The sequence below is a fragment of the Anaerolineae bacterium genome (assembly GCA_016931895.1).
GTDB lineage: Bacteria > Chloroflexota > Anaerolineae > 4572-78 > J111 > JAFGNV01.
This window is the reverse complement of sequence record JAFGDY010000011.1, coordinates 1-57,671: the sequence shown is the minus strand read 5'-3', so window position 1 is coordinate 57,671 and position 57,671 is coordinate 1. Positions and strand designations below refer to the sequence as shown.

The following is a 57,671-nucleotide window of genomic DNA, read 5'->3' as shown; positions in this document are numbered from 1 at the left end:
GTGCAAATCAAAAGCTTCCAGGTCATAATAGTAGCGGGCTTGCGTTGAAACAGGAATGCCGGAGACGGCAGCAACCTGGTATTGGGCAAAGCTGCCGGGCGGAGTATTGAACAAAATGGCAAAAGGAACTGCTTGCCCCGGTTGAATTACATCCAATTGGGTAAAAGCGGCCTCTCTGGCCAACAACCCACCGGCCTCGTCATAGAGCGCCGCTTCAATAACCACTTCCGCCAGGAGCTTGCTGCCGGGATTGTTTACCCTGCCCAGGCACCACAAAACGCCGGGCGGCGCTTCCTGAAAATTAACCGCCTCTACCACCAGAGGCGGTGGGGTAGGGGTGGGAGTAGGCGGGTCGGTTGGATCCTCTTTGGGCGGGGGGATAATCAACTCTTGCCCAATTTGTAAAAAACGGGGGTCCACAATGCCGTTGGCCTCTTGAATGGCCTCCGTAGAGCGCTCAAAACGAATGGCAATATCAAGCAAAGTGTCGCCCGACTGGATAACGTAAATGACCGGCGTGGGTGTGACGGTGGCGGTGGGGGAGGCCATAGGCGTGGCCGGGCGAGGCGTTGAGGTGGCGCGGGGGGTGGGGGTGCGGGTAATTGTTTTGGTTAAAGAGACGGCTCCGGCGGGAGGGCTTGCTGTTGGCGTGGGGGTGGGCCTGCTGCCACAAGCGGCCATTAAACCGGCTACGATGAACCACAAAATCAACTGTTGCACAGGATGCTCCTGACCAAGATAAAACAGAATTATACCACGATTTGCCTTGAAGGGTGAAACTGGGGCAACCCTCTCTGGGTCTGCCCCAATTTTTAGGTCATAGGGTAGTAGGGACAGGACATTGCCCTGTCCCTACGCCAAAATTTGGGACGCATCCGCAACCCCATCCAACAATAGTTATGTCTAAAAAAGGTTTGCGGCTTTACTCTTTGTCGGTTTAAAGGTAAGCTATAGTTATACAGATTTTGGAGGTGAACCGATATGGCTGACCTGATTGAACTGTGGGAAAAACCGAAGGCTCAAGAGAAATATATGATTGTGGGCTGGCACCAATGGGCCGACGCCGGCTCTATTTCATCGGGTTTGCCCCAATACCTCATTGAGCAGATGGGAGCCAGAAAAATTGGCCAGCTAAACGCCGAGGGGTCTTACCTGTTCCAAATCCCCGGCACGCATCACTTTTTGCGGCCGGAGATAAAACTGAAAGAGGGATACCGGCAATCCCTACAAGTGCATAAAAATGAATTCTTTTACACGGGCGACGATAAAAAAGGATTGGTCATTTTTTTGGGCGATGAGCCTCACCTGCATGCCGACCAGTACGCCGAGTCATTTTTTGATGTGGTGGAGGCGCTGCATGTTAAACGGGTGGCGGCGGTGGGGGGGGGTGTATGGCCCTATGCCGTATAATAAAGACCGGGAAGTGTCGTGTGTTTATAGCCTGCGGCGGATGCAGGCCGAGTTGGCCAAGTATGCCGTTAAGTTCTCCAACTACGAGGGAGGGACAACCATTGGCACGTACCTGGTGGACAAGGCTGAACAAAGAGAAATAGAGTTTTTAGTGTTTTATGCCATGGTGCCGGCTTATGATTTTGGCCAGCTATCATTATCTTTACAGCAAGGAATCAGAATTGAGACGGATTTTAAAGCCTGGTACGACCTGATGCGAAGATTTAATTATATGTTCAATTTGGGCCTTGATTTGGCCGGCCTTGAGCAAGAAAGTGATGCTCTCCTGACCTCAATGGAGGTTAAAATTGCTGAACTGGAAAGCAAGTTGCCTCAAGTTAATGTAAAAGAGTATATAGAGAAGTTGGCCGAAGACTTTACCGAAATGACCTTTATGCCGCTCGATGAGGTGTGGGAGCGGGAATTGGGCGACCTTTTTGAAGATATGGAAGACGAGTAACGGCATGCCCAAATCAAGACAAACAACGTTAAATTGTGAATTGATAACTTGATAGTTATGGAAAGTTTTGGTAAAATGGAGGTGGTTAATTCCCCTTTTTATCCAGCTAGCGGCGTATAAGGAGTAGGCAATGAAAGACAGAGTCCAGAGCTTTCTGAACTTCCTGGAGGCGGAGAAAAAATACGCAGAAAATACCATTGCCGCCTATCAAAACGACCTCAATCAATTCTATCACCATCTTCAGGCCGACAAGCAGACTCAAAAACCAGAAAGCTGGGTCCAGGTAGACAAAAAAAGCGTTGTTGATTACATTGAGCATCTAAAAAACAGCGGCGAATATGCTTCTTCAACCGTAGCCCGAAAAGTGGCTGCCATCAAATCCTTCTTTCATTTTCTGGTAGCAGAAGGCGATATAAAAGAAGACCCCACCTTTGCCCTTGATTCCCCCAAGGTCAAAAAACGCCTTCCCAAAGCAATGACCCCTGGCGAAGTTGAGCGGCTGTTACAAGCCCCGGCCAAAGAAAGCGGTTATAAAGCCCAACGCGACCTGGCCTTGCTGGAAATGCTTTACGCCTCCGGCATGCGGGTCACCGAGTTGGTATCGCTGGATGTGTCTGATATTGAATTTGAAAATAACGGTGGTACGGTTCGGGTCCGTAGCAAAAGAAGTAATGCCAGAGATCGAGTCATTCCCATTTCTGAGTCAACCCTGAAAATATTAAAAGATTATATCAATAACGGCCGCGACCAATTGCTGCATGACCCGGAAGAACCCGCCCTCTTTCTGAACAATCGTGGTCAGCGGCTCACCCGCCAGGGTTTATGGTTGATTATCAAACATTATGTTGAAACCGTTGGTATTTCAGCCGAGGTTACCCCGCATACGTTGCGTCATTCCTTTGCCGCCCATAAACTAAGCCAGGGTAAATCACTGCAAGATATTCAAAAATTATTAGGACACGCTAATATTTCTACCACCCAGGTCTATACGCATCTCAATCGAGAAAGCTAAATTCTAAATTTAGGATTTTTTGTAAAAGCTAATGCAGAGCCGCAGTTTGATTGGCTCTGCATTTTTTATGGCTGCGCTGCAAGCAGCGTTAAATAATTTGCTTCTATTTATGCCTATTTGTATACTCTGTAGGTTCAATTTTTGAGGTAAGCCTAAGGAACACATAAAACCGGCATGTTAGAATTTCTCAGGCCAATTGTTGCCTTTGACACCTGGATTTATATCGGTTTAGGGCTGATTGCGCTCTTCTTTCTCAGATTAATGTGGCTGGCCCGTAAAGACCGCGCCCGTTCCATTTTTACCTTAGAGCGGGAAAATACCCGGGCCCGGATGAACCGCGCCTTCATAGGCTTGACAATTGTTTTGGGCCTCATGCTGGGCGTTTATTACGTAAGCCTGGTAACACCCCCCCTTCTCCCTCCTCCCCCCAACACGCCCACCCCCACCCCCATGCTCGACCTCCCCCCCACCCCCACCCCGCCGCCCCTCCTCCCTACCCCCACGCCCACCGCCACGCCACTGCCGCCGCCAACTGTTTTTATTGGGGAAACGCCGACGCCAACCCCGCCGGCGGTCCAGGGCGCGCCGCCCGCTTGCCCCCATCCGGGCGTTACCATTACCCAACCCGGCGACGGAGCGCCTGTAAGCGGAGTGGTCCAGGTTACAGGCGCAGCCAGCATTGACAATTTTGACTACTATAAATTTGAGTTCCGTGTTTCCGGCGGCAACGACTGGAACTTTATTCAACGTTTTAATAACCCTGTGCTCGATGGCGTGTTAGGTTCATGGAACTCCGACACAGTCTCCCCGGGAGAATACGAATTTAGATTGGTTGTTGTTGACACCATTGGCAACTACCCTGAACCCTGCGTTGTTCGATTGCTGGTGGAGTGAGTTTGTGTCTTAGAGCAAAAAACTTGAAGAATTTGTGTCGCCACGCGCCTCTACATAACGCGCTGGCGTATTCAACACATTCAAAATATTAATCGAAAGTTAGAGAAAAAATGATTACATCTTTATTATTAGCTTTAGCCCTGATCATTGCTGTTTTCAAATTGGGTAATTGGGTTTCAACACGGCTTGGCCAACCGGCTGTACTGGGGGGATTGGTAGTGGGCCTGTTGCTGGGGCCTTCAATCCTTAACGTATTTGGCTATTCCTACTTTGAAGAATTTCATATATCGGAAACGGTGCATGTTCTGGGAGAATTAGGTGTAATATTTCTCATGTTCGTGGCCGGCCTTGAAACTGAGCTGTCGGAACTTACCAAAACAGGTAAACCGGCCGTTCTGGCCGGCACAGTGGGAGTGATTGCGCCAATTTTATTGGGTTTGGCCGTTGTGCTCATGTTCGGTTATAGTCTTACCCAGGCTGTATTTATTGGTATTGTTTTAAGCGCCACCTCCGTCAGCATTTCGGCGCAAACGTTGATGGAATTGGGTAAACTTCGCAGCCGGGAAGGAATGACCTTACTGGGCGCGGCAGTGGTTGACGATGTTCTGGCAATTATTGTGTTTTCAGCCTTTTTAACACTATCTCAGGGAGAAAGCGGCGGCCTGTGGAGCCTGGTTTGGATTGCTGTCCGAATGACGCTGTTTCTTGTTGGCGGGTCTGTACTTGGCATGTGGATTCTGCCGCGAGCCGTCCGGCGCGTACAGGAATACCCGGTGAGCGCGCCGGTTATGTCGTTGGTGATTGTCAGCTTTTTTGGCTTTGCCTGGGCGGCGGAAGCCCTGGGCGGAGTGGCGGCTATTACCGGCGCCTTTATTGCCGGAGTGGCCCTGTCGGGCAGCACGCTTAAACACCAAATTGAGCGCGATATTTACCCCATGGCTTATGCCTTTTTTGTGCCCATGTTCCTGGTGAGCATCGGCTTAACGGCAGACCTTCGCTCGCTCTCCGCCAACGATTTTATATTTGCTATAGTCATTTGCCTGGTGGCCGTTCTCACAAAGGTGATAGGGGCCGGCTTGGGCGCAAAAGCAGGCAATATGACCTGGAGGGAATCGTTGCGGGTGGGGGTTGGCATGATTTCACGGGGTGAAGTTGGCCTGATCATTGCGGGCATAGGCGCCAGATCGGTTGGCATAATTGACGATAATATTTTTACCATCGTGGTGTTGATGGTGCTGGTAACAACTTTTGTTACCCCCCCTCTATTACGGATGGTATTTCCCAAACAGGAGAACATACAGGAGAAGGTACATGGCTAAACTTATTGTCTTTGTCATAGATGAAACGCAACATGTTGAAGTTGTTTTTGAAACTTGGTTAAGGCTGGGTGTGCCGGGGGTTACGGTTATAAATAGCGCCGGCCTACGCCACCAAATTAAGAAGTACGGCAGCCGCGACGATTTGCCGTTTGTAGTTTCGTTGCAGAGCATCCTGCAAAGCCGAAAAGACCCGCACCAACTTATATTTAGCGTGGTGCGCGACGATTTTGACGTGGACACGTTGGTTGTTGAAACCGAAAAAGTTACCGGGCCTTTGAATAATCCGGATGTTGGCATCCTTTTTGTTGTGCCGGTACAGGGTGTTTGGGGGTTGCGTACTGACGAAAAATAACTGCGCAAAAAAACTGGCATACCCTGAAACAGTTCACTTGGCAAGCAACCCCGACAGCGGCTTTATTTGACGAGCGCCAATAAAAAAATGGCATACTCTGAAACAGTTTACTGGCTGACCCTCATTAACGAGAGCGGCCTGAAATTGAATCTGGTCAAATCCGTCATCCAGCGCTGGAGCGTACTGGAAAAACGCGCCGTGGCTGATTTGTTTGACCTCTCGCCCCTGGAATGGTCAACCACCTTTGGCCTCACCGATAACGAGGCCGAGCGAGTGGCTGCGGCTATGAATGAGGATAGATTGGCCCAACAGGCCAAAATGTTGGCCCAATGGCAAGCCCAGGGCCTGGAGCCGGTTATCCGCACTAACCCGCGCTACCCGCAAAGATTGGCTCAAACCTTACCCCCGGCCAGCCAACCCTTGTTGCTGTGGGGACAGGGCAACTTAACCCTGTTCAACGAGCCGGCCGTGACCGTATTGGGCGAGCAATCGCCCGATGAAGCCGGCGCCGAATTTGTGGATGAGTTGATGCAGGTTTTGGTTTCCGAAGAAATTGGCCTGGTCAGCGGCTACGGGCGCGGCCTGGACCGGGTTACGTTTGAAAGAATGTTGGCTACAGAAGGGGGGCATGCCGTGGCCCTGATCCCCATGGGCCTGAGCGCCTTTGCCCAAACCACCACCAAATTAGAGGCTGCGCTGCAAGCCGGAAAAATCGCCCTGGCCAGCCCTTTTGCCCCGGATGCTGCCTTTCAGGAAAAGTTTGCCGAAGCTCGTCATTTGCTGATTGATTACCTGGCCCTGGTGCTGCTGGTGCTTGATACCAGCGAGGATGCCCAAACCCGAGCTATGGCCGCCCTGGAACGAGGGCTGCCGGTGCTGGTGCGCCCGGCCGATACTGCGGCCAATCGCAGCCTGATTGACCGGGGCGCGCTGCTGCTCACCGACACCGGCGAAGTGGTGGAGATGGCCCAGCAGGCCATGATTGACGATACCATGCGGGAACAAGCCGCCGAGGAAGTTATCCCTATGGCTCCGCCCATGGCGGCTCCCCTTGTTCCCCCCGATTCTGATGACGATTATGCCCTGCGCCCAGAAGAGATAGAACCCATTGCCAGCGACGAGGCCCTGGAGATTCTGTCAATGGGCGGCGAAGTGCCCGACATCCTCCGTAAACGATTAAAAAAAGAAAAAAAGCCCCCTGAGTAGCCCTGGGGGGGCTTTTTTGTTGGTTAGGGTAGCCGGGTTACTGACCGCCTGGCTAAAGTTTGTTAGCGGCGTGGCCGGTAGGTGCCGGTAGCGGGGTCAAAACGAAGATCTTCTTCTGCCCGCTGGCCGTTGAAGGCTTTGTCAAAGAATTGTCTCACCGCCTTGTTTCTTAAAGGCTGGCCCTCAAAATAAGCGTGAGAATTGCCCACGTAAGCGGCATTGGTAAAATCAACATAAACTGCCTGTTGAGAATTAAGATTGTAGGGATAATGGCCCAGCCTGGCCAGTTGTCCCTCCCCCGCCTTCATGCGCGAGGCCATCAGCGCGGCGTCATCTTCATTGATGGTAATGTAAACCCGCTTGCGGCAATGGATCTGATCAACCCATTCGGCGTGGTTTTGACTGTTGGTATCGGCGGCTACTAAAAGTACATTGTCAAAGATAAGTTTTGTCCCCCGGAAAATAGAGGATTCAAGCACTTTTTTGAACAGATAATTACCCATACTGTGCAAAACCAAATTCACCGTAAAGGGGCACCCTTGTTCGGCCATTTTAGTAACAAACTTGTCCCTGGATTCGGCATTTTTGGGGTATCTTTGTTGGGCCTCTTTAAAAATTTTCTCCAAACGTTCTTCGTTAAAACCGTTGAGATAATCATAAATTTTGCCAAAACAACGGTCAAGCGCGCCCACAGAAGCGGCAGCGTCTCGTTTGTCGCTCAAATAATCGGCAACGCCTTTTACCCCGCCCCCGTTAGCGGGCCAACTAAAAGCCGCTACTTCCACATTAAAGTTCTGAGCAAAGTTATCGGCCCGGTCCAGCACAGCCTTAAAATCGTTGTTGAATCCATGCACAAAAAAAAGAAAGTTGCGCTGGCCTTTCCCAACCCGTTCAAACACTTTTCGGGCTACATATTGGCTGCCGTAAGCCGTTTCGGGGCCGGTGATGCCCACTTCGCTTTTCATCTTCTCATTAAGCGTATCAGGAACAATGTTGATCTGCCAATCACCGGCCTCCTTGGTGGCCTCAACCAGGCGTAACTCATTGGGGCCTTTTGGGTTGGGAATGGAGCCTAATTTTTCCAGCCCCTCGGCATTTTCATTGATACTCCGGTTAGTTACTACAAACATCTCACCCTCCTTAAAAATATATGGTTAACTTTTCCGGCACTGCTTACAAATTCCAAAAATGCTCATATGATCGGTCTGCGCCTTAAAGCCGTACCGCTCCTCCAAAAGAGCGCGAACCGGTTCGAGCACGTCGTCACAAAATTCCTCAATGCGACCACATTCCTGACATACCAGGTGGTGATGGGAACAATGCTCTTTTAAGGCAAAATAGGTTTGATGACGGCCCAAGTTGGTTTGGGTAATCAAATTGAGGTCTTGTAATAATTCAAGGGTGCGATAGATGGTGGCTAAACTGATGTAAGGATTGACCTTTTGCACCTCGGCAAAAATATCTTCAGCCGTGATATGACCTTCCAGTTTTTCGATGGTCGCAAAAATGATGGCTCGCTGGGGCGTGACGCGCAGCCCACGCTCTTTTAACGCTTCAATTAGACTGTTCATTTACCGGGTCCCGTAATACATTTGAGAATAATTGCAAGTGCGATTGTATCACGACTACAAAACCACTGCAAAAATGATCTTGCCGGATGCACTTTAGAATTTGGTTTGAGCTGAACCCCAATTTTGCCCTACAAGCAAACCAAATCCTGAGAGAGGCAAAATCTTTCTGATAACCATTGGCTTATGGTATAATTCACCCAAATTTGGGGAAACAAAGTTTTGCCACCATAAGGGGTTCTGCATGGAACGCACCAACGAAATGTGGCTGGAGCATCTGCGTGATGGCCATCCTCATCAGGCCGAAGCCATTGAAGATTTGCGCCAATACTTACAACGCGCCATCATTGTTTATTTACACACCCGCAGCGATTTGAACCATCTGGCCGAGAGTGAATTGCAGCAAATGGGTCAGGATTTTGTCCAGGACGCCCTGCTCAAAATTCAGTCCGGTTTAGGCACGTTTCGAGGTAAAAGTAAATTTACCACCTGGGCGGCCAAAATTGCCGCCAACCATACCATCAGCGAACTGCGCCGGGCCAGGTGGCGCGACCTCTCGCTGGATGCCATCACCGAATCAGGCGCTTCGTTGCAGGAAGTCCTGGCCCCGGATGTTACGTCGGGCAACGCCCCTGATACCGCCAGTGAACGCCGGCAAGTATGGCAAGTGCTTGGCGAGGTCATCAATAACAACTTAACCGAGCGCCAACGCCAGGTGCTAATGGCTGTTCGGGTAGACAATATCCCTATGGCCGAAGTGGCGCGGTTGCTGGATACCAACATCAACAACATTTATAAATTGTTACATGATGCGCGTTTAAAACTAAAGCAGGGCTTGCAAGAATCGGGTTGGGAGCCACAGTACATCTTGCAATTATTTAGTAAGGAGGGGTAAGATTGTCTGCCAATTTACGTCTAAACAATAGCGGCAACGCCTTGATTAATTCAAGGTATGGAGTAGAAAAGATGACCAAGCCGGTGTGGCAAACATTGCTAAAATCCGCTCTGGAAACAGAAGAAAACGAAATTGATTGTCAGGAGTGTTACGACCTGCTGGATGAGTATACAGATTTGCTCATTGCCGGGGCTGCGCCGTGTAGGGTGATGCATTTAGTTAAACAACACCTTAAACATTGCCCCGATTGTAGCACGCTATTTGAAAGCCTCATCACCATCATCGGCCCCGCCGAACAATCCTGGCCCTGTGACCCGGCGAACAAATTTTAACCCAAAACTTAAAAGATTTGGGTTAAAAAAGCGGGAAAAGGGAACTGGCTCCGGTGCAGTTCCTTTTTTGCTTTAGGGGCAGTAGGAGAATTGGCATGGTGCTTAACTATGCCTTTTGAGGTATCATAATAAACAGAAACCGGCTTCAAAAAACTTGATGTTCCTTTGGCTCTATGAAAATTCGCTCTGTAACCCATTTCATCCCCTTAACCTGGCCCATTGATGAAGGCAGCATTGCCGGAGCCGGCCGTTTTTTAGCCGATGCCCGCTTGCGTTTAACCAAGGCCGGTTTTGAAGTCCAAACCGTGCGCCTGGCTACCCCCCCCTTTTTAGACGTGCTGGGCGACCCCGATGCTGCTGTGCTGCTTGAATTCGCCAAAACCCTGGAAGAGATGGCGGCCAAACATAACATAGATTTTGTTTCTATTGGTCCGGTGGTGGCCACCACGCCGCTGTCTTTGCTGATGTCCATTCACGCCTTACCCCAGGTGATTGCGGAAACGGAAAAAATATTCTCCGGGGTGCTTTTTGCCGCCGATAATAGCGGCATCAATTTTGCCGCAGCCCAGGCCCTGGCCCAAACCGTGCACAAGGTTGCTCACGCTACTCCCATGGGGTTTGGTAATTTACGGTTGGGAGCGTTGGCTAACGTGCCGGCCGGCGTGCCGTTTTTCCCGGCTGCTTATCACCATGGGGGGGCCGCCTGCTTTGCCATTGCCACCGAAGCCGCCGACCTGGCCCTTGATGCCATCAGTTCGGCGCGTTCTTTTCCCCAGGCCCAAAAACGACTGATAACAGCCATTGAAAGCGCCACCAATAATTTTTTGGGTATTGTTGATGCCCTGGTTGATGACCACCAGCTTCGTTTTAAGGGATTGGATTTTTCGTTGGCTCCGTTCCCCACGCAGGCCAGGAGCATTGGGGCAGCCGTTGAAAAATTGGGGATAGATAGTTTTGGCGGCAGCGGCACCTTATTTGCCATCTCTTTTTTAACCAACTGTATTCGGCAAGCCAATATTCCCCATACCGGCTTTTCCGGCGTGCTGTTGCCTTTGCTAGAAGATAATGTTTTGGCTGAACGGGCGGCGGAATGTTGTTTTGACATCAACGACCTGCTGCTTTATTCGGCGGTGTGTGGCACCGGGCTTTCTACCATCCCCATCCCCGGCAATACCACCGCCGACGAAATGGCCGCTATTTTTGTTGACATGGCCGCCCTGGCCATCACCCTCCATAAACCTCTCACCGCCCGCCTGATGCCCATTCCCGGCCTGGCCGTTGGAGAAAAAGTAACCTTTGATTTTGAATACTTTGCCAGCAGCCGGGTGATGCCGGTTAAAAACCTGGGCGCCCGGCGCCTTTTTGAAAAAGGTTCTTTCTTTGCCGTTTCCTCCCAACCGTAATAGAATATAAAAAATAAATTACCCCGTCTGAAGAAGAGTACGCGGATTTAAGATTTGCCCATTACGCCGGAACGGGTTTGGCGGGCCATTTACTCTAAAAGGTGATCATTTTTTATGACATCCATCCCTGAACAAATTATCTATGCCGGGCGGCTGTTGTTTGAGCGCAAGTTGTTGGATATGGCCGGCGGCAATATCAGCGCTCGCCACGGCGATACAATTTACGTGACCGCCCGCTATAGCGGCAGTCAACGTCACTGGCAAAACCGGCCGGAAGATATTCTCGCCGGCAGCGTTCACAATGATGAATTGTTAAGCCGCCCCGAATTTTCGCGCGAGGGCAAAGCCCATTTGGCCATCTATCGTCATTTCCCCATGGTCAAGGGCATCATCCACGCGCATCCTTTCCATATTCTCCCTTTCTGCGCCGCCGGCCGCCCCATTGAGCCGGTGCTGGAGCAAACGCAAAAGTTTGGCCTGGTCAAGGTGATTGAAGGCGCGCCTGCGCATACGCAGGTCCTGGCCGATAACATTGTAGCCGCTTTAAAGGGCCAAGAAGAAGTCATCAATCAACAGGCCGCGGCGGTGCTGATGCCCCGGCACGGTATTATGGTGGCCGGCAAAAACCTGCTGGCCGCCGTTGACGCCCTGGAACGCCTTGATTGGAATGCCTATTGTATTATGGCCCAAAAATTGCTGGCATGATCCTTACAGTTACGGCCAATTCCGCTTTAGATCGCTTGCTCTTTATTGATGAGTTCCGGCCCGGCACAACCATACGCCCTTTCAAAACGGCCGATTACGTGGGCGGAAAAGGGTTTGATACGTCGGTGGTGTTGCAGGCGTTGGGCGTTGAAAATCGCGCCGTTGGCTTTGTGGCCGGACCGACCGGCCAGGCCTTGACCAAACTCCTGGACGGTTACGGCATTATTCACGATTTGATTTGGGTGGAAGGCGACACGCGGATTGCCCACATCGTCATCGAGGCTCGCCATCACCGGCACAGCCATCTTATTGCGGCGGGCCTTTCGGTGTCTGCTGAAGCATACCAGGATTTGCTCAAGCGGTATCGAGTTTATCTGGCGCAGGCCGCGTGGGTGGTGGCCGGAGGATCGTTGGCTAGGGGCGTACCCGTCGGTTGTTATCGTCAACTTACGGCAATAGCCCACGAGGCCGGTGTGCCGGTGCTGATTGACAGTTTTGGCCCGCCGCTTTTGGAAACGTTCGCTGCGCCCCCTACGGTCGTCAAAATGAATTGGCATGAGTTTGGTGAAACCTTTGGGCCGCAAACCAAAATCCTGGCCGATCTGGCGGCTGCGGCCCAAAAAGTGCGCGCCCGCGCCCAAATCTCCACGTTAATTATTACTTGTGGGGAAGACGGTATTTTGGCCTTAACCCCGGCCGGTTCTTATCTGGCCGCCGCGCCGCCTCAAACGGCGGTCAATGCCGCCGGGGCCGGCGATGCGGTTTCGGCGGCTCTGGCCTGGCGTTTAGCGGCGGGGGATAACTGGCCGGAGGCCCTGCGTTGGGCCGCAGCTACCGGCGCGGCTGTAACGTTAACCGAGGGCACGGCAGATTGCCACATGGCCGATGTTGAACGCATCCGGTTACAAACCAAGGTGCAGTCATTAAAATTCTCTGTTCAGGTTAAGGCCTGATCCAGGCCCCAAAATGCTGTTTAGTAACAAGGGCAATAGGACAAAATCACCACAAAATTGGTGTAGACACGGCGCTAAAAGTTTTGTATAATAAGTTTGTATTTTTTTGTGATAAAATATCACAACTATAAAGCACAATCTTTACCAGTAAAAAAATTCAGGGGATGAGCGCGCGAACGCCGGTAGTAACTTCAAACCTTCAACACAAATTTCTGCCTCACCTCATCTATCCATCCCCATTCCCCTGCTCTGAGTAAGGCGGGCTTACTTTACTCCAATCGTAAATCCTCGTCTGTTTTGCAGGGTACTCAATTACTCCAAAATTTCAGCATTAACAATTAAAAACATTTGTACCTGGCAAAAATCACATGCGTTCTCACGATTCGTAGTTACTCAAGACAACGCATTGACTAATGCTAAACCTGGTGGGGAGGGTCAGGAACTTGAAAATCCCTGTTCCTCCTCCGGTAAACGGTCACTTTACCTGGAGGATTTGTTTTTGGATTACATGTTACAAGAATGGCTTCAGTTAGATAACCGGAAATTGGCTCAAATTGTTGCTCAAAAATCTCCTACGGCGGTGGTATATCTCAACGGCACCCGGCGTTGGTTTTTGAGTCAACACAAAAATTGGGCCGATTATGCCAGGGTGATGCAGGTGGCGCAGCAGGAGTTCAGCCAACTTTTGTATGAGCATGGCCTGCAAACCTTGATTCAACCTGTGTTTGGCTATGATCTATTGACCCGCGGCGATGATTATTTTAAGCTGGCGGTAGAGCAGGGTTTGGCCCAAATGCTCACCCCCACTTATCGCGCGTGGTATCATCAAACAGAGGTGGGCGTCAACCTTTATGGAAATTGGAGGCAGGTGTTGTCTGAAAAGGGGTTGGCGCGCCTGGCAGACGGATTGGCCGACTTGATTACGGAAAGCGCAGTTTATACCAGTCGCCGCCTGTTCCTGGGCGTTTTTGCCGACCGTTATTTAGATAACATCACTGCTCTGGCCAAAACCGTTGATACCGGCGAAGCGCTGTTGCAGGCGTATTACGGCCAGCCGGTTGGCCCGGTCAACCTGATCATTGGTTCGGGCCAGCCGGCCATTTGGGATGTGCCCCTGTTAGACATTAATAAAGCCAGCCTGTATTTTCTCCAGGCCCCCACCTTTTGTTTAGAGCAAGTAACGCTGCGGCGCATCCTCTATGATTGTATTTACGAGCGAGTCAATGATGATGAATTGTATGACCATTTAACCCCTCAAACTTGGCTAAACTGCAAAGTATTAGGAATTGGACAGCAAACCTCGAAAGGATGGATAGCCCTATGATTCAAGCCTACACCAAATTGCTAACTAAAATACATGGGTCGCCCAACTATATTTCTCCTTCAGCCTATGATACCGGCTGGGCAGCCTGGCTCTATCCCCAGGCCCTTGAGTGGGTTATAGATGCGCAGCGTCCTGATGGCAGTTGGGGAGTTTCTGAATTAGAGTATTATCATGGGCGAGTGATCGCTACTCTCTCCGCCATCAATGCCCTGGCGGCCACGTCTAGCAATGGCCATGATTTGCAGCGCATTGAACGGGGGATTGCTTATTTGGAGAAGGCCATTCCCCACCTGGCGGATGATGCTTTTGAGTCGGTCAGTTTTGAATTACTGCTGCCCAGTTTGCTTGAAACAGGCATTTCCCTGGGCCTGAAACTTAACCGGCTTAAGGCCCTGATAGAGCCGCAAATAATGCCTTTATACCAACAAAAACTGGCGCTCACGCCCAAAGAACTGCTCTATTGCCCTCACATTCCCCTGGCTCACGCCCTGGAATTCATTGGCTTTGAAAAATTAGACCGGACCGCGGTTTCTCAACTCAGGGCAGCCTATGGCGGAATCCATAGTTCGCCGGCCGCCACTGCCTTTGTTGAAATTGCCGTTGGCTGCCAGGAGGGGGATTGTTTTCTTAAAACTTTGTTGGAAAGATATAATGGCGCGGTTCCGGCCATGCTCCCCTTTGAGGTATTTGAGGTTATCTGGCCGCTCTATCATTTTAGTTTAAGCCATAACTTACAATCCTTAAAACCGGCTATTGATTCGCCCGTAGACTTGCTTAAACAGGCCTGGGGTGAAGAAGGGGTGGGCATTTCGTCCCATTTTATTCCAGATGCGGATTGCACGGCCCTGGCGCTTTTGATTTTTGATGCGGTAGGAGAAACGATAGACCCTTTAGTGCTGGAAACTTATGAAGTGGAAACCCATTTTCAATGTTACCTGCGCGAGCGTAATATTTCTCTGGGCACGCACATTCATCTGGTAGACGCGCTCAACAAGGTCAAAAACTTTCCCCGCCGAGAGGAGATGCTCGCAAAAGCCCTAAACGTGCTGGCTTGTCATTTAACCACTACGGATTATATTATTGATAAATGGCACATTTCGCCCTATTACAGTACGGCTCGCGCAGTCCAGACCCTGGTAGGCGTAGCCGATGAGATTGTGGCCAGGCAACTCAATTGGCTCTTGAAAACCCAAAGAGAGGATGGCAGTTGGACGTTCTATCCCCATTGTCCCAAAGCGGCCATTGAAGAAACAGCCTATGCGCTGACGGCCTTGACCCAGGTTTATGAAAAAACGGGCGATATTCCCTTTGCAGTTCTGGAAAGGGGGTACCGCTATCTTACCAGCCATTATACTTCGGTAGAGGCGTTGCCGGGGATGTGGATAGCTAAAGAACTGTATAACCCTTACCATGTGGTTGAGTCGGTAATTTTATTGGCAATGGCTAAATATCAAAATCTAACCAGAAAACCCCGCCTCAAGATGGTTTTTTGAGAAACCCAACCAAACAAAAAACGCCAACCCGTGATTGCCGGTTGGCGTTTTTGGTTTAAAACCAACTTGTTTATTGCAAATAAATAATTCGCCCCTCGCCAATTTCCGGCTGGTAGTGCTGAATAACCTCTTTGTCGCCCCGCAAAATCATCGTTAGCCCTTCCATGGTAAAGGGTTTGACCATGTAAAACTCCGCGCCTCCCTCTTTACTGAGTCGAACCAAATCCCTGACGTCGTTTGAGGAGAGAATGCCAATCCGCTGCCCCGGTTTCTGGGTTTTCATTTCGGTCAGAATCTCAAGTCCTCTATCCGGCAGCCCCTCCAGGCCCATGTCAATAAAAATCAGGTCAAACGATTCCTGTTCAAAAGCGGCCAGCGCCTCTGCTTTTGTTTCGGCCATAGTAAGCGTATGGCCTAAGTGTCTCAACTGTACCTGAAATAGGTGAGCCAACGTATTGCTATCTTCAATCAAAAGTATGTGCATGGCTTCTTTCTCCCTCTCTGGCCGGATAACAACTAATTCTGTAGAACAATAGGCCTTATTTCAAGTTTAAAGCATTTATTTAAATAATGCAATTGCGCAGGGGTCTGTCCAATATTTTAGGATGACTGGGAGGTGTGGGGGGTATCCCCCCAAATTCCCCCCTGTGCTTTCCTGAAATTTTGGACGCACCCATTGCGCAGGCTTTATTGCACTCAGTTATGTCCATTGGGTGAACCAAATTCATCAGACAAGGCATCGTTGGGTTTAGGTAAAGCCACGTTAAAAGTTGTTCCCGCCCCATATTTACTTTCAAATGTCAGCGTGCCGCCATGCAGTTCAATCAAACCTTTGCTGATGTTCAAACCCAGACCCGTCCCGCTGGCTTGCTGCACTATCCGGTCTGCGGCCCTGAAAAAGCGTTCAAACAACTTTTCCTGGTCAATTTCTTTAATGCCTATCCCGGTATCGCTGATGTTTATATTGATCCACTCCTCATTTTGGCTAACGGCCACAATGGCCCCACCTGTGGTAGTGTACTTGTAGGCATTACTCAATAGATTCAACAAAACTTGGTTGATGCGGTTTCTATCCACATAGAGTTGGGGTAGATTATCTTCCAGCTTAACTTCCAGGTTGAGCTTTCTGGAGGCAAACTCTTGTTGGACAATTTTGACCGCCTGGCCAACCACTTCGGCCAAATCTACCCATTGATAATAAAGCTCGATCTCGCCGGTTTCCAGCCGGGACAGGTCAATCAATTCATTGGCCAATTTTAAAAGTTGTTTGACACTATCGTTGATAGTCTGGAGATACTGGTAACCTTTGGCCGAGATTTGCTCTTTTTCTATGGTCAAGAGCAGATCAACATAACCTTGAATGGCCGTCATCGGTGTTCTCAACTCGTGGCTGACCATGCCCAGGAACACGTCCTTAGCCCGTTCCAACTCGGCTTCTTTGGTGAAATCACGCAGTACCATCACATTCCCATCGCCAACTCGTTTGTCCTCGGTGCCGGGTAGAATAACGGGCGCGACATTGGCGGAAATGATGCGGTTATACCATTCAAATCTTACATTACTGCTCTTGCTTGGTTTTTGGCCCGCCAGCCACGCCCGGATGCTGTCTCTGGCTTTGCCCTCGACGGTGGCCAGGAAATCGCTCAAGTTAAAAGAACGCAAATCGCGCCGGGCCAGCCGATTGGCGGCCGGGTTGGCCACCACCACTTGTTGGTCGGCGTCGAAGACCAACACGCCATCGGCAATTGCCTCTAAAATAGTTTTGTTGCGCACAGCCAGGGTGTGTTCCCGGCGCAGGGCTGCCGCCAGTTCTCTGGTTCGCTCTTGCACCCGTTGGTCCAGGTCTCTATTCAAGGCCCTGGTTTCGGCCAGGGATCGCTCTAAAAATAAGGCAATCAGCCAGGCCACAACAGAAATAATGGCCAAACCCAGTAGGCTGACGTAATTGTATTCAACGCCGCCCGTAATAGAAAAACCTTCTTGGTAAAACCTGAACGTATAAGCGCAAATAACAAATATCAGGTAAACAAAGCTATAAATGGGCCTGATCAGAAAGGCGGCCATAATGATGGGGATAGCGTAGGCAATAAATATTCTGTCAATGTCTTCCCAGTTAAAAAAGAAGATAGTGCCGATAATTATTAACACAAGAAAAAGATGGCGCATTAAACGGGGATACCAACGATGGCCCAGCCAGGTTAAACCCCATAGGGCCAAAAAGGCTACATCAAAGGGGATAAAACCGCTATACTTTGAAGCCAATTGACCTTCAAGGGTCAGGGCCAGGTAAACATTCCAGGCTGTATCAAGCACGGCCAGCACCCAAACTGTGCCCACAAAGTAGTTAAAGATCAGGTTTTTATACTTATCTTCAGGTAAATCCAGGGGGGGTGGTTTAAAAAGATTCTTCATGATAATCTATCTCCAATTTGACCCTGCCGGACCGGTTTTTGGGGCGGCCCGGTTATCTTCATTCCGGCGTGAGCCGGCAGGCTAACCACTGCAAGCCGCGATGATGAGTAGCATAAGCCAGGTAATTGTTGCTTTCCACTTGAAAACCCAGCCGTTCTTTCATTTCATAGGCGCCGCTGCCGCCCCGTAACACGCGCACGCCTGCTTCAATGGTGCAGCAAATGGCTTCGTAAATCAATTGAAAGTAAGCGTACTGGACCTCGTAATCCCGCCCCAGCATGGTCATAAGGCCGGTAGCCCCATCTTGAAAAAAAGTAGCGCAGCCTACCAAACGCCCCTCCAGTTCGGCGGTCAACCAGGTGGCCTCGACCATACCGGCGTGGCTTAGCATCGGCTGCGTCCAGGGCGTAGGCGGCGAGCCATGATATGTTTCCACGGCATGGATCAACGAAACAGCCTGTTCCAGGGTAGTTTCGTCCGGCGCCGGCGGCGCATGCCGTTTGATCTCAATGCCCAGGTCGGCGGCGCGGTTGCAGTTGAGCCGGTATTGGCGGCGGGTCTTTTTGCTCAAGTGCTGGAGGTAACTCTCAAAATCAGGCCAGGTGATGTCCAGGTGTGTGCCGGGGTCCGGGAGTGTGGTGGGGATAAGTATGTTCGCCCAACCCGGCCGTTCGGTCTCCTCCCGTTCTAAATAATCAAAAACCAGAAAAGAGGCGCGATACCGGCGCGCTTGCTCCTGGGCCACCTGGGTAATAACTTGCCGGGCTGCTTCACGCAGCGGCGGGTCGGGCAAAATTAGGCCCGGCATATCTACCAGGGGCGTGCGGCACACTAACAACGGCCAACGCCGCAAAATCATTTCCACCAAACGGCGCGCCAGTTTTGACGAAAGCTCTATGGCTTCCTGCCGTTTGAGCCAAAACGTGGCCCGGGCCACGGGCCGGCCACTGTGGGCCAGGATAATATAAATGGGCAGGTCATCGGCCAGCACCGCCTCGGCATAACGATACCAGCGATAATGGGCAAAAGGATGTCCCCCGGCCAAATCGTCCCAGGCCGCCTGGCCAACTTCCTCAATACTGTGCGCAATTTGAATATCAAAGCTGTTTGCCGGCAAGGTGTCGCTCCTGTTGGTGGTGGGGAATCAAGGCCAGGGGGTCCCGACCAGAAGAGTAAATATAGGGCTTGATGTTATATTCCGTTGCGGGCAGATTCATTTAACGCCCCTTTTGTGATAACCCAAAAATCGTGATAGAATTTTAAGCAGGTAAACTACCTGGAATCCAATTATATCATAAATTATAGGCCTGAACACCACCAAAAAACAGGGTATTAGTACTATAGATAACTTGGGATTGCCCACGCCAAAAAAGGAAATAGCTAATGCCGGCCATTATTACCATCACAGATTTAGCCAAAACTTATTACGTTAAAGAGCGCGCCGGTTTTTTAAAGAGCCGCATCAGAGAGATTAATGCGCTAAAAAATATCAATCTAAATATTGAACAGGGCGAGTTGTTTGGCCTGCTGGGGCCAAATGGAGCCGGCAAAACCACCCTGATCAAGTGTATCACTACCCTGCTCATCCCCACGCGGGGCCGGATAGTGGTGAATGATTTTGTGGTTGGCCGGCAGGATGTTCAGGTGCGGGCTTCGTTGGGCTGTTTGTTGGGCGGCGAACGCAGCATTTATTGGAAACTGACGGGGCGAGAAAACCTGGAATATTTTGCCGCCCTGTATTACCTGTCTCCCGCCCAAACCAAAGCCCAGCTTAAAAAACTCGGCCACTTGCTCCACCTGGAATCTTTGTTAGACCGGCCCGTTGAAACCTACTCGTCGGGGCAAAAGATGGCCCTGGTGTTTGCCAGGGCTTTGATCAATAACGCCCGGATTCTGATTTTGGACGAACCGACCACGGCCCTGGATGTTCCCTCGGCCCAGGCCCTGCGGCGCATCATCAAAACCCTCAACAGCGAGGGTTATACCATCATCTTAACTTCGCACCAGATGACCGAGGTGGAAGAGTTGTGCCAGCGGGTGGCTATTGTTGATCAAGGGGTGGTGATTGCCGAAGGCACAATTGAGGCCTTAAAACACGATTTGGGCCAAAATCAAATCATCAAAATGGAAGGCGTTATTCCCCCGGCGGCGTTGGAGGCGGTTAAACGACAAAACGATGTCATTAAGGTGGTGGCCAGCCAGTCCAACCGGCTCACCCAACTGACCGTTTTTGTTGAGGACATGCGGCAAACTTTGCCGGGGTTGATGCAAAACCTGTTAAATCACCAGGCCCTGCTGGAACACATCAGCCCGGCCACCATCACCCTGGAAGATGTGTTTATGGCCAAAACAGGCCGCGCCCTGAGTGAGGATACCCCCCTATGAAATTCACCTTCAAGTTGATGCGGGTTTTAGGGCAAACCACCCGCGTCCAATTAATCCGTCTTTCCAAAACCTGGGCCGCCCGCCTCACCGATTTGTTGATGCCCTCGGCCATAGCCTTTGTGCCCATTATTTTGGGTAAGGCCATTGCCGGCGACGAGGCCGGTTTTAACTTTGCCCAATATGCCCATACTGCCAACTATGCCGGGTTTTTGCTCATTGGCGGCGGCGCATTTATTTTGGTCATCAGGTCTTTTTGGGGATTTGGCCATTGGCTGCGGCAAGAGATGCAGGGCGGCACTTTAGAAAGCCTGTACCTGACCCCCGCTTCGATGGCGGTTATTTTGGCCGGGGTAGCCCTGGCCCTGATGCTCTATTCGGCTTTGCTTTTTGTGGGGGCTATGGTTATTGGCGCCCTTTTGTTTCAAATTGTCTTTCACACCAACCGTTTGTTCGTGGCCTTGCTTTTTTTGCTGGTTGGCCTGCCTCCCCTGTACGGCCTCACTTTGTTTTATGGGGCGCTTGTTTTACGGCTCAAAGAAACCGACGCCTTTATCATGATCGCCCAGTGGGTGCTGACCACCTTGATGGGCGTTTATTTTCCCATCACCATCTTTCCCCCCCTCGTGCGAATTATCAGCTTGCTTTTCCCCCCCACCTGGCTGACCCAGGGTTTACGCGGCGCGCTCCTGGACACGCCCTATTTTTCTCAGCAGTGGTGGCTGGATTTAAGCGTGCTGGCTTTGTTCTGCCTGGTCGCCCCGCTGCTGGGCTATCTTATTTTTGTCAAAACAGAAAGAACCTTGAGAACAGGTTCAGGGCTTGGTTCTTTTTAATGAAAAAGTGGCAAACGTTGGCTTACCGGCCTTTCCGGGCCATGCTCAAACAACAATTTTTGCTCTTGACCCGCTACCCGGTTAACCTGGTGGCTAACTTTGTGCTGGTGCTGGTGATGGCCATTGCCGTGACCCTGTTGATTACAGTTTTTGCCCCGGCGGCAATGGGCGTCAGATTAAAAGGGATGACCCTGTATGGCTTTATCATCTATATCTTTCTCTCGCACACTATCTGGACGGTAGGGTTGGGCATTCAAAAAGAAAAAACAGAAGGCACGCTCACCGGGTTATATCTAACGCCTGCCTCCCGGTTTCTCACGTTGCTGGCCCGCGCTCTGGCGGCCCTTTCCTGGACGGCTGTGGCCGGTTTGCTTGGGCTGCTGCTGGCCCAGGCTATTACCGGCCCCCTGGTTTTCCATTCCCCCTGGTTAGCTTTGGGCATTTTGTTTTTTACATTGAGTGGGTTGGTGGGGCTGGGCTTTGCCATTGCCGGTTTGGCTCTGAATTTTGGCGAAAGCATTGAGTTGGTGGCCAATATTTTTGAATTTGGTTTGATGGGGTTATGCGCCTTTTTCTTTCCTTTTTCGGTTTTGCCCCCGGCCCTGCAAAATATATCCAGACTGATCCCGCTCAGTTACTCGGTTGACGCCTTCCGCACCGTGGCCCTGGGCCAGATGCGGCCTGAACTTTTACCCCTCAATGCGGAATTGACCATTATCATCGCCACCGGCTTGTTTGGCCCGGTAGTGGGGTTTATGATTTACCTGGCCAGCGAGAAAAAGGCGCGGCAAGCGGGAGACCTATAACAATGTTTCAAAAAACTATCCTCAGCCCCCTCTTTCAAATTATTCCCTTTTTGGTTACCCCGGCAAAATCCCTTCCTCCCCGCGCGCCCCTGGCGGCGCGGCTGAACGGCCCCCGCCGGCCCGTGATTGTGGACACCGATATGTCTCACGATGATATGGCGGCCATTTTGTACCTGCTGCAACGCCGGGAGATTGACCTGGTGGGGATTACGGTGGTTAACGGCGTAACGCACGTGGCCAACGGCGTTGAAAATCTGCGCCGTTTATTGGCCCTGGCCGGGCGAGAAGATATTCCTGTGGCCGGGGGGCCGGCCCAACCTCTGGCCGGCGCTAACACCTTTCCGGAGTTTTGGCGGCAATTTGCCGATTTAACCTTTCGCCTGAACTGTCCGCCCGCCGTCCCTGCGCCCGCTGTTTCCGCGCCCGCCCTGATCGGTCAATTGGTGGCCGCCTCTCCCACTCCTGTGCAAATTATTGCCCTCGGCCCCCTGACCAATATTGCCCTGGCTTTGCAAGCCAACCCGGCCCTGGCGGCGCAGTTGGACTCGATTGTGGTGGGGGGAGGCGCCGTTTACGTGCCCGGCTGTATCCACGAGGAGGATGCGGCCAATCCCAACCAGGTGGCGGAGTGGAATTTATGGCTAGACCCCACCGCCGCTGATTTTGTTTTCCGCTCCGGGGCAAAATTGGTGGTTGCGCCTTTGGATGTAACCCATATCCATGGCCCCAGCCCGCTTTTGATCTCGCGCCGCCTGGCCCATGAATTCTCAAGGGCGGCGGCCCGGTGGCGGGAAACAAAATTTATGGCCAGGATAATCAAGGGGCTATTTTGGATACAACCGGGGGTGAAGGCTGTGCCGGTGTGGGATGCAGTTACGGCGGCCATTGCCGTAGAGCCAACTATTGGGACCGATTGGCGAGACTTGCCTTTGCAGATCAACACCCACCCGCCGGAAATAACCGGTCAGACAGTGGTCAACAAAACCGGCCCGCCCAATGCCCGCGTCTGTTTGGGCGGTAACCAGGTCGCCTTTGAGGCGGCCTTCCTGGCCGCAGCCAATTCATTAGACAATCTATCTGAGCCGCAGAGCCAGCCGATAGACCGGGCCAGCTAAGGCGAAGTCACGCCAGTCAATAGGGCTAGAGACGAGATAAATTGGACTGAGCGCGGGCCGAGTTAAAATGTGGCGGCCAGGATGTGGGCCGCCTCGTTGGCCAGGGTGATGAAGGGCTGGCCGTAAAGGGCAATGACCAGGGTCATGACCATTGTCACCGCCACCACCACGTTCATAACAAAACCGGCATGCAGGGGCGACTCATCCCGGCCCCGGCCAAAAAAGGCCAGCCGGGCCACGCCAAAGTAATAGTAAACCGAGATGACGCTGTTGATAATGCCCACCACGGCCAGGGTGTAAAGTTGCTGGTCAATGGCTGCGCCAAAAACAAACAGTTTGCCCATAAAACCGCCGGTGGGGGGGATGCCAACAAGCGAGAGGAAAAAAATCAACAGGGCCACGGCCAAAAAGGGAGAGCGGCGAATGAGACCGGCGTAATCGGCAATTTCCGAGGAGCCGGTTTTGTTTTCTATGGCAATGGCCACTGCAAAAATACCCAGGTTGGTAAAAAGATAGGCAAACAAAAACAGCATAATGGCCGACACGCCGTTGGCCCAGCCCTCGGGGTGACCGGTCCAGGCGGCCAGGCCGATGAGCATATAACCGGCCTGGGCAATGCTGGAATAGGCCAACATTCGTTTCATGTTCTTTTGCCACAGGGCTACCAGGTTGCCCAGGGTCATCGTCAGAATGGCGATGAAGGACAGGATGGCCGTCCAATTGACCTGGTAAGCGGGCAGGGCGACCACCAGCACCCGGATGAGCACGGCAAAACCGGCCGCTTTGGGCCCAACCGAAAGAAAAGCCGTAATCGGCGTGGGCGCGCCCTCGTAGGCATCGGGCGACCATTGGTGAAAGGGCACCAGGGCAATCTTAAAACCAAAGCCAACCAAAACAAGCAGCATAGACATCATCACCAGCCCCAGGTTTGGCCGGGAGGCGGATAGCGACGCGGCGATGGCGGCCAAATCCACGCTGCCGGTGAAGCCAAACAACAAGGAGAAGCCATACAGCATTACCCCGGAGGCCAACGCCCCATAGAGAAAATATTTCATGGCCGCTTCGGTGGAGCGGGCGTCGCGGCGGAGATAGCCGGTTAAGATGTAGCTGGTGATGGACAGGAATTCCAGAGAGAGATAAATCATAATCAGGTTGGTGGCGCTGGAGAGCAGCATCAGGCTCAACCCGGCCAGCAGGGTAAGGGCGTAAAATTCGCCCCGGAAGGGGCTGCGGGTTTTAAGGTAATCTACCGCGCTCAAGCCAACCAGGGCTACGGTTAAGGCGGCGATCAGCTTGAAGAAAAAGGCCATGCGGTCAACGGCCATGATGGGCACGGCGCTATCTGGCCCGGTGGTCAGCGCGCGCTGGTTGCTGGCCAAAGGCCAGAGATAGACGGTGGCCAGAAACACGCCAATGGCCCCGGCAAAGGCCAGCCAGGGTAAAATGGTTATGCTGCGGCGGTCGCCCCTCCAGATGATGTCCAGGGTGAAAATGGCAAAGGCCGTTGCGGTGATGATAATTTCGGGTAAGAGTAACAATAAGTTGTTCAAAACTCACCTCTGTTCAGTGCTGAGAATCCTTGCGTGGCTATCAAATATTCACGACTCGGGCGATCCACATCTTCTTCCACACAGTCTCGCGTTACCCGCACCCTATCTCCTGATTGTAGACATAATTTGTTTTTGGCCACTGTTTGTCCAGTCAGTTAAATAACCAGCAAGTTGACGAAAATTTCCCCACCTGATCACGACTTACCGCAACGCCTGTAAAATAAGCACGCTGGTGGCGTTGATAGTGTTGATGATAAAGGCCGGGGCAATGCCAATCACAATCATGCCAAAGAGCAGGGGAGCCATGGTAATCACTTCAAAGGCGGCCATGTCAACCTTAAAGGGCCAGTGAGCGGCGTCAAAAATGCTGTTCCACTTGTCCTCGTTGAATTCACCCAAAAAGACGTGCTGGATAATTTTGTAGAGAATGTAGGCTGCGGTCAGCACAATGGCAATGATGCCGATAAGGGCAAAGTTGGGAATAAGGTGGAACGCGCCGCGGAAAACCATGAACTCGCTGATAAACCCGGCCAGGCCCGGCAAGCCCAACGAAGCCAGCCCGGTAACCATCATCACCCCATAATACACCGGCAGTTTGGCCGATAACCCCCCAAAGGCCTTCAGGTCGCGGGTGTGGGTGCGCTCGTAAATCACGCCCACCAGGAAAAAGAGGCCGCCCGTAATCAGGCCGTGGGTGACCATTTGCAGCACCGCGCCATTAAGGGCAATCACCCGGCTTTCGGCCACCCCTGGCACGTCGCGGGCAAAGGCCATGGCCGCGGCCAGGCCCAGGATAAAGTAACCCATGTGGCTCACCGAGGAGTAAGCGATCAGCCGTTTCAAATCCCACTGGGCAAAACTGACCAGCGCCCCGTAAATCATGCTGATCAGGCCCAGGGTGGCAATAATCAGGGCCATATTCTGGAATACGTGGGGGAAGAAAGGAATGAGCACGCGGATCATGCCATAACCGCCCAATTTTAGCAGCACCCCGGCCAAAATCACCGACCCGGCCGTGGGCGCGGCGGTGTGGGCGTCGGGCAACCAGGTGTGGAAGGGCCACAACGGCACTTTGATGGCAAAGGCAATGAAGATGGCCCAGAAGGCTGCCGTTACATAGGCCAAATTATTCGGGTTGGCGTCCTCAAGGAACGTTCCGGCCAGCAGAGCGGGAATTTGGGTCATATCCCAGGAGCCGGCGGCCAGGTACAGGGCAATAAAGGCCAGCAGCATGGCCACCGAGCCAACCAACGTATAGATAAAGAATTTGATGGCCGAGTACTGCGGCCGGTCTTTAGGCTGGCCCCAGATGCCAATGAGCAGGAACATCGGCACCAGGCCGATTTCCCAGAAAAAGTAGAACAGCACCAAATCCAGCGACACAAACACGCCCAGCATGCCCATCTCCAGCAGCAGGAACAGGGCAAAAAACTCCTTCACCCGCGTGTGAATCATTTTGGCCGAGTACCACAGGCTGAGGGTGGTCAGCAGAGTGGTCAGCACCACCAGGGGCAGGCTGAGGCCGTCCACGCCCATGTAATACTGCACGCCGATGGCCGGGATCCAATTGAATTTATCAATATAGGGATGGTAGCCCCCGGTATCGCCATAGGTAGACCACAAAAAAATGGATATGCCCAATGAAGGCAGGCTCATCACCACGGCGAAATATTTGATGAATGTTTCCTGAGTTTTGGGAATCGCCAGAATGATTAAAGCCCCGAATAGGGGAATGAAGGTCATTGCGGTTAAGTAGAGCATCAGGATTATGTCTCCTTTGCGCTTATATTATGGGGTAAGGAGGAAGAGCATGCTTGTTTGCTCCCCCCGCCCCGGTTTACGGCAGCAGGGCAATCGCCGGTATCTGGCCGAACCAGGCCATCAGGGCCAGACCCACCAGGATCAAAAAGCCAATCACCAACAGTAACATATAGTTTTGGGCGCGGCCGGTTTGCAGAAAGCGCAGTTGGCCGCCGCACCAATTGATGAGCCAGGGGATGCCGTTGACCAGCCAGCCGTCAATGGTGATGGTATCAAACAGGCGAATGAGGTCGGATACAAAACGCATCAGGTAGCCAAAAAAGTCAACAAGGCGGTTGATGACCCACTCGTAATCGAATTTGCCGCACAGCGTTGCCAGCGACACCACCGGATAGATGATCAGGCCGCGATAAATTTCGTCGAAGTAATATTTGTTATACAGGATGGTGAAGACGGGCCGGCCAATCAGCGGCAGGCGCTGAACCGGATCGTCGGCTTTGGCATCGTCTACCCGGGCGTAGAGCCACCAGCCGAAGGCGAAGAAGATCAGGCCGATCAACAGCGAACTTCCGGCCACCGGCCAGCTAAAGGGCGCCGCCTCAAAAGCAATGCCCGGCGCGGCTTCTTTGGCAATGAGATGCACCTCGCCTACAAAATGGTGGAACCAACCGCCGAGGAATGGCGCGTTGATAAAACCCAGCAGCAGGGCAAAAAAGGCCAGCGCCAGCAGCGGCCAAGTCATCCGTTTGCCCGGTTCAACCGCATGTTCGGCTAATTTGGTGCGGGGTTTGCCCGTGAATACCAGGCCCATTTGACGGCCCATGTAAAAGGCGGTAAAAGCCGCGCCCACTGCTCCGGCCAGATAGACCCAAAAATAAAGCGACTGGTGACGGTGCAGAAAAGCCTCGGTTAAAATTTCGTCTTTGCTCCAAAAACCTGCCGCCGGGAAAAGTCCAACCAATGCCCACGCCCCCACCAGATAAGCAACAAAACTGAGTTTCATTTTGTTCCGCAAGCCGCCCATATTGCGCATATCCTGCGGGTCGGTGTGGTGATCGTGGGCGTGGTGGGCGCCATGTTCCATGGCGTGGATGACGGAGCCGGAGCCCATAAAAAGCAGGGCTTTAAAAAAGGAGTGGGTAATCAGGTGAAACACCCCGGCCACAAACCCGCCAATGCCCAGGGCCATCATCATGTAACCCAACTGGCTGATGGTGGAGTAGGCCAGCACCCGCTTGATGTCAAACTGGGCCACGCCAATGGTTGCCCCCAACAGCACGGTGATGGCCCCAATAACGGCCACCGTTTGCATGGCCGCGCCGTTTTCAAATGCGGCAAAGAGGGGCAGCATGCGGGCTACCAGGTAGACGCCGGCAGAGACCATGGTGGCGGCGTGGATGAGGGCGGAAACCGGCGTGGGGCCTTCCATTGCATCCGGCAGCCAAACGTGGAGGGGGAACTGGGCGCTTTTACCCACCGCGCCGCCAAAAATTAACAAAGCGGTGAGGGTGGCCAGGGGCATACCCCACAGGGTCACTTCGGTCAGATAGACCAGGGTGGGCGGGGCAAAGATTTGGCGGAAAGAAAGCGTTCCGGCGTAGCTCCACAAAAGCAGCATGCCGGCCAAGAGCAGCACGTCGCCGATGCGGGTGGTCAAAAAGGCTTTCAACCCGGCCAAATTGGGCGAGATTTTGTCCGGCCCGGCGTATTTCCAGAATTGCAAGGTTTGCCATAGCGCCCGCGGGGTGTTGATTTTGTCCGCGTCGGGGTACTCTTTCTCAAACCAGAAGCCAATGAGCAGGTAAGAACACAGCCCCATGATTTCCCAGGCAATAAAAAGCAGCAGCAGGTTATTGGCCAGCACCAGCAGCAGCATCCCGGCGGCAAACAGCGATACGTAAGCAAAAAAGCGGGCGTAGCGGCCAAATTGCGCCTCGTAGCCTTCCATGTATTCGGTGGCGTAAATGAAGATCATCAAACAGACAAAGGGCACCATAAAGAGCATGGCCGCCGTCAGGCCGTCTACGGCAAAACCGGTTTGCAGATAACTGAAGGCGGTGGGAATCCAATTGAATGATAAATCCCAGCCGGCAACGTGGATGCCGTGTTCGTCAGCCATTGCCCCAATTGTTCCGGCCACAATAATCCAGGAATGAAGCCAGGCCAGGGCAATTGCGCCAACAGCTAACCAGGCGCTGGCTTTTTTATATCGGTTCAAACCCAACACAATCAAAGCAAACGCCAGGAGGGGATAGAGGGGGATGAGATAAATAAAGTTAAAGAAAAAGTTCATTATGGACCACCAACAATTTCTCTCAGGTATAAATCATTTACAAATGATAATCTCCCGATGCTTCAGGCTGGTATAAGATATGCTTGACCTTCAATTTTCTTTGCCCGGCCGGAACGTCCCATTCAAATACATCGCCGACCCTATACCCTAACATTCCGGTACCAACAGGGGCCAATATCGAAATTTTACCGTGTTCAATATCGGCGTCTTCTGGAAACACCAGAGTGTACGTTTCTTCTTCGCCGGTGCTGAAGTCAACCAAACAGACGGTGGAATTCATGGTAATCACATCATGCGGCACCTCTTGCGGCGCGACGACCTTCGCCCGATTAAGCTCGGCTTGCAGGCGTAGCAAATAATCGTTATCACGATACTGGGTGTATTGGGCCTCTTGGAGCAATTTGTTCAAGCGTTCAAGGTCAAACTCGGTAATATAAATCAGGTTATCACTCATGATATTTTCCCCTTTACTCTATCGCTGTTCAATAAAACCGAGAATACCGCATCAATTTATTGTTTCAGCATGTCCAGTTCTTCAACCACCGCCGATTTGTGGCGGCGATACACGGCAATCACAATGGCCAAGCCCACGGCGGCCTCGGCGGCGGCAACGGCAATAACCACCAGGGCAAAGATTTGGCCGGTTACTTTGGTGGGGGTCACGTAACGCCAAAAGGCCACCATGTTCACGTTGACCGCGTTCAGAATAAGCTCCACGCCCATCAAAATACCAATCGCGTTGCGGCGGGAGAGCGCGCCATAAACGCCAAGGGCAAATAAAACGGCAGACACGGTTAACCACCAGGAGAGGGGAATGGTCATGTTTCGGTTTCCTCCTGCGTTTTTTCTCGGGCCAGAATGACCGCACCAATTAAGGCTGCCGAGAGCAGCACGCCAATCACCTCAAAAGGGATCAGATAACTGCCCAACAAGGCCAGCCCCAATTGCTCGACGGTATTATCGGGGGGGGGCGTGGCGGTAAGGGGCCACGCTACCACGTTCACGGTGAACACCAACACGGCCAGCAGTAGCGCCGAAATGATCAGGCTGATCCACCACTGACGATTGAGTTGAGTTTGGCCGGCGGCCATCACCTGCTGAGAGAACATAATGGCAAAAAGAATTAAAATGGCCACGGCCCCAATGTAAACCATCAATTGCACCACGGCCAAAAAACCGGCGCTAAGCAACACGTAATAGCCGGTTACGCCAAATAACGACAAAATCAAATATAACCCGCTATGGAATAGTCTCCGGCTGGTGACCACGCCGATGGCCCCACCAATGGTGAAAATGGTCATGATGATAAAAATAATTTGGGTAATATCAGGCATGGGCAAACCTCTTGGACAGGGTAGCAGGGTAACAGGTAGCAGGGTAAAAAGACGGTTATTCGTTATTTGCTCCTCTGTTACTCTGCTCCTCTGCTACCTGCTACTTTGCTCCCTTGCTACTTTACAATCGGGTCAACCGCCGTCACCGCTCGCAAACCTTTGTTTTGGCTGCGGCGGGCTGCGCTGAAAACAATCACCAGGGCTGCGCCCAGCACTACCAGATTAACCCCCAACATAGCAATGATTTTACCGAATTCGCCGGGTGTTACCTTAACGGCCACGGCCACGCCAATCAATAAGAATAGCGACAGCGGCACCAGGAACTTCCAGCCGAAATCAAGCAGGTGGTCAATGCGAAAGCGCGGCAGCGTGCCCCGCAGCCACATCATCACAAAAACAAAGAAAAAGACCTTGACCAGCAAGGCCATCAGGCCAAACAAAGCGCCCCAGGGAAAGGGCCAGGCCGCCACGTTCACCAGCGGTATCTGCCATCCCCCAAAGAAAAACACCGACAGGAAAAAGGAGAGGGCAAACATGTGCACGTACTCGCCAATCATAAACATGCCAAACTTGATACCGCTGTATTCAGTATGGAAACCGGCCACCAACTCCGATTCCCCTTCAATCAAATCAAAGGGCGAGCGACCCACCTCGGCCACCCCGGCCATTAAAAAGATCAGAAAAACCACCGGCAGTGAAACAACATACCACATTCCGCTTTGGGCTTCAATAATTTTGACCAACGACATTGATTCGGCGGCCAGGGTGATAATGAGCAGCGTGATGACCATAGGAATTTCATAGGTGAGCAGCATGGCCACCGCCCGATAAGCTCCCAACAAAGAGTATTTATTATTGGAGGCCCAACCGGCCATCAATACACCCAATGTGCCCAACGCCCCAACGGCCACAATATAAAGTACGCCCACATTCAACTCGGCGCCCACAAAACCGGGGGCAAACGGGATTACGGCAAATACCAGAATGGCCGAAACAACGGCCAGGCCGGGGGCAATATTGTAGGTCAGTCGGTCGGCGTTGGCCGGGGTGATGTCTTCTTTGGTAAACATTTTGATCATATCGGCTACGGCCTGGAACCAGCCAAAGGGACCGGCCCGATTAGGCCCAAGCCGGTTTTGAATCCGGCCAATGATCTTGCGCTCCAGCCAGGTTAGCACAATCAACGAAGCCGGCGCAGCCACTGCCACCACCGCCGCAAAAATAAAATAAGCCACCAACTTGGCCATGCTTTGATTAATGTGGGGAATATTTAAGCTAATGATGAAATCGGTTAAATACTGCATTTAAGCTGCTCCGAGTTATGTTCCGTATTGCGTTGCCCACCTTTGCGGCCTTCGACACTGTTCTTGATGATGTTAAGCCCTACAACCACCGCATTGCGCCCTTACGCCAGGCATAGAACAAGCCATCAAGCAGGAGTAGGATAAACACAACAACCCATACCAGGGCATAAAGATTTAACTGCCGGTAGGCCACGGCAAATGGAAATAGAAAAATGGCCTCAACGTCAAAAATTACAAAAATGATGGCATAAATATAATATTGAGCCTTAAATTGCACCCAGGTTTGGCCAATGGTCTGCATTCCGGATTCATAAGTTTCTTGTTTGGCCGGATGAGGCTTTTTGGGTCTGAGCAACCAAGCGAGGAAAAGCGTGGCAAAAGGAATGATCACCACAATAGCGCCAAATACACCAATGAATTCAAAATCCTGGACCATTTAGAAATTACCTTTAACAAATCTTCATAAAAACGCCGGATAGGGCGATTATAACATAGTTGGGAGCTTCAACACAATTTTGCGGTCGCAACAGGCCAAATTGGCGATGGATGCGACATTATCCCAATCCGGTGATTGAGGCTAAATTTTGAGGGGAGATAATCGCCGGATTTTAGGGGAAACGGTATAATGTGGGCAAGATTATTTGGAGGTTATTTTGACCCCCACCGACTGGGACAATTATGTAACCACCCATCACGGCCACCTGCTGCAAAGCTGGGCCTGGGGTGAATTGAAGAGCCGTTTTGGCTGGATACCCCAACGCATCCGGGTAAAGGATGCCGCGGCCCAAATTCTTTTTCGACGTTTGCCCTTGGGCCTGACCATTGCCTACATTCCTAAAGGCCCGATTGTAGATTGGTCAAATTGGATGCAAGGCCAGGCCCTCTTGGCCGCCATCCACGCCGAGGCCAAAAAACACCGGGCCATCTTCCTCAAAATTGAACCGGACGTGCCCCAACCACCTGGCTCCCCAACTGCCCAGGCCTCCCATGTCTCAACTTTTCTGCAAAAATCCGGCTTCACCCCCGCCGACACTATCCAACCCCGCGCTTCCCTGGTAATTGACCTCAGCGGCGACGAAGACGCCATCCTGGCCGCGATGAAACAAAAAACCCGTTACAACATTCGCCTGGCTGCCAAAAAAGGCGTTACCGTGCGGGTGGGAAATGCAGCGGATATTCCCCTTTTTTACAAACTGTCGCTGACCACTTCCGACCGCGACAGTTTTGGGATTCACAGCCTTGATTACTACCAAACCGCTTACAACCTGTTTGCGCCGGATCACTGCGCCCTGTTGCTGGCCGAATTTGCCGGCAAGCCCCTGGCCGCCTTGCTGGTGTTTCGACACAAGCAAGACGCTTATTATTTTTACGGGGCGTCTTCTAATGAATACCGCCACTTGATGCCCAATTACCTGGTGCAATGGGCCGCCATCCAATGGGCCAAACGTGCGGGCTGCACCCGCTACGATTTGTGGGGCATCCCCGACGCCGACCTGGCTACGCTGGAAGCGGAATTTCAAGATCGGCATGATGGATTGTGGAGCGTATATCGTTTTAAGCGGGGCTTTGGGGGGCAGTTTACCCGGAGTTTCGGGGCGTATGATTACGTTTACCAACCGCTGCTCTATCAGCTCTACAAACTACGGCGCAAATTTTAAGCTGTTAAGACTGATGCACGTTCCAGGGTGACAGTCACTTACAAAGTGACTGTCACCCTGGAACGCATCAACGATTTGCGTAAGCCCTATCTGTAAAAAATAGGGCGAGCGGCCAGTCGCCCCCACCCCAAATTGGGGACGCCCTCTGAATTTTCCTGAAGTTTGACACCTTTTCCACTTTATGGTATCATTTCTGTTATGTTTTTAGCACTCTAAGGGCTAGAGTGCTAAAGTATGAACAACAATGAACGAACACGATTTAACCGAACGACAGCAAACCGTGCTCCGGTTGGTGGTCCAACAATATATTCAAAGCGCTATCCCCATCAGCTCCAAATCAATTACCAAAGAGTACAAATTGGGGGTTAGTTCGGCTACCGTGCGCAACGAGATGGCCGAGCTGGAAGAGTTGGGATATTTGATGCACCCCCACACTTCGGCGGGGCGCGTGCCAACCGAGGCGGGTTATCGCTATTTTGTGGAAAAGCTGATGGAGCAGGTAGACCTGTCTGCCGAAGATCAGCGCATGATTAGCCACCAATTCCATCAAGCCCGGCTGGAGCTTGACCAGTGGCTCCGCTTGAGCGCGGCGGTTTTGGCCCATACCGCGCATAATGCTTCATTGGTCACTGCGCCTAAAAGCGTGCATTGCCATCTGAAGCACCTGGAATTGATTGCTATCCGCGAACAAACGGTGCTGTTGGTTTTGGTTTTTCAGGAAGGCACGCTCAAACAGCAGCTCATTACGGTTGATACCCCGATTAATCAGGATGAACTGGCCCCCCTGGCCCGGCAATTGACCGACTTGTGGCAGGGACTTAATGCCAACGAGGTCACCGCGATGCCTGAGCCAATGAGCGAAATTGGGGCCAAAGTGCGGGAAGTGGTTGTGGAAACCATGCGCCGCATTGACGCCCGCCGCAGCAGCGACATTTACCGCGACGGCCTGCTCAATGTTTTCAACCAGCCGGAATTTAGAGAGCGAGAAGGCATTCGGCAAATCATCCGGGCCTTGGAAGAGCGCCGGTTTGTGGAGCAAATGGTTGACGAAGCCCTGCAACGTGGGGGCGTGCAAATCATCATCGGCGGCGAAGGCAAGTGGGAAGAACTATCAGAAGTGGGCATTGTGCTCACCCGCTATGGCGCCGGCGACGAAATTACCGGCGTGATGGGGGTGTTAGGCCCGGTCCGCATGCCGTATGAACGAACCGTTTCGGTGGTGCGCTATATGTCGCAATTGATGAGTGATTTTGTGAGTGATTTGTATGTTTAAGTTATTTAACCCACGACCCCTAATCTAAGGAAATCTATGGCTAAGAGAAAAAAAGACCCGGATAAAACAAAAAAAAATGAAGCCGCCGCCGAAGTAACCAGCGCAGAGATGGCCCCGGAGGAAGTTGTTACGGCCGAAGTTGGCGCAGCCGAAACCGCTGAAGTTGAAACGGAAACTGAAGCCGAAGCTGAAGCCTTCAGCCTGGAAGAACAACTGGCCCGGTCGCAGCAAGAAGCCGCCAATAATTTAGAAGGCTGGCAGCGGGCCGCCGCAGAACTGGCTAACTTCAAACGGCGGCAGGAAGAACAGCAAAAACTTCAACGCGACCGCATCAAGGCCGAGGTGCTGGAGGGGGTGCTCAGCGCCCTGGATGATATGGAATTGGCTTTTCAAAATGTGCCGGAAGAACTCAATGGCCAGCTCTTGGGCTGGGTAGAGGGCTTTCGGCTGGTGCAGCGCAAACTGGATAAAATCCTGGAAGAGCAAAATGTGATGCCCATCACCACCGAGGGCGAATTTGACCCCAACTTCCACGAAGCCGTCAGCTACGAAGAGAGTGAAGATCATGAAGAGGGGCAAATTATCGGTGAAGTGCGCAAGGGTTACCAGGTTGGTAATCGGGTTTTGCGCCCGGCGCTGGTGAGAGTGGCTAAATAAAAAAACTTGGATTATTTGACAATTTAAGGAGCAACAAACAATGGGCAAGATTATAGGCATTGACTTGGGCACAACAAACTCGGCGATGGCGGTAATGGAAGGCGGCGAGCCGGTCATCATTCCCAACGCGGAAGGCAATCGCACCACCCCCTCGGTGGTAGCGGTCAACCCCAAAACCGGCGAGCGAATGGTGGGCCAGGTAGCCAAACGCCAGGCCGTTACTAACCCTGAAAATACTATCTTTTCCATCAAACGTTTCATGGGCCGCAAATACAAAGACCCGGAGGTCCAGCACGTTCTGGAGGTGGTGCCCTACAAGGTGAAAGAAGCGCCCAACGGCGACATCCGCGTGGTAATGGGCGATAAAGAGTATTCGCCGCCCGAAATCAGCGCCATGATCCTGCAAAAGCTCAAAAACGATGCCGAAGCCTACCTGGGCGAAACCATTACCCAGGCCGTGATCACCGTGCCGGCTTATTTCAACGATAGCCAACGCCAGGCCACCAAAGACGCCGGAAAAATTGCCGGCCTGGAAGTGATGCGCATCATCAACGAACCCACCGCCTCCTCGCTGGCCTACGGGCTGGACAAAAAAGGCGAAGAAGTAATTGCCGTGTACGACTTGGGCGGCGGCACCTTTGACATTTCCATCCTTGACGTTGGCGACGGCGTTTTTGAAGTGAAATCAACCAACGGCGATACCTATTTAGGCGGCGATGATTTTGATCAAAAAGTGATTGACTACGTAGCTGGCGAATTCAAAAAACAAGAAGGCATTGACTTGCGCCAGGACAACCAGGCTTTGCAGCGGCTGAAAGAAGCCGCCGAAAAGGCCAAAATTGAACTCTCTACCACCCAGCAAACCGAAATCAATCTACCCTTCATCACGGCCGACGCCTCCGGCCCGAAACACCTGAACATGAACCTGACCCGTTCCAGGTTAGAACAACTGACCGAGAACCTCATTGCCAAATCTCTGGACCCCTGTCGGGCCGCCCTTAAAGACGCCGATTTGAGCACCAGCGAGATTAACGAAGTGATTCTGGTGGGCGGCCAAACCCGCATGCCCAGCGTGCAGGAAGCGGTGCAAAAGCTCTTTGGCAAGTCTCCCCACAAAGGCGTTAACCCCGATGAAGTGGTGGCCATTGGCGCCGCTATTCAGGCCGGCGTATTGGGCGGCGACGTGAAAGACGTGCTGCTGCTTGATGTGACCCCGCTGACCCTCAGCATCGAAACCCTGGGCCACGTGGCCACCCCGTTAATCGAGCGCAACACCACCATTCCCACCAAAAAGAGCCAGATTTTCTCCACTGCCGCCGACGGCCAGACCCAGGTAGAAATCCACGTGGTGCAGGGCGAGCGCCCCATGGTCGCCGACAACAAGAGCCTGGGCCGCTTCATTTTAGACGGCATCCCCCCGGCTCCCCGCGGCATGCCGCAAATTGAAGTAACGTTTGACATTGACGCCAACGGTATTTTGCACGTGACCGCCCAGGATAAAGCCACCGGCAAAGAACAAAGCATGAAAATTATGCCCTCCAGCGGCCTGAGCGACAATGAAATTGACCGCATGGTGCACGAAGCCGAACAGCACCAGGAAGAGGACGCCCGGCAGAAACAGCGCATTGAGGCCCGCAATCAGGCCGACAACCTGGTTTTTGCCGCCGAAAAAATGTTAAGCGAACATGGCGAAAAAATAAGCAGCGATGTTAAGGCCGAAGTGGAAAGCAAAATAGAGGCGACTAAAAAGGCCCTGGAAGGGGACGATACGGACGCCATCAACCAGGCCGCCGCCGACTTAAGCCAGGCTGTGCAAAAGATTGGCGCAGCCATGTACGGCGAGCCTGGCGCCGGCGCGGGTCCCGGGGCCGCTCCCGGCGCTGATGCCGGCGGCGATACCGGCCCCAGTGACGAAGATGTGGTTGAAGGTGAATTTAGCGAAGCGTAGCGCAAAGTACAAGGTAGCAAAGTAACAGAGTAGCAAATAACAGAATAATAGTCTTCTTACCTTGCCACCTTGTTACCCTGCTACCTTGTTACCCTGCTACCTTATCACTTTGCTACCCTACAAAGATTGGTATGAACGGAAAACGAGACTACTACGAGGTTCTGGGCGTAGCCAAAGGCGCCTCAAAAGAAGAAATAAAAAAAGCTTATCGCCAGTTGGCCCGGCAGTATCACCCCGACGTGAGCAAAGAGGCAGATGCCGAAACAAAGTTCAAAGAGGTCAACGAAGCCTACGAGGTTTTGTCTGACGAGCAGAAACGCAGCATCTATGACCGGCTGGGGCACGCCGGGTTAGGCGGCGGCGGGATGGGAGGCTTTGGCGGCTTTGATTTTGGCGGTTTCCGCGACCCCTTTGAAATATTTGAGGAAGTTTTTGGCGGTTTTGGCTTTGGCGCCGGTAGCCGTCGCCAGCGACGCGGCCCGCGCCGAGGGGCTGACCTGCGCTATGAAATGACCCTGGAGTTTGAAGAGGCTGTTTTTGGCGCAGAGCGCGAGATTGAAGTGCCGCGTCATGAAACGTGCGGCGCATGTAAAGGCAGTGGCGCCGAATCCGGCACCTCCCCCATTCGATGCCCGGAGTGTAACGGTACCGGCGAAGTGCGGCGGCAAACCGGCTTTTTTATCAACATCGGCACTTGCCCTCGCTGCCAGGGCCGGGGCGAAATCATTACCAGCCCCTGCCGCGAATGTCAGGGCAGAGGGCGCGTGGTCAAAACGCGCCGCCTTAATGTGAAAGTGCCGGCGGGCGTGGACCACGGCACCCAAATTCGCCTGTCCGGCGAAGGCGAAAGCGGTACGCAGGGCGGCCCGCCGGGGAACCTTTACGTGGTCATCCGGGTGAAAGCGCACCCCTACTTTCGCCGCGCCGATGAAACCATTCACTTGGAATTGGCCATCAACATCACCCAGGCCGCTTTAGGCGATGAAGTGGAAGTGCCCACCCTGGACGGTAAAGAGATGATGAAGATTCCTGCCGGCACCCAAACCGGCGATACTATTCGCCTGCGGAGCAAGGGCGTGCCGCGCCTGCGCCGCGACGGCACCAGTACCAGCCGGGGCGACCAGGTAATCACCATCCAGGTGCGCACGCCCACCAACCTGACTAAAGAGCAGCGCGACTTGCTGCTGGAATTGGGCAAAACCCTTGACCGTGAGGTAGTGCCGCAGCGCGAGAAAAGCATCTTTGACCGTTTCCGCGAGGCGTTGGGGGTGTAGTGAAATCGGGAATTGCCTGGAAATATGAGGTATTGCGTGTTGCGTAGAATAAACGCAACACGTTTTTGTTTTTCAATATGGATTTCATTGAGATTTCTATCAACAACATAGATGGCGAAGCCGCCGAAGCCGTTGGCGAGCTGTTCAACCGTTATGGACACGGCGGGGCCGTGATTGAGAGTTATCCGCCAAATTTTGATAAAGTGACTGTGCGTACCGTTATCCCCCACCACGACGAATACCGCCGGCGCGAAATTGAGGCGCTGCTGGCCTTGATTGCCCTGGCTCTGCCCTCCGGCCTGCCGGAGCCACAGTTTCAAACCGTTGGCCAGAGCGATTGGGCCACATCCTGGAAAGAGCATTTTCACGTGGTGCGCATTGGCCGGCGGTTTGTTATTAAACCAAGCTGGCGCAACTATACCCCCACCGGCGACGATGTGGTTATTGAAATTGATCCCGGCCTGGCCTTTGGCAGCGGCCTGCATCCCACCACCCAACTTTGTTTGAAAATTTTTGAAGAGATGCCGCTGACCGGACAGAGCGTGTTTGATGTGGGTACCGGCTCCGGTGTTCTCTCCCTGGCTGCCCTCAAACTAGGGGCCAAATCGGTTCGAGCCGTTGATATTGATGACGTGGCCGTGCGGGTGGCCAAGGAGAATTTTGCCCGGAATGGCTACCCTCTGCCAAAAGCGCATGTGGAAACAGCCGTCGGTTCGGCCAGGGATAGGGGCGGGCGGCAGTGGCCAATTGTGGTGGCTAACATTTTGGCCCACATCCTCATTGAGTTGATGCCGCACCTGGCTGTGGCCGTGGCTCCCGGCGGCAAGCTTATCCTTTCCGGCATGATTGCCGGGCAAGAGGCCGAGGTGACGGCGGCAGCGCAAGCGCAAAACCTGCACCTCATTGACCGCCGGACGGAGGAGGATTGGGTGGCGCTGGTAGTGGAGCGTAAAACGTTCAATATTTAAATAAGTTATTTGGTACCCTCGTACTATTGAGCAAAGCGCCTTTATCCAGTATGTTAGTAGTAAGTTAATATTTTTTATTTATTTTATTTAAGAAAGGAGATATTATTATGTTATTCCTTCCGCGTGAAGAAGGCCAGGGTTTGGTAGAGTATGCTTTAATTTTGGTGCTGGTCGCCATTGTAGTTATTGCTATTCTGCTCTTGCTCGGCCCGGTTGTTGGTAACGTTTTCAGCAACATCGTCGGCAACCTGTAAACTTTAGTTTAGTATTTATTAAAATAGGGTTACCACAAAAAAAGCCCCACCGATTTTCGGTGGGGCTTTTCCTTTTGTTTTTGTTTTGACCGGTTTTAATCAAAAGTGGAAGCAGTCCAGCTAATCCTCTCTTCAGCCCAGCCGCGGCTGGCATAGGTATCAACCCCTACAAAACCATCAGGCGAGCCTTCCATAGTAAAGAGTTGGCGTTTGCCAGCGCCATCCGGCGTCATGGCCCACACCGCCCAGGGACCGCCCCGATTACTGACAAAGGCAATGGCATTACCGTCCGGCGACCAGGCGGGCAGGCCGTCGTTAGATGGGTCCTCGGTTAAACGTTGCAGGTTAGAGCCGTCAGCATTGATCACGTAAATATCCCAATTCTCCTCGCGGCGAGACATAAAAACCACTTTTGTTCCATCCGGGGAAAGAGCCGGGGCGGTATCCTCGTCAACATTGGTGACGGTTTGTATTCCTTCTAAAGCGGGGGAGGCAAGGCGCAGGCCATAGGCCGTAGCGCCCCAGCCTTTGAACACAAGCTGGCCATTGGCCCCAATAGTGGGGTACTCTCCCTCGCCCAAAACAATCCCTTCATCAATAGAAAAATCTGTGGTGCCGTCAACTCTGATAAGTTGCGATTGACGCCCCCCACTGCGACGGGTAAGAAAGAGAATGTCTTTGCCATCAACCAGCCAGGTGGGCAGTTGGTCTTCGACAAAATTGGTAATAAGCACCGGGTTAGCCCCGGAAACGTCCATGGTCATCAAACCCCGCGATTCGTTGCTCCAGGAGTGAAAGGCCAGGCGTTTACCGTTGGGGCTAAAGGCCGGCTGGCTGGCCTGGGGGCGGAAAAATTTGTTGCCCGAGCTGTCAACCCGACCAAAGTAGAGGTCGTAATCGGCGCCGTTAAAAACCCCATAGGCAATAGTGCCCACCAGCGCCGAGCGTGAGACCACTTGCGGGGCCGGAATAGCTGCCGGTCGGGTGGGCGTGGGAGATGGTTGGGCAGTGGGGGTAGTGGCTGCGGCCACCAGAGTTTCTTCAGCCACCGGCGTGCCCAAAGCAGCGGCCAGGTCTCGACCCACATGCACCGTGCCCAGCCCCAAAACAATGGGATTGACTGCGGGCGGTTGGAACAGTAATTCCAGATCAAAACTTTCCGGCGGGAGTTCAAAAATCAAATCTTCGGCCACACTGCCGCCAGGGGTCAAATTCAGGTTGTCAAAGCGGTCCGTTGCCCCCAAACGCCTTAAGCCTTCGGGGCTGGTAGTGCCGCCTGCTTCGGGAAAAACCTGGCCGGTGGTGGGCACTCTCACCGAGAAGTCTTTGGTTGAAACGATAAAGGGCGCATTGCCAATATTTTGCACCCGCAGATTCACCAGGAGTAGGGCCTTATCGGTGCTGGGCAACGCGCCCAAAACAATGGGCCGCACTTCTGAGGAATTAATATTGACTACCGGGATGGCCAGTTGCGGGCCGGTAGGCGTAGGGGTATCGGTGGGGGCGCCGCCGGGTGTTTGCAAGGTCAGGCTGGCATCGGTGGCCCGTTCAACAACGGCCGCCGGGGTAGCTGTAGCCAGCTGGGTGACAGTTTCTTCGTCCTCGCCGGACCGGCCAAAAACAAAGAGTAAAAAAATGCCGCCGCCAATGAGGAGCAAAACAATAACGGCCAGGCCAATAGCCCAGGGCATCAGGGAAGTGGTGGGGCGCTCCACTACCGGCGGCGCTTTGGGGCTGACCACGGTATCTTCTCGCTGTTTGGGCAAGCTCATCATCACGGTTGATTGAGACGAAGCTGCCTTTTCCCAAAAAATACGAGTTTCCCCCAATTGGACAATCTGGCCGGGGGTCATTTTGGTCCAGGTGTCCGGCTCAAGGCGGGTTGTGCCCACCACAGTGCCGTTGGCGCTGTTCAGGTCTTTGATCTCCAGGCCGTCGGTGGTGCGCCGGATGGTAGCGTGATAACGTGACGACCGGGCGTCGGTCAACACCAAATCGTTATCCAATTCGCGGCCAATGCGGGTCACTGCGCCCGTATCTTCCGGTAGAGTAAATTTTTCAGACCGTCCATCAGGATGGCGGACTACCAGGTGGTCTTTAAAGTAGCCGCCTTCGTTTGATTGATCTTTTTCAGAAGCCTCAGACATTAACTTGACCTCACTTTCAAGGGATGTGGTTTTACGCTAAACAATACCCCCGGCTAGAAAAAACCTTCACTTTTTTAACCTTAAAAAACAAAGCAGGGAGTCAGAAGTAGGGGCAAGCAATTTGGAACCCTTACTTCTGACTCCCTACTTCCTACTCTCTAACCCTCAATCTTAAGCATTTCTTAAAATGAAGCAAACTATGGCCGGTCAAGATGAAACAACAGTGGCAACAACTTTGGCCGTGGTGCGGGGATGGAGCACCATATTGGCATAAGCCGCATTGGCCATGGGGCAGTGGCACTCGCCCTGGTAAATGCTGCGGCGGAGTTGGGCCATGGCCGTGCTGCGCCAGATGGGGCGGAGATCATAATTGGTTTCCCGCAAATTCCCCACCGCCTCGGCTCGAATGCAGCAACTCCACACGTCGCCATTGGGCGCAATTTGGCAACTGGCCCAGCCCGCGTAACAGGGGATCACCTGGCGACGCTCATAAAGGGTGCGTTTGGCCAGTTGATAATATTCGGCCCGAAAGGCCTGGGTGATTTTGGCCAAGCCCTTGACCGGGCGGGCGCGGGCCTTTTGGCTGAGAAAATCGGCCACCGGCCCATATTTTTCAGCCAGCGGGGTGATCTCCCAACCCACCGTATCCAGTTCAACCCGCTCCTCGGCAATTTCGGTGATGTAGCTATCGGGTTCCAGGAACTCCAGCCCGGCGTAGATCTCAAAAAAACGGTCAAGGTTGTAATTGGAAATTACGGTATGGGTGGTGAGCACCAGATTTTTGTGTTGCTTTTGCAAAGCCTTGAGTTCTTTCCACGTTTTCATGGCCTTCTGCCAGTTGCCTGGCACCATGCGGATTTGATCATGCCGCGACCCCACTTCATCCAACGATAGATTGATACCAACGCTGGTTTTAGGCGCGCCCGCGCACAGGCGGTCAACCTGATTGATTATCTGTTTGGTTAAAATGCCATTGGTGGGAATGGTGATGACCGAAGGGCGGCAATGCCGGTAGGCCGACAGGGCCATCTCCGCCGTGTCTTTACGCAAAAATGGCTCGCCGCCGGTAAAGGTGAAATAAAGCGGGCCGCGGCCAAGGCGGGCAAAAGTTTTATCCCACTCTTCCAGGGTCATATCGTCGTTGGGTTTGCGCCACACGTCGCAGGTTTTGCATTTGCTGTTGCAGCGGTAGCTGATGCTGACCACAATGGAAAACGGCAGAACCATTGGCCGGCCAAAGCGGCGAAAGGCCCAATATAGGGGGATTTTGGGTAAAAGTTTTAACATCATCTAATAGGCACTTGTTGACCATCAACCAACCATTGGCACAGCAAGTTGGCGGCCAGGCGATGCCCGGCTTTATTAAAATGAAGGTCCTGGTCATAATATAACATTTTATCGTTTGTTTGGTCGTGGGCCTGAAACCCGGGCAGTAAATCCAAAACGGGTAAACCGCGGCGGTTCAGGGCCTTGATGATGGTTTGGTTTGGCTGGTGGTCTAAGTCCCAGGCTACTGTTTCTTGTTCAAGGTAAACTTTGGACAGCTCAAAAATGGTTTCTTCGCGCACTGCCAAATCGGCCTGTTGTTTATTGGGAATAAGCACAAAGGCCAGCTTATGCCCATTGGTTTGGGTGTCTTGGTATAAAACATCAAGCAAAGCCTCGTAGACCGGCCAAAGCTCCACCAGAATTGGCGGAGTTTTGGGATTGTGCAAAAAGTCGTGGGCGTGCACAAAATATTCCCAGGGCGGCAGGGGCGGCGGCGGATAAAACGGCGCCGCGGTCACGGGTGGGTCAAACTGGCGCTCCAGGTAGGCTTTTATTTTGGAGTGGGGGTGGGCAAGAGTTTTGTAAAGAACAGAATATTGCCGCAGAAATTGCTCCGGGGCCGAAAGGGGCTGGTCGGGCTTGGCCCAACTTATCCAGCGACGGGTAAGCCGGCCGTTTGCCAGTTCAAAACGATAGGCCCCGGCAATTTGCAACATCACGCTCTCATAACGGTCTAGCTCAGATATATCGTTGCCGGTATAAATTGTTACCAGAACCAAATCTGGGTTATATTTAACGCCTTCGGTTTGGTAAAAAAGATATTCATCACTCAGGGTGTAACCCGATACGCCGGTATTGATCACCTCAACAGGCTGAGAGCTATGCTGATTGAGACAATTTTCCAGAACGGAGGGAAATGCGTCGGCCAGGTCCACCTGCCGGGCTTCGGGGAAAGAATCGCCTAATAACAAAATCCGGTAAACCCCCGGCGCCTTTGGGTAAGCTGTTTCAGTGTCGCGCAGGCCGTGGCTGTTGGTGGTAATTTTAAAAATAAGGCCATCGTCGGTGCGGGAAGTAGTGTTAAGATTAGGCCGCAGCACCCAGCCAATATTTTCGTCAACCTGGTATATCCGCCACCCCTCTTCGTTTTTAAATACCAGGGGATAAAGTATCCTTTCCGGAATGAAGCGCAAAACAATTTCGGCTAAAAGTAAGGCTGTGGACAGGCCAAACAAGATCAGGGCGACCCGCCCCAGGATAGCGCGAGCTATTTGTAACGGACCGGACTTGGAGACTTTCATGCCACAGCTTTCTCTCGTTCGCCCAGGCCAAGCAGCATATTGGCTGCGGTTTTGAGGTAGTATGGGAAACGCTGCCAGGTGTCTTTGCGGGTGGCAATGCGGGCAATGCGTTTGGGGCGCAGGTAAAAGCGGCGGTGCGCTTCGTGCCACTTGCGCTCAACGGTCTCCTTGTCCAGGTCGCCAAAAGCAAAGTGGGCTTTATCGTCTTGAATGGCCAGTTGAGACCAGTCCATGTCGTCGGAGAAAACGTTGCCGTGCTGTTTCAGGGTATCCCACATTTCGGTGCCGGGGAAGGGCGCGGCCAACAAAAAGTGAGCCAGGTCGGGGTCCAGCTCCAGGGCCAGTTGAATGGTCTTTTCCATTGACGCTTCGGTTTCGCCGGGCATGCCAAAAATAAAAAAGCCCATGGTTTGCAGTTTGGCTTTTTTGGCCCACTGAAAAGCATCGCGCACCATTTGCACGGTTTGGCCTTTTTTGATCACGTGGCGCAGCATCCAGTCGTCGCCGTTTTCCACACCAAAACCAACCCGTCTGCAGCCGGCCTGCTTCATCAATTGAAACAGCTCCTGGTCGGTGTTGTTGACCTTCATGCCGTGGATGGTAACCCAGGGCACGTGATTCAGCTTGGCCTTGATCAGCGCCCGGCACAAATCTTTAGCCCGCTCTCTGTCCAGGTTCCAAATGTCGTCGGTAATGCCAATTTCGGTGGCCTTTAAATCATGCACCAGCCACTGCCATTCGGCAATCACGTTGTCAATGCTGCGCCCGCGCCAGGTATCGCCGGTAACGGGTTTGGAACAGTAGGTGCACTTGTAGGGGCACCCCCGCGAAGTAACAACGGTATAGGCGCGGGCGTTCATGTCCAGGCCATCGGTGAGGGGGTTGAGATTGGTATAACGCTCAATTTTGAACAGGTGATGGGCCGGAAAGGGGATCGCGTCCAGGTCGTCGGGCAAAGGGCGGTCCAGATTATGAATGATTTTGCCCGTTTTGTTACGCCACGACAGGCCCAAAATATTGCCCCAGCCGGCTTCCGGGGTAAATAATGGTGAATGGTGAATTGTGAATGGTGAATTATTAATGAAAGATTGAGCATTATTCATTAACGGGTTGTGGTTCAGGTTCGACAATCCGCCGCTTATTTTTTGCTCTTTTTCCAGGGCTTGTAAAATTTCAATAATGGTGTACTCGCCTTCGCCGCGCACCACCAGGTCAACCTGCTCCTTTTCCATTGATTCGTGCGGGCGCAGGGTCAGGTGCGGCCCGCCCAGAATGGTGATGGCGCCATGTTGTTTGGCAATTTTGGCTGCTGCCCAGGCGGCGTTGATCAGGGGCGTGGGCGCAGAAAGGCCAACCACGTCAAAGTGGTCGCGCTTTAGTTTTTCGGCCAGGGTTTCCGCGGACTCCTCAACCGCCGCATCCCAGATTTCAACATCATAACCATGGGCCAGCAGGGCACCGGCCAGGTAACCCAGACCCATGTGGATGTGTTTGCGACTATTCCAAACCCCAGACTCGGGGCTGGCTAATAATACTCTCAAGCTTTATCCTCCAATACCTTTAAAAAATTAGGATTACAACATTGAGGTTTGAAGACTCTAAAGGTGGGCGGAATCATAGGTTCGCCCACCTTTAGGGTCTGGCTTCCTCAAAACAGTATCATTCGGAAATCAGAATAAAAAACACGCCTTTGCTGACGCCCTGCTCAAGGCCCTCGGCGCTGCTGGCCACACCAATAGCGTGAATAGGCGTGATAAAAGGGCGCACGTTCTTTTCATAATCTTCCCGTTCGTAATCGCTCAACTGATCTTCTATGAGCCGCTGTATCTGATCGAGATCGGCGTAAAGGTAGCCGTTGTTTTTGCCCGGCAAACGATTTTGAATGGCTTTGAAGTTGCTACTGGCTGTGAGCGAATTTTGGGAAGCCGAAGCAACGGCTTTGATACTATCTTCCAGGTAGGCCAGCAAAAAGTAGTTTTTGTAAAAACCATAACCGCCCTGAATTTGCTCGTTATAATCTCGCAAGATTTTCACTTCCAGGCCGTCAACGGTGGCGGTTTCTATGGGGCCGGCCATGCCCTGCTCTTCAAAAGAGGCCATTACTTTGTCCACCCGCTGGCGAGCGTTGTCCACGTTATCCGTGCCAATCAAGGCGTACCCTCCCAACGGCGGAGAATATTCATCGGGTGGGGGGACTTCCAGCAACACCACGGCAAATTCGCCCGTCATCCAGCCAAAAATATCCTCGTCAAAGCTAAAGCCCATCTCTTCTTCCAGGTCTTGGATGCCTTCGGCAAAATCAGGGGTGGACTCCAGGCTTTTTTTGGTTTGCTGCCAAAGATTGTTCAAATTATTGGCATTGTACACAAATAGCGCGTCGGCGGGGATGTCGCCCAAAACAGCGTTGGGCGAGGCCGGTTGGCTCAGCGAGGCTTTCATCTGTTCACTCATTTTGGCGGCATCGTAGGTCACAACGGCGTCAAGCTGAATGCCATCGGGTTGCAGCGTGCCGGCCATGGCTACCGCCTCAAACGCCTGCAAGTCTTTGGTTGATTCAGACGGCAGTTCAAAAGCGCTTTCTTGCAAGGCCGCCTCAAACAGGCCGGAGAGCTGCACGTACACAGTGGCCACCGCCTCTGCCGGCAGTTCAGCCGTAATTTTCTTAAAACGTTCGTTTTCAACCAGCGAGGGCTGCTCGCTTTTGCCTTTGGCTTTGTCAATCATGCCCTTGACCAATTGGTCGTTGCTGGCAATCACCACCAGCTCGTCAAAGGTGGACACAATCAATTGATCATTGCCCTGGTCTTGAACGTGTAAAGTGACCTCCTGGTAAACTTCATCGGTAAACGGTTCGTTATCCTGGGCCGCGCTGTCCATTAATTTTTTGATAAAACTATCCGAGGCGGCCTGGTTGGTTGTTTGGGCCGCAATGACCAGAGGCGGGGTTCCAGATGCGCCTTCCATGGCCCCAACCAAATCCGGTATGGCCAGCACCACCTCCGGGCCTAACCAGGGTTTTATATCATCGGCAAAGGTAATGTTGACTTCATCTTTTACATTATTTTCAAATTCATCCAGCACGGCCCGCACGTCGGGATTATCCAGGTATAACTTTTCCAGGTTTTGATACCCAGGCACGTTCTGGAGGTTGGGATTGAGCGACATATAAAACTGCGTGTCTTCCGGCAGCAGCCGGGCCACTTTTTGCGACGGGGCCAGACCCAACCACGCCATCAGCTCCTCTTGATACATATACACGCCCACCCCCAGGAGCAAGCACACGCAGCAGGCCAATAACACCAGAAGACCTATCCCAACGCCGATCATTGTTTTTTTGTTTTTATCCATTTTATGACTCCTTGTTAAATAGTATGACTTTAATAAAAACCCACTCTCCGCTGCCAGGGATCAGAAATGGGAAAACAATTATTCCGATGGGCCGATGGGCTGATAGGTGGCTTTTGGATCAAAGAGGAGTCTGCTTCCGCATCCCCCAGCAGCCGCTTACCAGACAAACAGCTTTATGTATTATACCCGATTTAGGCCAGAAGTATAGTGCCTTCACTTTGCTTGTTTTTCGTCCCGGCCCGCTTTATCCGGGCCCAAAATAACGGCCAGGCCAATGGCCAGCAGGGCAAACATGGCCGAGGCCAAAAAGATTTCGGTTAAAATCCGGGCCGTGATCGGGCCAATGTGCGGCCCAATTTCGGCGATGGTGTAGGGCCGGCTCAACACGTCAAAGCGGTGCAGGCCCCAGGCGGTCAGGCTCGATAACCCCACGCTCATGCCCATCAGTCGCAAAATCAAAACCAACCCCGAGGCAATGCCCCGCTCCTTTGCCTGCACCGCATTAATTACGGCCGTTCCCACCGGGGCAATAACCAGGCCAAAACCCATGCCCGTCACCAAAAGATGCCAGGCCATACGCTCAAAGGTAATCGCTGGCGACCAGGTATTCATCATCAAAAAGCCAAGGCCCAGCAACAGCAGGCCGGCAATGGTAGGCCAGCGGTAGCCAAACCGGCCGCACAACCAGCCGCCCACTACCGACATCACGGCCATAGCCACCGTCAACGCCGACAGAATTTGGCCGCTGCCCACTGCCGCCGCTTTGATCATTTCGTCAATGGTGGCGCCTTGGGCCAAAACGGCATTGACAAAAAGCGGCACGGCCACCATGGCCATAATCAGCACAAAGCCCACCACAAAATTGATCAGGCAGGCAATGGTGAAATTGCTCAAGCGAAACATACGCAGGTCAAGCAAGGGCCGGCTGGCCCGCCGCTCAACCCAGATAAAAATCAACAGAGCCAGGCTGCCGCCCAGCAGATAAGGCGCAATTCTTTGCCAGGTGGGCCGCAGGGCTTGACCGGCGGCAAAATCAAACACCGGCCCACTGGCGGCCTGCCCCCCGCTTTTGGCCAGGCCAATATTGAGCAGGGTCAGGGCGATACTCAAAAATACCGCCCCCGGCCAATCCAACGAAGCTGCTGCTGTTTTTTGGCGCGCCGAATAGCTCAACAGGAACCAGGCGGCGGCCATAGCCAGCAGGCTAATAGGAATGTTGATATAAAACTGCCAATGCCAGGTGAAAAAGCGCACCCAAAACGCGCCGTACAGCGGGCCGATAATCCAGCCCAGCGTGTCTACCGCGCCCAAGAGGCCCAGGGCAAAAGCCCGGCGCTCAACGGGAAAAACGTCGCCCACCACGGCCATGGCCACCGGCACCACCCCGCCGCCCCCAATGGCCTGCACCACGCGCGAAAAAATAAGAAAGTTGAGTTGACCGGCCTGGGCCACCATCAACGACCCCACGGCAAAAATGAGCATGCAGGTTATAAACACAAACCGCCGCCCGTAGATATCGGAAATGCGGCCAAACAAAGGCATGGCCACTACGTGCGTAATAAGATAACTGGACACAATCCACGAGGCGTCGTCCAGGCCGGAGGGCATGGGAATCTCAAAGTCAAAGATCATTCGGGGCAGCATGGTGGAGATGACGGTCAGGTCGTCGGCGGCGATGAACACGCCAAAGGCCACCAGGGCCAGAACCAGATAGGCATGGGCGGTACTTTTAGGGGTGATGGCAGTCTGTTGCATGGAATACCTGGTAAGAAATTATCAAATCAATTGTAAATAAAACTTACAGCAATGACAAAGCGTTTTGAAAATTCTCTTTCACATTTTAGGGAAGTAAAGTATAATATCACTGTAGGGTTTGTTTATGGGAGTATGATAAAATGGTTACAGTGGCAGCGCCAACAGAATTGATTCCCCAACGCCTCAAAATGAGCTATGCCGAATATCTAAAATTTGCCAGCGATTCCAATATCATGGAATGGGTAGAGGGAGAGGTTATTATCTATATGCCCCCGCTCGACAGACATCAAGAACTCGTCCTGTTTTTGAGTAAGCTTTTGCATTCATTTATCCAATTTTTTAATTTAGGCACTTTACGTTTTGCCCCGTTTGAAGTCAGACTCTGGCCCGATGGCCCTTCTCGTGAGCCGGATATTATTTTTATTAGCCATAAAAACCTCTCTCAACTGACGTCCCGAAAGTTTGAAGGAGGGCCAGATTTGGTCATTGAAATCATTTCCCCTGGCAGCGTGACCGAAGATCGGGTTCATAAATTCACCGAATATGAACGAGCCGGCGTCCGTGAATATTGGCTTATTGACCCCCGACCTCATCAGGAACAGGTAGAGTTTTTTATTTTAAGGGAAGACAACGTGTATCGTCCCGCTCTACTAAATAACGATGGCATCTATCACGCTACGGTTTTACCCAATTTCTGGCTCAATCCTACTTGGCTTTGGCAAAAAAAGTTGCCCAACTCTGAACTAATTCTGGCTGAAATAATGCTCTCTGTTGAAAATCTACCGGCTGAAGCTAAAGATGCTTACCAGGCTATGTATAATTTGTGGGCCGGTCGAGATTAATCCTCCCCCATAAAAAAGCTGCATCTCCCTCGGTTCCCCATTATCACTCCGCCAATGGCGGCGCTTGAATATCAAGCGACTGGTTGAAATTAGAAAAGCGGATGTCCCACTCGGTGGGCCGTTCAGGGTCGCTGGATAATTCAATCAGGTGGACGCGGTGGATAAGAAAAGTGTCGGTGTTTATCCAAATTTGCACCGGCACGTCGCCCGAAGCCACCATGCCGGCCGTCCACCACATGATTTGCTCGCCTTGGGCCACGCCTTCCAGATAATAGTAAGTCTGGCCCTCAATCTCTTCCACGCCCTTCTTTTCCAGGGTAAGGTGGGGAATAATGGACGGGATGCCGTATTGCTCGTCAAACGGCAGGCGCGGATCAAAATACCAGCCCCACTCCGGGGGCAGGAGTTCCCAACGCTGGTTGAGGGGATTGGTCACGTACGAGTCGCCCTCGATGCTGATCAAACCAATTTCGGTGATGACCCCCAGGCTGCTGACCTTGACCAGACCCCGCACCCGGTCGGGCCGGAGCAGGTCGCCGTCCACGTGTTTCAGGGCCGTGGTAGGGGGGCGGTCAATATAATCCAGGGCGCCGGTCAAATCTATGGTAAAGTGAAGGGATTCAACCGCCAGCATCTCCTGGCTGGAGCGGGCCACAATTTCTTTGGCCGGCAGGTTGGGGGTAGGCGTGGGGGTGGGGGCGGGATTAATTATGTTACAACCGGCGATAGCCCAGGTAATAATCAAGCCAAGTAGCAATTGTAGACCACGTTTGCCAGGTAACTTTTTCGCAAAAATATTCATTTTCTCGTTGCACCCAAATAGATGAAGCTCACGCTAAAACCGTGACCTACGCCCCGGCCTCCATCAGCTTGCGCAGTTTTGTCTTTTCTTTTTGGGGGAAAATTGTTTTCCACGCCATCCTGAAGGTGCGCCGCCAGTTGATCCAAAAATCCTTGCGCGTCAAGGTGAACCAAATCCGGTGCGGCCGCAGGTAAAACCGGCGATAAGCTTCTTTCCATTTTCGCTCCACCAACTCGGCGGTCATATCGCCCATTTCGTAACGCGCGCGGCCATCAAAGAAAACATAATCTTCCCAATCGTCCAGCAGCAGCCGTCCCTGGCGTTTGGCAATCTCGTAAACCTGGGTGCCGGGGTAGGGCGTCATCATAGAAAAGTTGGCAATGAGCGGGTCAACCTCGCAGGCAAATTTAATGGTTTTTTCCATTGACGCTTCGGTTTCACCGGGCAAGCCGATGATGAAAAAGCCGATGGTTTCCAGGCCCACGGCTTTGGCGTTTTTGAACGCCTGGCGAATGGTATCGTGGTCAATCTTTTTGTCAATGGACAGCAGAATGTCGGGGTCGCCGCTTTCCACGCCAAAGGCGGTGCGTTTTAGGCCGGCTTTTTTGAGTTGGGCCAACAACTCCCGGCTGGCCAGGTTGGCCCGGATGCCGTTGACAAATATCCAGGGCACGTGATTGACTTTGTGCTCAATGAGCAAGCCGGCCAGCCGTTCCAGGCGGTCTACCTGGATATTGGCCGAATCGTCCAGCACGCCAATCTCTTGCGCGCCCAACTCGTGCACCAGGTGCTGCCACTCTTTTAAAACATTTTCCGGGCTGCGCGCCCGCCACTTGATGGGCATAATGCTCTGGGAGCAGAACGTGCAGCGGTAGGGGCAACCCCGCGAGGTCATCACCGAAAACGATTTGGCCCCGTCAATCGCGTCGGTGGCCGGTTGCAGGTTGGTGTAGCGCTCCATCTTAAAAACGTGGTAGGCCGGAAAAGGCAATGTGTCCAGGTCGGCAATGGGCGGATGGTCGGGGTTGTGGCGTTTTTCGTTGGCGGTGGTGAAGTAGGTGATGCCCAACAACCCGTCAAGCAGGCGATTTTGGGCATCGAGCAAATCCCGCGCCGTAAAATGGGGGTTGCCTTTTTGGGCGTTCTCAATGATCTCGCACAACTTAAGCCACATCGGCTCGCCTTCGCCGCGCACCACCACATCCACTTCGGGCCGCATGGCGCTTTCCGCGGGCAGCACCGAAACGTGCGGTCCCCCCAACACCACCGGCACGTCTTTAACGGCTTTAACGGCCTGGGCCGTGCGCCAGGCCGATTTGACCTGGGGCGTATTGGCCGTAATGCCCACGATGTCGGGCTGGAAACGCCGCACGGCCTGCCCAATCGGCTCGTCTTCTACGTCAGCATCAAACAGAAGCACTTCATCCCCGCGTTCTTCGGAAACCGCCGCCAGATACGCCAGGCCCAGGTGAGGCGTGGTGCGCGTATCAATGGGCAGGCGGAAGCGGGGATTGACAATCATTACTCGCATAAAGCATCAACCTCCCGGAAGGGTAATTTTTATAAACAATTTTATAATTATTCTACAGGACAAAGAGGTTCTGAGCAAAACAGGCCTTTTCAAATGGGTGCGACTAAAGTGAGTAGAAAAGCGCCGCAGGCCGGGGGGCTTGGGGGGTAGTTCCCCCCAATTTCCTCCTCCTCCAACTCACTTTGGTCACACCCTTTTCAAATAAAAGCGGTAGTTTACTATAGTGCAAGATGAGCCAAAGGGCAATTGGTCAAAGGTCCCTTGAATTTGGCTTTCCGGCAAACTTGTGGTATTCTACCTTCAACAATAACTAAATAAAAACGGAACTGCTCAGGCATGTCATTTCGACCGAAGGGAGAAATCTTCTTGAAGTCGTCCCTTGAAAAGGAGATTTCTCGGCCTACGGCCTCGAAATGACATGGGGCTGAGTAGTAACATAAAAACAATACTTCTTCGCGGGAGCTTGGACAAACCAGGCTGAGAGATCCCTTGCGCTGCTGTGGGACGGACCGCTAAACCTGATCCGGGTAATACCGGCGGAGGGAGAAGGGAGACCAAACGTAAAAGTTGAACCACCTTCCGCCCAGGGTGGTTTTTTTGTTTGGATCAGCTTAACCTTTGGATATTAAAATTTGTCTTTAATTCCTATGTCTCGTATTGTTATCTTTGCCAACGGCATATTGAACCGGCCAGACCTGCTCCGGCCTCGCCTGCGCCCCACCGACCGCATTTTTTGCGCCGATGGAGGAACACAGCATGCCCTGGCCCTGGGGTTGACCCCCCACGCCATCATCGGCGACCTTGACTCTTTGCCGCCGGAGCTGGTGAGCCGGATGGAAGCAGAAGGGGTGGCCATCCATCGCCATCCCGCGCGCAAGGATCAAACCGATCTGGAATTAGCGTTTGAGTTGGCCATGGCGCAACAGCCGGACGAAATCCTCTTGCTGACCGCCCTTGGGGGGCGGCTTGACCAAATGCTGGCCAATATCCTGCTGCTGACCCGCCCGGAGTACGCTGCGGCGCAACTGGCCCTGGCCGACGGCCCCTACTGGGCCACCCTGGTCCGCTCGCGCCAGTCTCTCACCATCAGCGGCCGGCCCGGCGATACGCTTTCGCTCATTCCCTTGACGCCTCTGGTCAGCCGGGTCACTTTAACCGGCGTAACCTGGCCGCTGGAAAAAGCATCTCTTTCCCTGGGCAGCACTTTTACCATTAGCAATGCCCTGGCCGCCCCCCAGGCCGCCTTACAAATTGGCGAGGGGCTGGTTTTAGTGGTGCATATTCAAAGTAACAGAGTAGCAGAGTAACAAAGTGGCAAAGTAGCAGGGGGTATGATTTATTGCTTTACTATTTGCTACCCTGCTACTTTGCTACCCTGAAAATATGGAGGCAAAAAAATGAAACACTATCTAAGTCAAACTCTATTGATGATATTGTTGGTTATGGCCCTGACCGCCTGTGGCGCGACGGCGTCCCCCGCGCCGTTGGTGGAACCAAGCGACATTCCGGCGGGTGAAACCCCCACCGCCGCGCCTACGGCCACACCGGAGCCAACCGCAGTGCCGCCGGAACCGGCCGCCATTACCCTGATGACGCACGACAGCTTCAACGCCAGCGAAAACGTGATTGCCGCTTTTGAGACAACGCACAACGTTAAGCTGGAAATTCTACGCTCCGGCGACGCCGGTGTGGCCCTCAACCAGGCCATTTTGTCCAAAGAGAATCCCCTGGCCGACGTTTTTTTTGGCATTGACAATACCTTTTTCAGCCGGGCCATTGAGAACGACATTCTTGAACCTTACGCTTCGCCCCGCCTGGCCGACATCCCCACCGACCTGAAACTGGACCCGGAAAATCGTTTGCTGCCGGTGGATTACGGCGACGTGTGCATTAATTACGATAAAACCTGGTTTGCCGAAAACGGGCTGGAACCGCCCGCCACCCTGGAAGACTTGCTCGACAGCCGCTACCGCAATCTGCTGGCGGTTGAAAACCCGGCCACCTCCTCGCCGGGGCTGGCCTTTTTGCTGGCTACCGTTGCCCACTTTGGCGATCCCGGCTACCTGGGTTTCTGGCGGCAGTTGGCCGATCAGGGCGTGATGGTCACCTCCGGCTGGGAAGACGCCTACTACGGCCAGTTCACCCGTTATGAGGGCCAGTATCCCCTGGTGGTCAGTTACGCCAGCAGCCCTCCCGCCGAAGTCTACTTTGCCGAATCGCCGTTAGCCGAAGCGCCCACCGCCTCGGTAGTGGGCGACGGAAGCTGCTTTCGCCAGATTGAGTTTGTGGGCATTTTGGCCGGCACGCAAAAACGGGAACTGGCCGAAAAACTGGTTGACTTTTTGCTCAGCCAAGAGTTTCAGGAAGACATCCCCCTGAACATGTTCGTTTTTCCGGCCAATCAAACCGCCCAACTGCCCGACGTGTTTGTTGAACACACCCAAATTCCAGCCAATCCGGCCACACTGCCGCCCAACGATATTGCCGCCAACCGCGAGCAGTGGCTCAACGCCTGGACGGAAACGGTGCTGCGGTGAAACGGATATGCGTTTACTGCGGCTCAAGCCCGGGCGGCCGGCCGGAATACGTGCAGGCCGCCCGGGAATTGGGCCGGGTGCTGGCTGATAGAAACATTGGGTTGGTGTACGGCGGGGGGAACGTGGGCCTGATGGGAGAATTGGCCCGAACCGTGCTGGCGGCCAACGGCGAGGTCATCGGCGTTATCCCCACCAGCCTGGCCCAAAAAGAAGTGGCCCTCACCCAAATTGCCGACCTGCGCCTGGTGAACTCAATGCACGAGCGCAAGGCGCTAATGGCCGACCTGGCCGACGGTTTTATCGCCCTGCCCGGCGGCCTGGGCACATTTGAAGAGTTCTTTGAAGTGATCACCTGGGCCCAACTTGGCCTGCACGCCAAACCCTGCGGCCTGCTCAATGTGAGCCAATTTTACGCCAAACTGATAGCGTTTGTGGATTATGCGGTGCAAGAACAATTTATCAGGCCGGAGTACCGGGCAATGATCTTGGTAGACGAAACCCCCCAAACCCTGCTCCAAAAATTTGCCGCCTACCAACCGCCCCAAATTGACAAGGCCAGGATTGCTTTAGAACTATTAAAAACCATTCAACCCTAAATACACATTATGCCTGTATCCACCATTCCCTCGCCGTCAACCCTGTGCCGCAAACTCAAGCTCATGTTTAAGCCCCAGTTTAAGTTGCAACCAGCCTCTGCCACCCTGCCCTCCTCTATTCTCCTGGCGGCCCTGGCCCTGCCGCCCCTTCTCTTCCTTCTTCTGTTTTACTTCTACCCCCTGGCCGCCATCTTCAAACTCAGCTTTGCCCCCGCCGGCCAACTCGATCTCTCGGCTTTGGGTAAACTGGTAACCACCACCTACTACGCCAAAACCCTCTGGTTTACCGTGTGGCAGGCGGCGCTATCTACCGCGCTCACCCTGGGCGCGGCCCTGCCCGCCGCCTATGTTTTTGCCCGGTATCGTTTTCCCGGCAAAAGCCTGCTGCAAGCCCTCACCACCATTCCCTTTGTATTGCCCACCCTGGTGGCGGCCAACGCCTTCACCGCGCTATTTGGCCCGCGCGGCCTGCTTAATCAAGGTTTGATGGCCTGGTTTGGGCTGGACGCGCCGCCGATACACCTGCAACATACCCTCTGGATCATCCTGCTGGCCCATGTTTTTTATAATTACGCCATTGTCTTGCGCCTGGTGAGCGGCTTTTGGGCTAACCTCAACCCCAACCTCAGCGAGGCCGGGCAGATGTTGGGCCTTAGCCCCTGGCGCGCCTTCCGGCAAATCACGGTTCCCTTGCTGGCTCCGGCCATCACCGCCGCCGCGCTGCTGGTTTTTATTTTCTGCTTCACCAGCTTTGGCGTTATCCTCATTTTGGGCGGGCCGCGCTTTGCCACCCTGGAAGTGGAAATTTACCGGCAGGCCGTATACCTGTTCAACCTACCGGTAGCCGCGGCCCTGTCGCTCATTCAAATTGTCTTTATCTTTATCTTGATGACCACCTACACCCGTCTGCAAGCCCGCGCCAGCCGCCCCCTTGACCTGCAATCCCGGCAGGCCGGCCAGCGCCGCCCCCAAAACCGGCGGGAGCGACTGCTGGTGGGCGGCAACGTTGGGCTGATGGTGATTTTGCTGGGTTCGCCGCTGCTGGCTTTAGCCCTGCGCTCCCTCACCATTGACGGCCAACTTTCATTCACCTACTACCAGGCCCTCATCACCAATCCCGCCCAAAATAGAGACCTTTTCTTTGTGCCGCCCGGCGAGGCCATCACCAACTCGCTGGCGTTTGCCGCCGGTACGGTGATTTTGGCGGCTTTATTGGGCTTGCTCATCGCCCTGGCCTTGAGCCGGGGCCGGGCCGCCCGAACCGCCAACCTGGACGCCGTTTTTATGCTGCCCCTGGCCACCTCCGCCGTGACCCTGGGCTTTGGCTACATCATCACCATGAACAAGCCGCCCCTCAACTTACGCGCCTCGCCGCTGCTCATTGTGCTGGCCCACACCCTGGTGGCCCTGCCTTTTGTAGTGCGCAGCCTGCTGCCCGCCCTGCGCAGCATCCAGCCTGCTTTGCGCGAGGCTGCGGCTGTGTTGGGCGCGTCGCCGCTGCGGGTGTGGCGACAGGTGGACCTGCCCATTGCCGGCCGCGCCCTGCTGGTAGGCGCGGTGTTTGCCTTTACCATCAGCATGGGCGAGTTTGGCGCTACGGTTTTTATAGCCCGGCCCGACACCCCCACCATGCCCACCGCCATCTTTCGTTTTTTTAGCCAGCCCGGCCCGCTCAACTACGGCCAGGCCCTGGCCATGAGCGCGCTCTTGATGCTGGTTTGCGTGGTGGGCTTTGTGGCGATTGAGCGCTTTAGAGTGGGGGATGGGGAGTTTTAAAACGTATAGAGAAGACCCTAAAGGTCTCGAAGACCTTTAGGGTCTAGTTTTCTCATTCGGGCTGCATTCCGACAGAGACTATCGGAACGAGGGAAAACCATAAAGCTTGTCCCTACCCCTCATCATTTTCATCTTCGATCAATGCCTGAATATCCGCCAGATAGTCTTCTATTCTCGTTGGTGATCGTAAACGCCGAAAGTTTTTAGGATTATCCCGGTCTAGCTCCCACCGGGCTGGATTATCACGAATATAACGACGGATAGCCTGTAATTCGCGCCGATTACGGATTATGTGTTCATAGTAGTTCCGTTGCCAGAATTTGGCTCGACGTACTGGATCGTGAACTTGAATCCAGTCCAAATAAACAGTAAAGACCAGTGATTTAAACGCCCCAATCACATCGCCCAAGGTTGGATTTGGGTTGGTTTTTTCAGCGGTGGGAATGACCCAATTGGGGGTAACCGCATCCGGGGCCACCGTATCCGGGGCAACCGCATCCGGGGTAACCGCATCCGGGGCAACCGCAAGGGTTGTCCCTACATTCTCGGCTTGTTGTTGTAACCACACAATCAAATG

Annotated in this window: 53 protein-coding genes and 1 riboswitch (1 of these 54 running past the window's edge); of the genes, 30 read left to right on the top strand and 23 right to left on the bottom strand. The window is 53.0% G+C overall.

What is annotated here, in order from left to right:
* Positions 1-720, bottom strand: the 5' portion of a protein-coding gene (locus JW953_00960; GenBank protein ID MBN1991244.1) for a DUF3426 domain-containing protein. Its footprint begins 255 nt before the window's first position; 720 of the gene's 975 nt are visible here — the first part of the coding sequence; it begins with the start codon at positions 718-720; the stop codon falls past the left edge of the window.
* A 261-nt stretch (positions 721-981) separates the two neighbouring features.
* Between JW953_00960 and JW953_00955 the strand changes: the two genes are divergently transcribed.
* The 7 genes from JW953_00955 (at position 982) to JW953_00925 (ending at position 6,692) form a co-directional block, all read left to right on the top strand.
* Entirely contained in the window at positions 982-1,410 is a 429-nt protein-coding gene (locus JW953_00955; GenBank protein MBN1991243.1) for a PAC2 family protein, read from the top strand.
* The gene (locus tag JW953_00950; protein ID MBN1991242.1) at positions 1,358-1,909 is read left to right on the top strand and encodes a hypothetical protein; all 552 of its coding nucleotides are present in this window, start codon (positions 1,358-1,360) and stop codon (positions 1,907-1,909) included. The genes JW953_00955 and JW953_00950 overlap by 53 nt, the downstream gene beginning before the upstream one ends.
* Before the next feature lie 130 nt (positions 1,910-2,039).
* Positions 2,040-2,921 (top strand): tyrosine recombinase, encoded by an 882-nt coding sequence (locus JW953_00945; protein MBN1991241.1) that lies wholly within the window; start codon positions 2,040-2,042, stop codon positions 2,919-2,921.
* 174 nt (positions 2,922-3,095) lie between these two features.
* Entirely contained in the window at positions 3,096-3,815 is a 720-nt protein-coding gene (locus tag JW953_00940; protein MBN1991240.1) for a hypothetical protein, read from the top strand.
* Positions 3,816-3,925: 110 nt separating this feature from the next.
* Entirely contained in the window at positions 3,926-5,134 is a 1,209-nt protein-coding gene (locus JW953_00935) for a cation:proton antiporter (GenBank protein ID MBN1991239.1), read from the top strand.
* A complete protein-coding gene (locus tag JW953_00930; GenBank protein ID MBN1991238.1) occupies positions 5,127-5,486 on the top strand; it encodes a hypothetical protein in 360 nt (119 codons plus the stop codon). Before JW953_00935 ends, JW953_00930 begins: the two co-directional genes overlap by 8 nt.
* Positions 5,487-5,573: 87 nt before the next feature.
* Positions 5,574-6,692: a DNA-processing protein DprA gene (locus JW953_00925; protein MBN1991237.1), complete on the top strand. Its 1,119-nt coding sequence runs from the start codon at positions 5,574-5,576 to the stop codon at positions 6,690-6,692.
* 62 nt (positions 6,693-6,754) lie between these two features.
* On the opposite strand, the gene JW953_00920 is transcribed toward JW953_00925, so the two are convergent.
* Both JW953_00920 and JW953_00915 read right to left on the bottom strand, forming a co-directional pair.
* A complete protein-coding gene (locus JW953_00920; GenBank protein MBN1991236.1) occupies positions 6,755-7,822 on the bottom strand; it encodes an alpha/beta hydrolase in 1,068 nt (355 codons plus the stop codon).
* 24 nt (positions 7,823-7,846) lie between these two features.
* Entirely contained in the window at positions 7,847-8,263 is a 417-nt protein-coding gene (locus tag JW953_00915; protein MBN1991235.1) for a transcriptional repressor, read from the bottom strand.
* 241 nt (positions 8,264-8,504) lie between these two features.
* Here JW953_00915 and JW953_00910 point away from each other — a divergent pair, with 241 nt between their 5' ends.
* From JW953_00910 to JW953_00880, 7 genes are all read left to right on the top strand, one after another.
* Complete coding sequence (locus tag JW953_00910; protein MBN1991234.1) at positions 8,505-9,155, top strand: RNA polymerase sigma factor; 651 nt, start codon at positions 8,505-8,507, stop codon at positions 9,153-9,155.
* A gap of 2 nt (positions 9,156-9,157) precedes the next feature.
* On the top strand, positions 9,158-9,487 hold the full coding sequence (locus tag JW953_00905) for a hypothetical protein (GenBank protein MBN1991233.1): 330 nt from the start codon (positions 9,158-9,160) through the stop codon (positions 9,485-9,487).
* Between the two features lie 173 nt (positions 9,488-9,660).
* Positions 9,661-10,890, top strand: coding sequence for a DUF711 family protein (locus JW953_00900; GenBank protein ID MBN1991232.1), 1,230 nt, complete (start codon positions 9,661-9,663; stop codon positions 10,888-10,890).
* 114 nt (positions 10,891-11,004) lie between these two features.
* A complete protein-coding gene (locus tag JW953_00895; GenBank protein MBN1991231.1) occupies positions 11,005-11,595 on the top strand; it encodes a class II aldolase/adducin family protein in 591 nt (196 codons plus the stop codon).
* Positions 11,592-12,548 carry a hexose kinase gene (locus JW953_00890; protein MBN1991230.1) on the top strand — a complete coding sequence of 319 codons (957 nt, stop codon included), beginning with the start codon at positions 11,592-11,594 and terminating at the stop codon, positions 12,546-12,548. Before JW953_00895 ends, JW953_00890 begins: the two co-directional genes overlap by 4 nt.
* Positions 12,549-13,047: 499 nt before the next feature.
* The gene (locus JW953_00885) at positions 13,048-13,872 is read left to right on the top strand and encodes a hypothetical protein (protein ID MBN1991229.1); all 825 of its coding nucleotides are present in this window, start codon (positions 13,048-13,050) and stop codon (positions 13,870-13,872) included.
* The gene (locus JW953_00880; GenBank protein MBN1991228.1) at positions 13,869-15,365 is read left to right on the top strand and encodes a hypothetical protein; all 1,497 of its coding nucleotides are present in this window, start codon (positions 13,869-13,871) and stop codon (positions 15,363-15,365) included. The genes JW953_00885 and JW953_00880 overlap by 4 nt, the downstream gene beginning before the upstream one ends.
* Before the next feature lie 70 nt (positions 15,366-15,435).
* Here JW953_00880 and JW953_00875 read toward each other — a convergent pair whose 3' ends face one another.
* The 3 genes from JW953_00875 to JW953_00865 form a co-directional block, all read right to left on the bottom strand.
* Positions 15,436-15,849, bottom strand: a complete 414-nt coding sequence (locus JW953_00875) for a response regulator (GenBank protein ID MBN1991227.1) — start codon at positions 15,847-15,849, stop codon at positions 15,436-15,438.
* A gap of 212 nt (positions 15,850-16,061) precedes the next feature.
* The gene (locus JW953_00870) at positions 16,062-17,777 is read right to left on the bottom strand and encodes a hypothetical protein (GenBank protein ID MBN1991226.1); all 1,716 of its coding nucleotides are present in this window, start codon (positions 17,775-17,777) and stop codon (positions 16,062-16,064) included.
* A 58-nt stretch (positions 17,778-17,835) separates the two neighbouring features.
* Positions 17,836-18,894 (bottom strand): GNAT family N-acetyltransferase, encoded by a 1,059-nt coding sequence (locus tag JW953_00865; protein MBN1991225.1) that lies wholly within the window; start codon positions 18,892-18,894, stop codon positions 17,836-17,838.
* 266 nt (positions 18,895-19,160) lie between these two features.
* On the opposite strand from JW953_00865, the gene JW953_00860 reads away from it, so the two are divergent.
* The 4 genes from JW953_00860 to JW953_00845 are packed head-to-tail and all read left to right on the top strand — an operon-like array spanning position 19,161 to position 22,916.
* Positions 19,161-20,162 (top strand): ABC transporter ATP-binding protein, encoded by a 1,002-nt coding sequence (locus JW953_00860; protein MBN1991224.1) that lies wholly within the window; start codon positions 19,161-19,163, stop codon positions 20,160-20,162.
* A complete protein-coding gene (locus JW953_00855; GenBank protein MBN1991223.1) occupies positions 20,159-20,995 on the top strand; it encodes an ABC transporter permease in 837 nt (278 codons plus the stop codon). The genes JW953_00860 and JW953_00855 overlap by 4 nt, the downstream gene beginning before the upstream one ends.
* Positions 20,995-21,801, top strand: a complete 807-nt coding sequence (locus tag JW953_00850; protein MBN1991222.1) for an ABC transporter permease — start codon at positions 20,995-20,997, stop codon at positions 21,799-21,801. Before JW953_00855 ends, JW953_00850 begins: the two co-directional genes overlap by 1 nt.
* A gap of 2 nt (positions 21,802-21,803) precedes the next feature.
* Positions 21,804-22,916, top strand: coding sequence for a nucleoside hydrolase (locus JW953_00845; GenBank protein ID MBN1991221.1), 1,113 nt, complete (start codon positions 21,804-21,806; stop codon positions 22,914-22,916).
* 62 nt (positions 22,917-22,978) lie between these two features.
* Here JW953_00845 and JW953_00840 read toward each other — a convergent pair whose 3' ends face one another.
* The 8 genes from JW953_00840 to JW953_00805 all read right to left on the bottom strand — a co-directional run bounded on the left by JW953_00840 (position 22,979) and on the right by JW953_00805 (position 31,594).
* Positions 22,979-24,466, bottom strand: coding sequence for an NADH-quinone oxidoreductase subunit N (locus JW953_00840; protein MBN1991220.1), 1,488 nt, complete (start codon positions 24,464-24,466; stop codon positions 22,979-22,981).
* A gap of 201 nt (positions 24,467-24,667) precedes the next feature.
* Positions 24,668-26,227, bottom strand: coding sequence for an NADH-quinone oxidoreductase subunit M (locus tag JW953_00835; protein MBN1991219.1), 1,560 nt, complete (start codon positions 26,225-26,227; stop codon positions 24,668-24,670).
* A 76-nt stretch (positions 26,228-26,303) separates the two neighbouring features.
* A complete protein-coding gene (gene nuoL, locus JW953_00830; protein MBN1991218.1) occupies positions 26,304-28,520 on the bottom strand; it encodes an NADH-quinone oxidoreductase subunit L in 2,217 nt (738 codons plus the stop codon).
* Positions 28,521-28,557: 37 nt separating this feature from the next.
* On the bottom strand, positions 28,558-28,974 hold the full coding sequence (gene rnk, locus JW953_00825) for a nucleoside diphosphate kinase regulator (GenBank protein ID MBN1991217.1): 417 nt from the start codon (positions 28,972-28,974) through the stop codon (positions 28,558-28,560).
* Between the two features lie 56 nt (positions 28,975-29,030).
* Positions 29,031-29,342, bottom strand: coding sequence for an NADH-quinone oxidoreductase subunit NuoK (nuoK, locus tag JW953_00820; GenBank protein MBN1991216.1), 312 nt, complete (start codon positions 29,340-29,342; stop codon positions 29,031-29,033).
* Positions 29,339-29,854 carry an NADH-quinone oxidoreductase subunit J gene (locus tag JW953_00815; protein MBN1991215.1) on the bottom strand — a complete coding sequence of 172 codons (516 nt, stop codon included), beginning with the start codon at positions 29,852-29,854 and terminating at the stop codon, positions 29,339-29,341. Before JW953_00815 ends, nuoK begins: the two co-directional genes overlap by 4 nt.
* Positions 29,855-29,970: 116 nt before the next feature.
* Positions 29,971-31,158, bottom strand: a complete 1,188-nt coding sequence (gene nuoH, locus JW953_00810) for an NADH-quinone oxidoreductase subunit NuoH (GenBank protein MBN1991214.1) — start codon at positions 31,156-31,158, stop codon at positions 29,971-29,973.
* A gap of 79 nt (positions 31,159-31,237) precedes the next feature.
* Positions 31,238-31,594, bottom strand: a complete 357-nt coding sequence (locus JW953_00805) for an NADH-quinone oxidoreductase subunit A (GenBank protein ID MBN1991213.1) — start codon at positions 31,592-31,594, stop codon at positions 31,238-31,240.
* 217 nt (positions 31,595-31,811) lie between these two features.
* Between JW953_00805 and JW953_00800 the strand changes: the two genes are divergently transcribed.
* From JW953_00800 to JW953_00770, 7 genes are all read left to right on the top strand, one after another.
* Positions 31,812-32,816 carry a peptidoglycan bridge formation glycyltransferase FemA/FemB family protein gene (locus JW953_00800; protein MBN1991212.1) on the top strand — a complete coding sequence of 335 codons (1,005 nt, stop codon included), beginning with the start codon at positions 31,812-31,814 and terminating at the stop codon, positions 32,814-32,816.
* A 244-nt stretch (positions 32,817-33,060) separates the two neighbouring features.
* Positions 33,061-34,089 carry a heat-inducible transcription repressor HrcA gene (gene hrcA / locus JW953_00795; protein ID MBN1991211.1) on the top strand — a complete coding sequence of 343 codons (1,029 nt, stop codon included), beginning with the start codon at positions 33,061-33,063 and terminating at the stop codon, positions 34,087-34,089.
* Positions 34,090-34,125: 36 nt separating this feature from the next.
* The gene (locus JW953_00790; protein MBN1991210.1) at positions 34,126-34,746 is read left to right on the top strand and encodes a nucleotide exchange factor GrpE; all 621 of its coding nucleotides are present in this window, start codon (positions 34,126-34,128) and stop codon (positions 34,744-34,746) included.
* Between the two features lie 40 nt (positions 34,747-34,786).
* Positions 34,787-36,694: a molecular chaperone DnaK gene (gene dnaK, locus JW953_00785; GenBank protein ID MBN1991209.1), complete on the top strand. Its 1,908-nt coding sequence runs from the start codon at positions 34,787-34,789 to the stop codon at positions 36,692-36,694.
* Between the two features lie 131 nt (positions 36,695-36,825).
* Positions 36,826-37,968 (top strand): molecular chaperone DnaJ, encoded by a 1,143-nt coding sequence (dnaJ, locus tag JW953_00780; protein ID MBN1991208.1) that lies wholly within the window; start codon positions 36,826-36,828, stop codon positions 37,966-37,968.
* A gap of 77 nt (positions 37,969-38,045) precedes the next feature.
* Complete coding sequence (prmA, locus tag JW953_00775; protein MBN1991207.1) at positions 38,046-38,936, top strand: 50S ribosomal protein L11 methyltransferase; 891 nt, start codon at positions 38,046-38,048, stop codon at positions 38,934-38,936.
* Between the two features lie 107 nt (positions 38,937-39,043).
* Entirely contained in the window at positions 39,044-39,190 is a 147-nt protein-coding gene (locus JW953_00770) for a pilus assembly protein (GenBank protein ID MBN1991206.1), read from the top strand.
* Between the two features lie 95 nt (positions 39,191-39,285).
* Here the strand turns inward: JW953_00770 and JW953_00765 are convergent, their stop codons facing one another.
* From JW953_00765 to JW953_00740, 6 genes are all read right to left on the bottom strand, one after another.
* Entirely contained in the window at positions 39,286-41,337 is a 2,052-nt protein-coding gene (locus tag JW953_00765; protein MBN1991205.1) for a PD40 domain-containing protein, read from the bottom strand.
* A gap of 207 nt (positions 41,338-41,544) precedes the next feature.
* The gene (locus JW953_00760; GenBank protein ID MBN1991204.1) at positions 41,545-42,624 is read right to left on the bottom strand and encodes a radical SAM protein; all 1,080 of its coding nucleotides are present in this window, start codon (positions 42,622-42,624) and stop codon (positions 41,545-41,547) included.
* On the bottom strand, positions 42,624-43,907 hold the full coding sequence (locus tag JW953_00755; GenBank protein MBN1991203.1) for a hypothetical protein: 1,284 nt from the start codon (positions 43,905-43,907) through the stop codon (positions 42,624-42,626). Before JW953_00755 ends, JW953_00760 begins: the two co-directional genes overlap by 1 nt.
* Positions 43,904-45,448, bottom strand: a complete 1,545-nt coding sequence (locus JW953_00750) for a radical SAM protein (protein ID MBN1991202.1) — start codon at positions 45,446-45,448, stop codon at positions 43,904-43,906. The genes JW953_00755 and JW953_00750 overlap by 4 nt, the downstream gene beginning before the upstream one ends.
* 118 nt (positions 45,449-45,566) lie before the next feature.
* Entirely contained in the window at positions 45,567-47,255 is a 1,689-nt protein-coding gene (locus tag JW953_00745; protein ID MBN1991201.1) for a DUF3352 domain-containing protein, read from the bottom strand.
* Positions 47,256-47,468: 213 nt separating this feature from the next.
* Positions 47,469-49,010 carry an MFS transporter gene (locus JW953_00740; protein ID MBN1991200.1) on the bottom strand — a complete coding sequence of 514 codons (1,542 nt, stop codon included), beginning with the start codon at positions 49,008-49,010 and terminating at the stop codon, positions 47,469-47,471.
* A 140-nt stretch (positions 49,011-49,150) separates the two neighbouring features.
* On the opposite strand from JW953_00740, the gene JW953_00735 reads away from it, so the two are divergent.
* Entirely contained in the window at positions 49,151-49,852 is a 702-nt protein-coding gene (locus JW953_00735) for a Uma2 family endonuclease (protein ID MBN1991199.1), read from the top strand.
* 43 nt (positions 49,853-49,895) lie between these two features.
* On the opposite strand, the gene JW953_00730 is transcribed toward JW953_00735, so the two are convergent.
* On the bottom strand, positions 49,896-50,654 hold the full coding sequence (locus JW953_00730) for an LppX_LprAFG lipoprotein (GenBank protein MBN1991198.1): 759 nt from the start codon (positions 50,652-50,654) through the stop codon (positions 49,896-49,898).
* A 46-nt stretch (positions 50,655-50,700) separates the two neighbouring features.
* The gene (locus tag JW953_00725) at positions 50,701-52,185 is read right to left on the bottom strand and encodes a radical SAM protein (protein MBN1991197.1); all 1,485 of its coding nucleotides are present in this window, start codon (positions 52,183-52,185) and stop codon (positions 50,701-50,703) included.
* Positions 52,186-52,630: 445 nt separating this feature from the next.
* Positions 52,631-52,747: riboswitch (TPP riboswitch) on the top strand.
* Between the two features lie 70 nt (positions 52,748-52,817).
* Between JW953_00725 and JW953_00720 the strand changes: the two genes are divergently transcribed.
* The 4 genes from JW953_00720 to JW953_00705 all read left to right on the top strand — a co-directional run bounded on the left by JW953_00720 (position 52,818) and on the right by JW953_00705 (position 57,094).
* The gene (locus JW953_00720; protein ID MBN1991196.1) at positions 52,818-53,492 is read left to right on the top strand and encodes a thiamine diphosphokinase; all 675 of its coding nucleotides are present in this window, start codon (positions 52,818-52,820) and stop codon (positions 53,490-53,492) included.
* Positions 53,493-53,582: 90 nt separating this feature from the next.
* Positions 53,583-54,722 carry a thiamine ABC transporter substrate-binding protein gene (locus JW953_00715; protein ID MBN1991195.1) on the top strand — a complete coding sequence of 380 codons (1,140 nt, stop codon included), beginning with the start codon at positions 53,583-53,585 and terminating at the stop codon, positions 54,720-54,722.
* Complete coding sequence (locus JW953_00710) at positions 54,719-55,318, top strand: TIGR00730 family Rossman fold protein (GenBank protein ID MBN1991194.1); 600 nt, start codon at positions 54,719-54,721, stop codon at positions 55,316-55,318. The genes JW953_00715 and JW953_00710 overlap by 4 nt, the downstream gene beginning before the upstream one ends.
* A 63-nt stretch (positions 55,319-55,381) precedes the next feature.
* On the top strand, positions 55,382-57,094 hold the full coding sequence (locus tag JW953_00705; protein ID MBN1991193.1) for an iron ABC transporter permease: 1,713 nt from the start codon (positions 55,382-55,384) through the stop codon (positions 57,092-57,094).
* A 112-nt stretch (positions 57,095-57,206) separates the two neighbouring features.
* Here JW953_00705 and JW953_00700 read toward each other — a convergent pair.
* Positions 57,207-57,671, bottom strand: a 465-nt coding sequence (locus JW953_00700) for a hypothetical protein (protein ID MBN1991192.1), incomplete at its 5' end; no start/stop codon positions are given.

Bases quoted from the DNA above. Each gene is read 5' to 3' on its own strand.
- JW953_00915 (MBN1991235.1), bottom strand. From the start codon at position 8,263: ATGAACAGTCTAATTGAAGCGTTAAAAGAGCGTGGGCTGCGCGTCACG.
- JW953_00945 (MBN1991241.1), top strand. From the start codon at position 2,040: ATGAAAGACAGAGTCCAGAGCTTTCTGAACTTCCTGGAGGCGGAGAAA.
- nuoL (MBN1991218.1), bottom strand. From the start codon at position 28,520: ATGAACTTTTTCTTTAACTTTATTTATCTCATCCCCCTCTATCCCCTC.
- JW953_00745 (MBN1991201.1), bottom strand. From the start codon at position 47,255: ATGGATAAAAACAAAAAAACAATGATCGGCGTTGGGATAGGTCTTCTG.
- JW953_00950 (MBN1991242.1), top strand. From the start codon at position 1,358: ATGTTAAACGGGTGGCGGCGGTGGGGGGGGGTGTATGGCCCTATGCCG.
- JW953_00910 (MBN1991234.1), top strand. From the start codon at position 8,505: ATGGAACGCACCAACGAAATGTGGCTGGAGCATCTGCGTGATGGCCAT.
- hrcA (MBN1991211.1), top strand. From the start codon at position 33,061: ATGAACGAACACGATTTAACCGAACGACAGCAAACCGTGCTCCGGTTG.
- JW953_00925 (MBN1991237.1), top strand. From the start codon at position 5,574: ATGGCATACTCTGAAACAGTTTACTGGCTGACCCTCATTAACGAGAGC.
- JW953_00755 (MBN1991203.1), bottom strand. From the start codon at position 43,907: ATGAAAGTCTCCAAGTCCGGTCCGTTACAAATAGCTCGCGCTATCCTG.
- JW953_00880 (MBN1991228.1), top strand. From the start codon at position 13,869: ATGATTCAAGCCTACACCAAATTGCTAACTAAAATACATGGGTCGCCC.
- JW953_00715 (MBN1991195.1), top strand. From the start codon at position 53,583: ATGAAACACTATCTAAGTCAAACTCTATTGATGATATTGTTGGTTATG.
- JW953_00740 (MBN1991200.1), bottom strand. From the start codon at position 49,010: ATGCAACAGACTGCCATCACCCCTAAAAGTACCGCCCATGCCTATCTG.
- JW953_00850 (MBN1991222.1), top strand. From the start codon at position 20,995: ATGAAAAAGTGGCAAACGTTGGCTTACCGGCCTTTCCGGGCCATGCTC.
- dnaK (MBN1991209.1), top strand. From the start codon at position 34,787: ATGGGCAAGATTATAGGCATTGACTTGGGCACAACAAACTCGGCGATG.
- JW953_00735 (MBN1991199.1), top strand. From the start codon at position 49,151: ATGGTTACAGTGGCAGCGCCAACAGAATTGATTCCCCAACGCCTCAAA.
- JW953_00935 (MBN1991239.1), top strand. From the start codon at position 3,926: ATGATTACATCTTTATTATTAGCTTTAGCCCTGATCATTGCTGTTTTC.
- JW953_00805 (MBN1991213.1), bottom strand. From the start codon at position 31,594: ATGGTCCAGGATTTTGAATTCATTGGTGTATTTGGCGCTATTGTGGTG.
- JW953_00855 (MBN1991223.1), top strand. From the start codon at position 20,159: ATGAAATTCACCTTCAAGTTGATGCGGGTTTTAGGGCAAACCACCCGC.
- JW953_00790 (MBN1991210.1), top strand. From the start codon at position 34,126: ATGGCTAAGAGAAAAAAAGACCCGGATAAAACAAAAAAAAATGAAGCC.
- JW953_00765 (MBN1991205.1), bottom strand. From the start codon at position 41,337: ATGTCTGAGGCTTCTGAAAAAGATCAATCAAACGAAGGCGGCTACTTT.
- JW953_00940 (MBN1991240.1), top strand. From the start codon at position 3,096: ATGTTAGAATTTCTCAGGCCAATTGTTGCCTTTGACACCTGGATTTAT.
- JW953_00770 (MBN1991206.1), top strand. From the start codon at position 39,044: ATGTTATTCCTTCCGCGTGAAGAAGGCCAGGGTTTGGTAGAGTATGCT.
- JW953_00760 (MBN1991204.1), bottom strand. From the start codon at position 42,624: ATGTTAAAACTTTTACCCAAAATCCCCCTATATTGGGCCTTTCGCCGC.
- JW953_00920 (MBN1991236.1), bottom strand. From the start codon at position 7,822: ATGTTTGTAGTAACTAACCGGAGTATCAATGAAAATGCCGAGGGGCTG.
- prmA (MBN1991207.1), top strand. From the start codon at position 38,046: ATGGATTTCATTGAGATTTCTATCAACAACATAGATGGCGAAGCCGCC.
- nuoH (MBN1991214.1), bottom strand. From the start codon at position 31,158: ATGCAGTATTTAACCGATTTCATCATTAGCTTAAATATTCCCCACATT.
- JW953_00875 (MBN1991227.1), bottom strand. From the start codon at position 15,849: ATGCACATACTTTTGATTGAAGATAGCAATACGTTGGCTCACCTATTT.
- JW953_00835 (MBN1991219.1), bottom strand. From the start codon at position 26,227: ATGCTCTACTTAACCGCAATGACCTTCATTCCCCTATTCGGGGCTTTA.
- JW953_00815 (MBN1991215.1), bottom strand. From the start codon at position 29,854: ATGCCTGATATTACCCAAATTATTTTTATCATCATGACCATTTTCACC.
- JW953_00870 (MBN1991226.1), bottom strand. From the start codon at position 17,777: ATGAAGAATCTTTTTAAACCACCCCCCCTGGATTTACCTGAAGATAAG.
- JW953_00860 (MBN1991224.1), top strand. From the start codon at position 19,161: ATGCCGGCCATTATTACCATCACAGATTTAGCCAAAACTTATTACGTT.
- JW953_00705 (MBN1991193.1), top strand. From the start codon at position 55,382: ATGTTTAAGCCCCAGTTTAAGTTGCAACCAGCCTCTGCCACCCTGCCC.
- JW953_00845 (MBN1991221.1), top strand. From the start codon at position 21,804: ATGTTTCAAAAAACTATCCTCAGCCCCCTCTTTCAAATTATTCCCTTT.
- rnk (MBN1991217.1), bottom strand. From the start codon at position 28,974: ATGAGTGATAACCTGATTTATATTACCGAGTTTGACCTTGAACGCTTG.
- nuoK (MBN1991216.1), bottom strand. From the start codon at position 29,342: ATGACCATTCCCCTCTCCTGGTGGTTAACCGTGTCTGCCGTTTTATTT.
- JW953_00900 (MBN1991232.1), top strand. From the start codon at position 9,661: ATGAAAATTCGCTCTGTAACCCATTTCATCCCCTTAACCTGGCCCATT.
- dnaJ (MBN1991208.1), top strand. From the start codon at position 36,826: ATGAACGGAAAACGAGACTACTACGAGGTTCTGGGCGTAGCCAAAGGC.
- JW953_00895 (MBN1991231.1), top strand. From the start codon at position 11,005: ATGACATCCATCCCTGAACAAATTATCTATGCCGGGCGGCTGTTGTTT.
- JW953_00725 (MBN1991197.1), bottom strand. From the start codon at position 52,185: ATGCGAGTAATGATTGTCAATCCCCGCTTCCGCCTGCCCATTGATACG.
- JW953_00955 (MBN1991243.1), top strand. From the start codon at position 982: ATGGCTGACCTGATTGAACTGTGGGAAAAACCGAAGGCTCAAGAGAAA.
- JW953_00930 (MBN1991238.1), top strand. From the start codon at position 5,127: ATGGCTAAACTTATTGTCTTTGTCATAGATGAAACGCAACATGTTGAA.
- JW953_00890 (MBN1991230.1), top strand. From the start codon at position 11,592: ATGATCCTTACAGTTACGGCCAATTCCGCTTTAGATCGCTTGCTCTTT.
- JW953_00730 (MBN1991198.1), bottom strand. From the start codon at position 50,654: ATGAATATTTTTGCGAAAAAGTTACCTGGCAAACGTGGTCTACAATTG.